Origin of the sequence: Solirubrobacter soli DSM 22325 (assembly GCF_000423665.1) — a bacterium.
Classification (GTDB): domain Bacteria; phylum Actinomycetota; class Thermoleophilia; order Solirubrobacterales; family Solirubrobacteraceae; genus Solirubrobacter; species Solirubrobacter soli.
On record NZ_KE384070.1, the window covers coordinates 611021 to 658296 of the forward strand.

Annotated in this window: 36 protein-coding genes and 2 pseudogenes (1 of these 38 cut by a window edge); 19 read left to right on the plus strand and 19 right to left on the minus strand. The window is 71.6% G+C overall.

Annotated elements, in window-relative coordinates; translation table 11 throughout:
* From G569_RS0135695 to G569_RS0135705, 3 genes are all read right to left on the minus strand, one after another.
* Positions 1 to 258, minus strand: partial view of a catalase family protein gene (locus G569_RS0135695; RefSeq protein WP_028066962.1) — the start only. The gene continues 861 nt to the left of window position 1, outside the view; the window shows 258 of its 1119 coding nt (coding positions 1-258); the start codon lies at positions 256 to 258; the stop codon falls past the left edge of the window.
* A gap of 13 nt (positions 259 to 271) precedes the next feature.
* Positions 272 to 2107, minus strand: coding sequence for a lipoxygenase family protein (locus tag G569_RS0135700; protein WP_084286070.1), 1836 nt, complete (start codon positions 2105 to 2107; stop codon positions 272 to 274).
* Positions 2108 to 2169: 62 nt separating this feature from the next.
* Entirely contained in the window at positions 2170 to 5046 is a 2877-nt protein-coding gene (locus tag G569_RS0135705) for an ATP-binding protein (RefSeq protein ID WP_211233181.1), read from the minus strand.
* A gap of 20 nt (positions 5047 to 5066) precedes the next feature.
* Here G569_RS0135705 and G569_RS54360 point away from each other — a divergent pair, with 20 nt between their 5' ends.
* Genes G569_RS54360 through G569_RS54375 form a run of 7 tightly spaced genes read left to right on the plus strand, consistent with a single transcriptional unit; the run spans position 5067 to position 13788 of the window.
* On the plus strand, positions 5067 to 5837 hold the full coding sequence (locus tag G569_RS54360; RefSeq protein ID WP_053227473.1) for an SDR family oxidoreductase: 771 nt from the start codon (positions 5067 to 5069) through the stop codon (positions 5835 to 5837).
* Between the two features lie 2 nt (positions 5838 to 5839).
* On the plus strand, positions 5840 to 7123 hold the full coding sequence (locus G569_RS54365) for an NAD(P)/FAD-dependent oxidoreductase (RefSeq protein WP_037501262.1): 1284 nt from the start codon (positions 5840 to 5842) through the stop codon (positions 7121 to 7123).
* Entirely contained in the window at positions 7120 to 8118 is a 999-nt protein-coding gene (locus G569_RS0135720) for a hypothetical protein (protein ID WP_028066965.1), read from the plus strand. Before G569_RS54365 ends, G569_RS0135720 begins: the two co-directional genes overlap by 4 nt.
* Positions 8119 to 8138: 20 nt before the next feature.
* Entirely contained in the window at positions 8139 to 8744 is a 606-nt protein-coding gene (locus G569_RS0135725) for a hypothetical protein (RefSeq protein ID WP_028066989.1), read from the plus strand.
* 5 nt (positions 8745 to 8749) lie between these two features.
* Positions 8750 to 10081 carry a Dyp-type peroxidase gene (locus tag G569_RS0135730; RefSeq protein ID WP_037501265.1) on the plus strand — a complete coding sequence of 444 codons (1332 nt, stop codon included), beginning with the start codon at positions 8750 to 8752 and terminating at the stop codon, positions 10079 to 10081.
* Positions 10082 to 10111: 30 nt separating this feature from the next.
* Positions 10112 to 12850 carry an AAA family ATPase gene (locus tag G569_RS54370; RefSeq protein ID WP_084286093.1) on the plus strand — a complete coding sequence of 913 codons (2739 nt, stop codon included), beginning with the start codon at positions 10112 to 10114 and terminating at the stop codon, positions 12848 to 12850.
* On the plus strand, positions 12847 to 13788 hold the full coding sequence (locus G569_RS54375) for an LOG family protein (RefSeq protein WP_053227474.1): 942 nt from the start codon (positions 12847 to 12849) through the stop codon (positions 13786 to 13788). The genes G569_RS54370 and G569_RS54375 overlap by 4 nt, the downstream gene beginning before the upstream one ends.
* Before the next feature lies 1 nt (position 13789).
* Here the strand turns inward: G569_RS54375 and G569_RS0135745 are convergent, their stop codons facing one another.
* Complete coding sequence (locus G569_RS0135745; RefSeq protein WP_028066967.1) at positions 13790 to 14449, minus strand: orotate phosphoribosyltransferase; 660 nt, start codon at positions 14447 to 14449, stop codon at positions 13790 to 13792.
* A 177-nt stretch (positions 14450 to 14626) separates the two neighbouring features.
* Between G569_RS0135745 and G569_RS0135750 the strand changes: the two genes are divergently transcribed.
* Positions 14627 to 15439 carry an alpha/beta fold hydrolase gene (locus G569_RS0135750; protein ID WP_028066968.1) on the plus strand — a complete coding sequence of 271 codons (813 nt, stop codon included), beginning with the start codon at positions 14627 to 14629 and terminating at the stop codon, positions 15437 to 15439.
* 68 nt (positions 15440 to 15507) lie between these two features.
* On the plus strand, positions 15508 to 16377 hold the full coding sequence (locus tag G569_RS0135755) for a hypothetical protein (protein ID WP_028066969.1): 870 nt from the start codon (positions 15508 to 15510) through the stop codon (positions 16375 to 16377).
* On the opposite strand, the gene G569_RS0135760 is transcribed toward G569_RS0135755, so the two are convergent.
* The 3 genes from G569_RS0135760 to G569_RS54380 all read right to left on the minus strand — a co-directional run bounded on the left by G569_RS0135760 (position 16343) and on the right by G569_RS54380 (position 19534).
* Positions 16343 to 17176, minus strand: a complete 834-nt coding sequence (locus G569_RS0135760) for an alpha/beta hydrolase (protein ID WP_028066970.1) — start codon at positions 17174 to 17176, stop codon at positions 16343 to 16345. The two genes, G569_RS0135755 and G569_RS0135760, sit on opposite strands and share 35 nt — an antisense overlap.
* A gap of 72 nt (positions 17177 to 17248) precedes the next feature.
* Positions 17249 to 18286 carry a zinc-dependent alcohol dehydrogenase family protein gene (locus tag G569_RS0135765; RefSeq protein WP_028066971.1) on the minus strand — a complete coding sequence of 346 codons (1038 nt, stop codon included), beginning with the start codon at positions 18284 to 18286 and terminating at the stop codon, positions 17249 to 17251.
* Between the two features lie 54 nt (positions 18287 to 18340).
* Positions 18341 to 19534, minus strand: coding sequence for a GAF domain-containing sensor histidine kinase (locus G569_RS54380; protein WP_053227475.1), 1194 nt, complete (start codon positions 19532 to 19534; stop codon positions 18341 to 18343).
* Positions 19535 to 19599: 65 nt separating this feature from the next.
* On the opposite strand from G569_RS54380, the pseudogene G569_RS64945 reads away from it, so the two are divergent.
* The 3 genes and pseudogenes from G569_RS64945 (at position 19600) to G569_RS0135785 (ending at position 23623) form a co-directional block, all read left to right on the plus strand.
* Positions 19600 to 20674 (plus strand): annotated as a pseudogene (locus G569_RS64945) (FAD-dependent monooxygenase).
* A gap of 67 nt (positions 20675 to 20741) precedes the next feature.
* Positions 20742 to 21200 (plus strand): nuclear transport factor 2 family protein, encoded by a 459-nt coding sequence (locus G569_RS0135780; RefSeq protein WP_037501269.1) that lies wholly within the window; start codon positions 20742 to 20744, stop codon positions 21198 to 21200.
* Positions 21201 to 21454: 254 nt separating this feature from the next.
* Positions 21455 to 23623, plus strand: coding sequence for a tetratricopeptide repeat protein (locus tag G569_RS0135785; RefSeq protein ID WP_037501272.1), 2169 nt, complete (start codon positions 21455 to 21457; stop codon positions 23621 to 23623).
* Between the two features lie 363 nt (positions 23624 to 23986).
* Here the strand turns inward: G569_RS0135785 and G569_RS54390 are convergent, their stop codons facing one another.
* From G569_RS54390 to G569_RS54405, 7 genes and pseudogenes are all read right to left on the minus strand, one after another.
* Complete coding sequence (locus G569_RS54390) at positions 23987 to 25591, minus strand: M20/M25/M40 family metallo-hydrolase (RefSeq protein ID WP_169542313.1); 1605 nt, start codon at positions 25589 to 25591, stop codon at positions 23987 to 23989.
* Between the two features lie 221 nt (positions 25592 to 25812).
* Positions 25813 to 26724, minus strand: coding sequence for a LysR family transcriptional regulator (locus G569_RS0135795; protein WP_169542314.1), 912 nt, complete (start codon positions 26722 to 26724; stop codon positions 25813 to 25815).
* Positions 26725 to 26800: 76 nt separating this feature from the next.
* Positions 26801 to 28221: pseudogene (locus tag G569_RS54395) on the minus strand (aminobutyraldehyde dehydrogenase).
* Between the two features lie 11 nt (positions 28222 to 28232).
* Positions 28233 to 29111 carry a dihydrodipicolinate synthase family protein gene (locus tag G569_RS0135805; protein ID WP_028066975.1) on the minus strand — a complete coding sequence of 293 codons (879 nt, stop codon included), beginning with the start codon at positions 29109 to 29111 and terminating at the stop codon, positions 28233 to 28235.
* Complete coding sequence (locus G569_RS0135810; protein WP_064750520.1) at positions 29104 to 30417, minus strand: protoporphyrinogen/coproporphyrinogen oxidase; 1314 nt, start codon at positions 30415 to 30417, stop codon at positions 29104 to 29106. Before G569_RS0135810 ends, G569_RS0135805 begins: the two co-directional genes overlap by 8 nt.
* A gap of 81 nt (positions 30418 to 30498) precedes the next feature.
* Complete coding sequence (locus G569_RS54400; protein ID WP_053227479.1) at positions 30499 to 31377, minus strand: class I SAM-dependent methyltransferase; 879 nt, start codon at positions 31375 to 31377, stop codon at positions 30499 to 30501.
* Between the two features lie 41 nt (positions 31378 to 31418).
* Entirely contained in the window at positions 31419 to 32216 is a 798-nt protein-coding gene (locus G569_RS54405) for a COG4705 family protein (RefSeq protein ID WP_053227480.1), read from the minus strand.
* 132 nt (positions 32217 to 32348) lie between these two features.
* Here G569_RS54405 and G569_RS54410 point away from each other — a divergent pair, with 132 nt between their 5' ends.
* Positions 32349 to 33458, plus strand: a complete 1110-nt coding sequence (locus G569_RS54410; RefSeq protein ID WP_064750521.1) for an NAD-dependent epimerase/dehydratase family protein — start codon at positions 32349 to 32351, stop codon at positions 33456 to 33458.
* Positions 33443 to 34435, plus strand: a complete 993-nt coding sequence (locus G569_RS0135830; RefSeq protein WP_053227481.1) for a DegT/DnrJ/EryC1/StrS family aminotransferase — start codon at positions 33443 to 33445, stop codon at positions 34433 to 34435. The genes G569_RS54410 and G569_RS0135830 overlap by 16 nt, the downstream gene beginning before the upstream one ends.
* On the opposite strand, the gene G569_RS54415 is transcribed toward G569_RS0135830, so the two are convergent.
* Entirely contained in the window at positions 34423 to 35094 is a 672-nt protein-coding gene (locus tag G569_RS54415; RefSeq protein WP_053227482.1) for a polysaccharide deacetylase family protein, read from the minus strand. The two genes, G569_RS0135830 and G569_RS54415, sit on opposite strands and share 13 nt — an antisense overlap.
* On the opposite strand from G569_RS54415, the gene G569_RS0135840 reads away from it, so the two are divergent.
* Entirely contained in the window at positions 35085 to 35885 is an 801-nt protein-coding gene (locus G569_RS0135840) for a hypothetical protein (RefSeq protein ID WP_028066978.1), read from the plus strand. The two genes, G569_RS54415 and G569_RS0135840, sit on opposite strands and share 10 nt — an antisense overlap.
* Here the strand turns inward: G569_RS0135840 and G569_RS0135845 are convergent.
* Together G569_RS0135845 and G569_RS0135850 are read right to left on the minus strand one after the other, a co-directional pair.
* Positions 35872 to 36939: an MGDG synthase family glycosyltransferase gene (locus G569_RS0135845; protein WP_028066979.1), complete on the minus strand. Its 1068-nt coding sequence runs from the start codon at positions 36937 to 36939 to the stop codon at positions 35872 to 35874. The two genes, G569_RS0135840 and G569_RS0135845, sit on opposite strands and share 14 nt — an antisense overlap.
* A 42-nt stretch (positions 36940 to 36981) precedes the next feature.
* The gene (locus G569_RS0135850) at positions 36982 to 37596 is read right to left on the minus strand and encodes a TetR/AcrR family transcriptional regulator (protein ID WP_028066980.1); all 615 of its coding nucleotides are present in this window, start codon (positions 37594 to 37596) and stop codon (positions 36982 to 36984) included.
* 102 nt (positions 37597 to 37698) lie between these two features.
* Here G569_RS0135850 and G569_RS0135855 point away from each other — a divergent pair, with 102 nt between their 5' ends.
* Entirely contained in the window at positions 37699 to 38826 is a 1128-nt protein-coding gene (locus G569_RS0135855) for an epoxide hydrolase family protein (protein WP_028066981.1), read from the plus strand.
* A 7-nt stretch (positions 38827 to 38833) separates the two neighbouring features.
* Here the strand turns inward: G569_RS0135855 and G569_RS0135860 are convergent, their stop codons facing one another.
* Positions 38834 to 43450 carry an nSTAND1 domain-containing NTPase gene (locus G569_RS0135860; RefSeq protein ID WP_028066982.1) on the minus strand — a complete coding sequence of 1539 codons (4617 nt, stop codon included), beginning with the start codon at positions 43448 to 43450 and terminating at the stop codon, positions 38834 to 38836.
* Between the two features lie 5 nt (positions 43451 to 43455).
* Entirely contained in the window at positions 43456 to 43791 is a 336-nt protein-coding gene (locus tag G569_RS0135865; protein ID WP_028066983.1) for a tetratricopeptide repeat protein, read from the minus strand.
* Positions 43792 to 43958: 167 nt separating this feature from the next.
* On the opposite strand from G569_RS0135865, the gene G569_RS0135870 reads away from it, so the two are divergent.
* The 3 genes from G569_RS0135870 to G569_RS0135880 all read left to right on the plus strand — a co-directional run.
* Positions 43959 to 45200 carry a vanadium-dependent haloperoxidase gene (locus G569_RS0135870; protein WP_028066984.1) on the plus strand — a complete coding sequence of 414 codons (1242 nt, stop codon included), beginning with the start codon at positions 43959 to 43961 and terminating at the stop codon, positions 45198 to 45200.
* Between the two features lie 445 nt (positions 45201 to 45645).
* Positions 45646 to 46884: a COG4705 family protein gene (locus G569_RS64950; RefSeq protein ID WP_211233184.1), complete on the plus strand. Its 1239-nt coding sequence runs from the start codon at positions 45646 to 45648 to the stop codon at positions 46882 to 46884.
* Positions 46885 to 46902: 18 nt separating this feature from the next.
* Positions 46903 to 47276, plus strand: a 374-nt coding sequence (locus G569_RS0135880) for a DedA family protein (RefSeq protein WP_028066986.1), incomplete at its 3' end; no start/stop codon positions are given.

Consider the following 47276-nt stretch of genomic DNA (forward strand, 5'->3'; position numbering starts at 1 on the left):
CAAGGCGTCATGACGGCCCGGCGTGCCGTAGATGCCCTGGGCGTAGGGCTCCGGCACGCCGGGCAGGAACTCGACCTCGGCCTTCACCGCGCCGAGCGTCTTGGCGTGCGCACCGCGCACGGCTCGGCCGGTGCCCTCGCTCTGAGGCGATGCGCTCACCAGCTTCTCCCAGAACGCGATGATCCGCGGCAGCAGGTCGTCGAGTTCCGGGTCGATCGTCTCGATCTCGGGTGCGTAGCGCACGAAGTCGGATGTCATCGGTCCGCGCTCCTCACAGCTCGATGTTGCGTTCCCACTGCCAGATCTGCGGCGTGTCCGGTTCGACCCGCTCGATGAAGGAGGCGATGAACCGGCGCAGCTCGATCAGCGCCCCGTTCGAGACCTCGTCGTCGAAGAAGAGGTCGTCCTCCACGCCGCTGATGGGCACGAATGGCACGTACGGGGGCGACGCCCAGAACGTGAAGTAGAAGTAGACCATCGCGCCGATGCTGCCGGTGTTCGGAAGGTAGCCGAGCAGGGTCGCGTTGTCGAACACGGCGTCCGGCTTCGGGATGGTCGCGTCCTGCAGCACGGGCGGGAAGTTCGCGACGAACGTGAGTGCCGGGTTGGCGCTCCCATACAGGCGTGAGCCGCCGTGCGCGACGATGCGGTAGATGAGGCTGTGCAGGACGCGCTTGAGCGCGTCCTTGGAGTCCAGCTCCGGCAGGCCGGAGATGTTGCCGTCTCCGTCGGGACCCGACGCGGCGATCCACCGCCGGACCTCGTGGTCGCTCGCCACGTCGTCGTCGGTCGCGTAGGCGTGCTCGACGTATGTGTCCACGTAGCGGCCGGTCGCCTCCCAGATCTCGAGGAGGTCGCGGGCGATCGGGAACTGGTCCCAGGGCGCGTCGACGCTGAAGTCCGCCTCGGAGAGGCCGAAGCGGGTCAGCGTGTCGGTCGGATCGTCGTCGAAGAACTCGCGTCCGGCGGCGTATCGGTCGAAGAGCTGGAGGAGCTGCGGGGCGGTCGCGATCGACGTCGGCGGAATGCCGGGCAGGGCGTCCCAGCCGAGCAGCAGGAGGTCGTCGAACGGGATGACGTAGCTCGACTGCGGCTCGAGCAGCCGGTAGACCGGGTGCTTCGGCGACAGGTTCTCGAACATCGTCATCAGCATCGCCGCGGTCACGAGATGCCACTGGTAGACGTGGCCGAGCCAGATCCCGAAGACGGTGACGGAGACCTTCGCCGCCTGCAGCGCGTAGACCCAGGCGGAAGCGGACGCACTCGAGCGGCTGAAGACCGTGGGTTCGTTGCCGCCGCCGGCGACGCGGATCGACTCGGGCGTCATCGCCTTGGTCGCCGGGTCCTGGACCATCATGACGACGGTGCTCGGCGTGAAGCGGGTGACGCCGGCGACCTCCTGCGACTCGAGCGTCTCGAAGACGCGCAGGTCGATCACGTACAGCGTCTCGGCGTCCGCTGCCGCGTCGAGCCCTGACGACCAGGCGTCGCCGAAGAGCTCGCGCCAGCGCCCGGTGTCGCGCACCTTCTCGGGCAGGAGCAGGTTGTAGGAGCGCCCGTACCCGGCGATCATCGGCCAGAACGCCTCCGTGGCCTTCTCGGGCTGGGTCACGTCGATGGTCGCCGCCCACTCGTCGACGTGCTGGGCGCCCAGCGCTTGCACGTCCGGGAACGTGGTCCAGGAGATCGTCCCCTGGCGCGCGTCGTCGAGCGGGAGCGTGGTCAGCTCCCCGCCCGGCGTCGCCTTGCTCTCGGTCTGGGAGGTGATCGCGTCGACGATCGCCGGGACGATCTCGAGCGTGTTGCCCTTCAGCAGCCCGCGCAGGTGCTCGATCTGCGCCGCGTCCTTGGCGTCCAGCGCTTCATGGCCGAACAGGAACTCGCGGGCGCGGGCGGTCTTGCCGCCGATGGTGTACGTCTTCGAGAGCCCCTGGAGGGCCTGCTCGCGCTGCTTGAAGCGGATGCTGAGCTTGAACAGCGTGTTCAGCATCCCCGCCGTGTCGATCGGGAAGGCGGGGAGGTTCACGAGGCCGAGCTCGCGGGTCGGGAGCTGGGGCAGCTTGATCGGGGATGTGGATGCTGGTGTGTGAAGCGTTGGAGTGGCCATGGCGCGACGTTCGCACGGTGCGACACGGGTCGCACCAGTGCACCCACGGGTCCCGACGCGGGTCAGACCGCGGCCAGCTCGGAGCCGGAGCGGCCCAGCGCCCCCGCCAGCTCCCGCCGCGAGCGGATCTCGAGCTTCGCGAACACGTGCCGCAGATGCCACTCGACGGTGCGGCGGCTGATGAACAGCCGCGCGCCGATCTCGGCGTTCGAGAGGCCGTCGCGCGCGAGCTCGGCGATCTGCCGTTCGTGCGGCGTGAGGTCGTCGCGGGTGTCGGCGCTGCGCTTGCGGACGGTCTCGCCGGTGGCCAGCAGCTCGCGGCGGGCCCGCTCGGTGAACGCCTCCAGGCCGATCGCGCCGAACTCGTCATGGGCCACCCGCAACTGGACGCGCGCATCCACGCGCCGGTTCTCCCGCCGCAGCCACTCGCCGTAGAGCAGGCGCGTGCGCGCGAGGTCGACCCGCATCCGGCCGCGCCCGAGACGATCGAGCGCCTCCTGGTAACGATCCTCGGCCTGGTCGCCGGCGCTCACCTGGGCGCGCAACCGCGCGCTGACACCGAGCGCCCAATCCGACCCGGCGGCCTGCGCGATCGTCGCGAACCGCTGGCCGGCCTCGGCCGCCGCGCCGTGCTCGCCGACCCGCACCGCCGCCTCGACGAGCTCGGCCATGCCCCAGGCGGCGGCGGCGCTGTTGGTGGGGCAGTCGATCGCCTCCTGCGCGGCGGCGAACGCGTTGCCGTAGTCACCGAGCCCGTTGTAGAGCAACGCGCGGGCCCAGGCGACGACCGTCAGGCTGATGCCTTCCCCGCGCCGGGTCGCGTCCGCGGCCGCGGGATCGAGCACGGTAGCCGCGTCCTGCTTGCGCCCGCGCAGCGCGGCGAGTGCCAGAGCGCCCCAGGGCGTCAGGCCCGCGCCGGTGACCTCGATCGCCACGCGCGCCTCCTCGATCAGGGCGCCGGCCGCCGCGAGCTCGCCGCGGAACAGGTGAACGAAGCTGCGCGAGTGCAGCGCGAGCGGCAGCTCGGACAGCGCGCCGGTGCCGCGAGCCAGCTCGACGTGCACGCGCGAGAGCGTGTCCCAGCGGTCGTCGTCCCAGACCACGGGCGCCGTGATCGTCACCAGCCACAACAGGTGCAACTGCTCCGGCGTGACCGGGCTGTCGGTGAACCGCCGCAATGTCTCCTGGAGCGTCGGTGTGGCTGCGGCACAACCGTCGGCGAACAGCGCCGCCCAGCCGTCGAGCAGGATGTCCTCGGCGCCGCGCGAAGCCGCCGGCGGCAGCCCGGCCTGCACGACCCGCGCGACCGCGCGCACGTCTCCGCCCGGGGCCGCGAGGCGGGCGGCGAACATCGCGGACGAGAGCGCCTCGAGGTAGTGCGCGCGAGCGAGCCGCGCGTCCATGACCTCGATGCGCTGCACCGCGTCCAGCAGCAGGGCCGGGGCCTCGCTGCCGTGGCGGGACGCGAACGCGATCTCGGCGCGCAGAAGGTCCATCCGCGCGCGCTGGAGCGGCTCGGGCGCCTGCGTGGCATCGAGCAGCTGCGACGCGGAGTCGAACGCGCCGGCGTACAGGCCCATCTGCGCTGCCGCCAACGCTCGCGTCACGCGCAGCGTCGGGTCCTGCGTGAGTGCCACGGCGCGCCGCAGGAAAGCCGCGGACGCGGCGACCCCGCCGCGCGCCTGCGCCCGGTCGGCCGAGCGCTCGAGCGCCAGCGCGACCCGCTCGTCCGGTCCCGCGGCCGCCGCCGCCAGATGCCAGGCACGACGATCCGGATCGGCGTCGGCGTCCGTCTCCTCCGCCAGGGCGAGATGGACCGCCCGGCGGTCCTCCGCCGTCGCCGAGCCGTAGACGGCAGAGCGTACGAGCGGGTGCCGGAAGGCCACGCGCTCGCCCACCGCGAGCAATCCGTCCGGTTGGAGGTCCGCCGCCGCGACCGAGATCCCCAGGCGCCTGCAGGCCCGCAGGAACAGCAGCGGATCCCCGATCGGCTCCGCCGCCGCGACCAGCAACAGCCGCCGCGTGTCGTCGGATACGCGACGCAGGAAGCTCGCCTCGATCCGGCCCGTCAACGGCTGCGCCTCGAGCAACCCGAAGCCACCCGCGAGCTCCACCGCGCTCAACCCGCGCGGCAGCTCCAGCAGCGCGAGCGGGTTCCCGTGGGTCTCGGCGATCACGCGATCGCGTAGCCGCTCGTCGAGCGGGCTGGTGATCACCGACCGCAGGAGCTCTTGCGCGGCCGGCTCGTCCAGGCCGCCGAGCTGCATGGTCGGCAGCCGGGCCAGCTCCTCGCTGGGCGATCGCATGGCGAACACGATCCCGACCGACTCGGCCGACACACGCCTGGCGACGAAGGCCAGGGTCTGCATCGACGCACGATCGATCCACTGCGCGTCGTCGACGACACAGAGCAGCGGCCGATCCGCCGCCACCTCGGACAGGAGGCTGAGGACGGCCAGCCCCAGCAGGAAGCGATCCGGTGGCGGGCCGGCGCGCAGGCCGAGCGCGACCGCCAGCGCCCCCTCTTGCGGCGCCGGCAGCCGCGCGAGCCGCTCGAGGAGCGGCGCGCACAGCTGATGGAGCCCCGCGAAAGCGAGCTCCATCTCGGATTCCACGCCCACGGCGCGTTGAAGGCGAACGTCGGGCGCGGCTTCGGCCGCCGACTCGAGCAGCGCGGTCTTGCCGACCCCTGGCTCGCCGGTGATCACGAGCGTGCGGCTCTCGCCCGCGCGCACGGCGTCGAGCAGCTCGGCGAGCAGCCTGCTCTCCCTGCTGCGCCCGACCAGCGACCGTGCTCCTGGACCCAACACGCTCATCGGCCCGCACATCATCGCGCGAACCGTTCCCTCGCACCACCCCTGGGTGCCGCCCGTGCCGAGACCGGTGCCTGCACGGGTGCGACCAGTGGCGCCGGAGACGACCTTGTCGACACCAAGCATCTCCGACGAAGGGAACACCCATGAACGTCAAGGACAAGGTCGCCGTCGTGACCGGCGGCGCCAGCGGCATCGGCCTCGCGCTGTCGACCCGCTTCGCCCAGGAGGGTGCGCAGGTCGTGCTCTCCGACCTCCGCCAGGACGCCACCGAGCGCGCGGCCGCCTCGATCGGTGCCTACCCCGTGGCCGCCGATGTCGGCCGCGAGGAGGACATCAAGCACCTCGTCGAGTCCACGATCGAGCGCTTCGGGCGCATCGACCTGTTCGTCTCCAACGCCGGCATCGCCATCGACGGCGGGATCGAGACGACCACCGAGCAGTGGCAGAAGATCATCGGCGTCAACCTCATGTCCGAGATCTACGCGGCCAAGTACGCGATCCCGCACATGCTCGAGCAGGGCAGCGGATACCTGCTCAACGTCGCCTCGGCGGCGGGCCTGCTGGTGATCTACGACACGGTCTCCTACACGGTCACCAAGCACGCGGCCATCGGCTTCACGGAATGGCTGGCCTCGATGTATGAGGACCAGGGCATCGGCGTCAGCGTGCTCGTGCCCGCGGCCGTGCGCACGCCGATCCTGGCCGGCAAGTTCGACACCCCCGAGGGCCGGGACGCGATCACCACCGACAAGCTCGCCGACATCGTCATGGACGGGCTCGCGGAGGAGCGCTTCCTGATCAACACGCATCCGTGGGTGCTCGACAAGTTCGCGGTCAAGGGCCGCGACTACCAGCAGTACATCGAGATGATGCGCGCCGGCCACGCCGCCGAGCTCGCAAGGACGGCGGCGTAGTCATGCACCGCGTCGTCATCGTCGGCGCAGGGTTCGCGGGGTTGTTCGCCGCGAAGGCCCTGCGCCGGGCGCCGGTCGAGGTGGTGGTGGTCGATCGCACCAACCATCACCTGTTCCAGGCGCTCCTCTACCAGGTCGCCACGGGCGTGCTGTCCGAGGGCGACATCGCACCGCCGATCCGCGACGTGCTGCGCCACCAGCGCAACGCGCGCGTGGTGCTCGGCGACGTCGTCGACGTGGACGTCGACGAACGGGTGCTGACGGTCGACACGCCGGAGCGTTCGATCGAGCTGTCCTACGACAGCCTGATCGTCGCCGCCGGGGCGTCGCAGTCGTACTTCGGCCACGACGAGTACGCCGAGTACGCGCCCGGCATGAAGACGATCGACGACGCGCTCGAGCTGCGCGGGCGGATCCTCGGCGCCTTCGAGGTCGCCGAGCTCGAGCCCGACGCCGCCGCCCGTGCGCCGTGGCTGACGTTCGCGATCGTCGGCGCCGGCCCGACCGGCGTCGAGCTGGCCGGCCAGATCGCCGAGCTCTCGCGGCGCGCGCTGGGCGCGAACTTCCGCCGCTTCGATCCCCGCGACGCGCGGATCGTGCTGCTCGACGCGGCCGACAGCGTGCTGCCGAGCTATCCGGAGCGGCTGCGCAAGCGCGCGGCGCGCGATCTCCAGCGCCTCGGGGTCGAGTTGCGCCTGGGCAGCCCGGTCGTCGGCGTCGACGAGACCGGCGTCGATCTCGCGGGCGAGCGCATCGAGGCCCGCACGAAGATCTGGGCGGCCGGCGTGCAGGCGTCGCCGCTGGGCGAGCTGCTGGCCGAGCGGGCGGGCGCAGGCGTCGACCGCGCCGGCCGCGTGGAGGTCCAGCCGGACCTCACGCTGCCAGGGCACCCCGAGCTCTTCGTCGTCGGCGACCTGATGGCGCTCGACGGCCTTCCCGGTGTGGCCGAGGTCGCGATCCAGAGCGGCCGCCACGCCGCGCGCACGATCGCCCGCCGGCTGCGAGGAGGCGAGGCCGCGCCGTTCCGCTACCGCGACCTCGGCACCATGGCCACGATCGCGCGCTTCCGCGCGGTCGCCGGCATCGGCCCATTCGGCGTCACCGGCTTCGCCGGCTGGGTGCTGTGGCTCGTCGTCCACCTCGCGTTCCTGACCGGGTTCAAGAACCGCTTGGCAGCGGTGGCCGACTGGGCCGTCGCGTTCCTCGGGCGCGGCCGGCGCCAGCGCACGATCACCGAACAGCAGGTGTTCGCCCGCACTCGACTCGAGAAAGCAGGTGCGAGATGACCACCCAACGCATCCAGACCAAGCTCGCGCTCGGCGCGCTGCTCGTCCCGCTCTTCTTCGTGATCGGGTTCTCGCTGAGCATCATCGGCACCTACCACAAGCCACATCCGAACGGCATCACGATCGGCGTGGTCGCCCCGCCGCAGGTGCAGGCCCGCCTCGCGCTGGCCGCCCCGCCGGCGTTCGTCATCCGCCCGGCGGCGACCGTCGCCGAAGCGGCGCGCGCCGTGCGCGAACGCGAGCTCAAGGCGGCCTTCGTCCCGTCCCCGGACCCGCGCCGGCCGGCGACGGTGATCGTCGCCAGCGCCGGTGGGCGCCTGACCGCGGCGGCGGCCGAACAGTTCCTGCGCTCGGTCACGACCGCGCAGGGCGGCCGGCTCACGGTGCGCGACGTACGCCCGCTCGCGCCCGGCGACCCGATCGGGATCGGCGTGTTCATGTTCATGATCATCTCGACCATCGGCGGCTACCTCGCCGTCACCGTCCTCGCGACGATCGCGCCGACGCTCGAACCTCGCCGCCGCTACGCGATGATCGCGGGCGTCGCCGTCCTGGTGCCGACGATCGCCTACCTGATCGGCGGCCTCGCCTACGGCACGTACACCGGCTCGTTCGGGACGATCCTGGCGTTCATCGGCGTCGGTGCGCTCTACACCTTCGTCATCGGCCTCGTCACGCGCCTGCTGCAGGTGCTCCTCGGGCCGCCCGCGTTGTTCGTGTCGCTCGCGATCTTCGTCTTCCTGAACATCCCGAGCCTCGGCGCGACCTACACGGACACGATGCTCGGAGGCCTCTGGCGCTTCCTCAACCAGTTCTGGCTGGGAGCGGAGACCGTCAACGCCGAGCGCAGCATCCTCTACTTCGGCGGCCAGGACGTCGGCACCGATCTGCTCAGGCTGCTCGCCTGGACGGCCGTCGTCGTCGCGCTGCTGTCACTCCCGGTCGCTCGCAAGCTCGGGCGCCCGGTGCTCACCCGCGCCCTCAGAACGGCGTGAACTCGAAAGGAGAAGCAACAATGACCACCATCGAACATTCGGCGGTCGAAGCCAGGATCGCCCAGTTGCGCGAGCTCTTCGCCGACGCCCCCGAAGTGGGCAAGGTGGCGCTCGAGAACGTGATCGAGCAGCTGCGGTCCGATGCCGCGACCGCGCCGCCGCCGCCCATCGAGAGCGCCGGCCGCGTCGGCAGCCGGCTCGGCAAGGTGTCCGAGCTCACGATCCTCGTCCCGCTCGCACCGGGTGGCGGCCGGCGGCTGCGGACGTTCCTGCAGCTGTTCGGCGGCAACCTCGCCGGCGCCGACGACGTCGGAAGCGTGCACGACATGCGCTTCGTGTTCCTCGACGACGACACGCGGATGCTCTTCGCCACCGCGTACGACGGGGACTGGGACGCCTACATCGACGACTTCGCGACCAAGATCCCGGACTTCCTGGACATCATCGACTCGGCCTGGGAGGGTTGGCCGGGGATCCGCAGCCCCGAGGCCAAGGACTACCTGGCCGCCCATCAGGTCACCGCCGAGGGCTGGTACGTGGCCAACGATCTGACGGTGGCCGAGACGCGCCGCCTGAAGAAGATCGGCCAGGCCGTCGACGAGTTCCTGGACAAGATCGGGGACTGAGCGCAATGGCACCCAACGACCGGCTCGAGCTCGATGACATCCAGGCCACAGTGCTGCGCTATCGGCCTGAGCCGTACTACGGCACGCACGTCATGCTCCGCGTGGACGATGCCCGAGCCGGTCGTGAGCTCCTGCGCAACCTCGCTCCTCACATCGACTCCGCCGCCGAGTGGTGGCGGACCGGCGAACCGTGGATCGCGGCCGCGATCACCTACCCCGGGTTGGTCGCTCTGGGCCTGCCGGCGGAGTCGTTGGACAGCTTCCCCGAGGCGTTCCGGGTCGGCATGGCCGGCCGTTCCGGGCAGCTGCTCGACGTCGGCGACAACGACCCCGCGCAGTGGCATCGACCGTTCGGGTCCGGCGAGATCCACCTCGGTGTCAGCGTGTTCAGCGACTCCGAGGAGGCGTGGCGCCAGACGCTGGAGACGGCCCGGCAGCACTATGAGGGCCGGCCAGGCCTGACCGTTGTCGCGACGCAGGACTTCGGGGCCCAGCCGGGCGATCTCAACCCGCTCGGCTACCGCGATTCGATCGGTCAGCCCGCGATCGAGGGCAGCTGCGTCGAGCCGCTGCCCGGTCAAGGCCGGCCGATCAAGGCGGGCGAGTTCATCCTCGGCTACCCGGGGGAGAGCGGCGTGCCGCTGCCCGCGCCGGTGCCGGACGTGTTGGGCCGCAACGGCACGTACGTCGGGCTGCGCAAGTACGAGTCGCGGGTCGCCACGTTCAACCGCTTCCTGCGCGAGCATGCGCGGACCGATCAGGAGCGTGAGCTGCTCGCGGCCAAGCTGGTGGGTCGCTGGCGCAGCGGGGCGCCGCTGACGCTCGCGCCCGAGGCTGACGATCCTGTGCTCGGCGCGGACCCATCACGCAACAACGACTTCACCTACGCCGCCGATCCCCACGGCCACCAGGTGCCACTCGGCTCGCACATGCGGCGCATGAATCCGCGCGACACCGAGATGGCGCTGCTCGCCGACGTCAACATCCACCGCGTCATCCGGCGCAGCACGGGCTACGGGAAGCCCTACGATCCAGACGCGTTGAGCGATGAGGACGACCGCGGCCGCGGCCTGTACTTCATCTTCCTCAGCGCCAAGGCGATGGACACGTTGGAGTTCCTCCAGCGCGAGTGGATCAACAACGGCAACTTCATGAGCCTCGGCCCCGAGCGTGACCCGAACGTCGGCCTCCAGGAGGACGGCGCGACGTTCACGATCCCGCAGGCGCCGGTCCGGCGGCGCATCCATGGGATCGAGACCTTCAACGCGCTGCGCGGCGGCGAGTACTTCTTCCTGCCCTCACTGAGCGCACTGCGCTGGATCGCCGACCTGGCGTAGCGGTAATGTCGGCCGGTGGACCGGCCGGCGGTGAGGCTCCTGGGACGGCAGGCGGAATGCGACTTCCTGAACGCCGCGCTGGCCGAGGCGCGTGAAGGCCGAAGCCGCGTCGTCGTACTGCGTGGAGAGGCCGGCGCGGGCAAGAGCGCGCTGCTGGACTTCGTCGTCGGGCGCGCCGAAGGGTGGCGCGTGTGCACGGCGGTCGGCATCGAGTCCGAGATGGAGCTCGCGTACAGCGGGTTGCACCAGCTCTGTGCGCCGATGCTCGATCACCTCGACCAGTTGCCCGGCCCGCAAGAGAACGCGCTGCGCACGGTCTTCGGTCAGCAGACCGGCCCACCGCCGGATCGATTCCTGGTCGCGTTGGCCACGCTGACATTGCTGGCGGAGGTCGCCGAGCGCCGACCGCTCCTGTGCGTCATCGACGACGCCCACTGGCTCGATACCGCCTCGGCGCAGATCCTGCTCTTCGTCGGCCGCCGTCTGCTCGCGGAACCGCTCGCGCTCGTCTGCGCGGCGCGCAGTCCGTTCGATCCCGAGGTCCTCGTCGGGCTGCCGGAGCTGCGCCTGCGCGCACTCGGCGTGGTCGACGCCCGGGCGCTGCTGATGGGCAACCTGAACGTCCCGTTCGACGCCGCGGTGTGCGAGCAGATCGTCACCGAGAGCCGCGGCAACCCGCTCGCCCTGCTCGAGCTGCCGCGGACCTGGAACGTCGCCGACATCGCGGGTGGCTTCGCGCTCCCCGCTCGGCATGCCGTCGCGAGCAAGATCGAACAGAGCTACGCCAAGCGCCTCGAGTCACTCCCGGCCGACACGCAACTGCTCGTCCTGGCGGCCGCCGCGGAGCCGCTCGGCGATCCGCTGCTGCTGCAGCACGCCGCGCGGTACCTCGGCGTCGACATGACCGCGTCCGGCGCGGCCGTGGACGCGGGGCTGGTCAACGTCGGCGCGCGCGTGTCCTTCGCGCACCCGCTGGTGCGCTCCGCGGCCTACGGTTCGGCCACGGACGAGGAGCGCCAGCGCATCCACTTCGCGCTGGCCGAAGTCACCGACCCTGAGCGCGACGCGGACCGGCGCGCGTGGCATCGGGCGCGGGCGACCGTGGGAGCCGACGAGGACGTCGCGGCCGAGCTCGAGCGTTCGGCCGAGCGTGCACAAGCCCGTGGGGGCGTCGCGGCGGCGGCGGCCTTCCTCGAGCGCGCGGCGGCGCTCTCGCCGGATCCGGGCCGGCGCGCGCGCCGCTCCCTGGCGGCCGCCGAGGCCAAGCAGTTGGCCGGATCGCCTGAGGCCGCATCGGCGCTGGTCGTGGCCGCCACCGCGGGCCCGCTCGATCCGCTCGACAGCGCACTCGCCAAGCGCCTGCAGGGTGAGATCGCCATGGGCCTCCGGCAGGCCCCGGCGGCATTCCCATTCCTCCTCGACGCGGCACGCCTCCTGGAATCGGTGAACCCGGATCTCGCACGCGACACCTACCTGAAGGTGTTGCAGGCCGCGAGCGTCGCCGGCCGATTCGCCCCGCACATGACGCGCTCGGGTGCCGAGGCCGCCCGCGCCGCGCCGCCTCCGGACGGCACACCGCGCGCCGTCGACCTGCTCGTGTCCGGCCTGGCGGTCCGCTTCACCGACGGTCATGCCGCCAGTGCGGGACTGCTCAAGCGCGCGGTCGACGCCCTGCGAGAGGAAGGCCCGCAAAGCGTTCGCTGGCCGGTGTTCGCGCGGCGGATCGCCTTCGATCTCTTCGACCTCGAGGCGTGCCGTGCGCTCGCTACTCCTGGCGTCGAGCTGGCGCGCCGGCGAGGCGCTCTGGGCCTGCTCCCGCATGCGCTCGAGCTGATGTCACTCCCGCGGGTCTTCGCCGGCGATCTCGACGGGGCGGAGACCCTCCTCCAAGAGGCCGACGCGATCGCCGAGGCGACGCATACGGAGCCGATCGGGTTCGCGCGCTTCACCCTCGCGGGCTTCCAGGGTGACGAGGAGGCGCTGGCGGCGCTGAGCGCCGCCGTCGTGCCGAGGGCGACCACTCGCGGCGACAGCATGACGGTGACGTTCGGGGAACACGCCCGCGCGCTCGCGTTCAACGGTCTCGGCCGCTACGACGCGGCGCTCGAAGAAGCGCAGAGCGCCGTCGCGCACGATGAGCCGGCCACCTCGACCTGGTCGTTGCCCGAGCTGATCGAGGCGGCCGTCCGGTGCGGCGCCGATGCGGCCGCGGCGGACGCGTTCGAACGCCTCAGCGAGCGGACGCAAGCCGCCGGGACCGAATGGGCGCTGGGCATCGAGGCGCGGTCGCGCGCGCTGCTCGCAGCGGAGCCCGAGGATGGCTATCGCGAGGCCATCGACCGCCTGGGGCGTGACGGCGTGGTGCCGGAACAGGCCCGCGCGCACCTGCTGTACGGCGAATGGCTGCGCCGCGACGGCCGGCGCGTCGATGCGCGTGAGCACCTCGAGCTGGCGTACGGCATGTTGAGCGCGATCGGCATGCGGGCGTTCGCCGAGCGGACACGCCGGGAGTTGGAGGCTACGGGCGCGACCGTACGCAAACGGACGCCGGACACGCTGGACGATCTGACCGCCCAGGAGACCCAGATCGCCGAGCTCGCGCGCGACGGCTATTCCAATCGCGAGATCGCCGGCCGGCTGTTCCTGAGCGCGCGGACCGTCGAGTGGCATCTGCGCAAGGTCTTCGCGAAGCTGGGGATCAAGTCGCGACGCGAGCTCGAGTCGGCGCTGGAGCGATCGCCCGCCCTGGCCGTCAGAGGCGGGGCGTGAACCGGCCGTACGCGGTCCGGCCGGATCGCTTGTACACGCGGGACTTCCTGATGCAAGGGTGGCGCCCCGGCGCGGACCACTCCGTGACCCTCGACGGCCGCATCTATGACTACGTCAAGGCGCACGGCGGTCGCGCGCCCGACATGGATGAGGGCCTGGCGCAACGAGTCCACGATCACTACATCGATGTCGCGCTGGCGGCGTTCCTGATGCGGACCGGCCGGCCGGTGGTCGGGATCATGGGCGGGTCGACGACGACGGCCGCCGACGGCAACTACCGGCGCGTCGTTCGCCTGACGGCCGCGTTGACCCGGCGCGGGTACCTGATCGTCTCCGGCGGCGGGCTCGGGATCATGGAGGCCGCCAACCTCGGCGCCTACCTCGCCGATGCCTCGGACACGGAGCGCGATGACGCCGTGGACGCGCTCGCGGCCGCTCCGCCATGGGTGCGCGACGCGGCCGGATACATGGGCGTCGCGGACGGGATCCGGGAGCGCTTCGCGCCGGGCGGGACGAGCTTGGCGATCCCGTCGTGGGTGACGACGGGCGAGCCGATCAGCCAGTTCGCGTCGCACATCGCCAAGTACTTCTCCAACAGCATCCGCGAGGACGGCCTGCTCGCGGTGGCCACGGCGGGCATCGTCTTCGCGCCGGGCGGCGCGGGCACGATGCAGGAGATCTTCCAGGATGCCGCCCAGAACGCGTACCGCGTGTTCGGTCGCAGCCCGATGGCGTTCCTCGACGCGCACCACTATTGCGACGAGACCGGCCTCTATCCGGCGCTGGCGCGCCAGGCCGCGAGGCTGGGATTCGCCGACCTGTTGAGCATCGCCGACGAGCCGGAGCAGCTCCTGGATCGGTTTCCGGCGGCGCCGGCGCTTCCGGCCCTGGGCGACATGGCGCCGGAGATGCTCGTCCGGCGCATGCGCAATCGCTGACTCACGCTGCGGCGAGGAGCTCCCAGCGCGGGTCGTCGCTGCTCCAGCGATTGACGATCGCGTCGACGCTGAGCGTGTGGACGGCCTGATCGAGGATGCCGTTGGCCGCCGCCAGTTCGAGGACCTCCAGGTAGGTGCTGACCGAGTCCGTCGGCAGCGCGGCGGCGACGCTCGTGACGCTGTCGGCGACGTCGCGCATGTCGACGAGGACGAACACCCCGACGACCTCGGCGCCCTCCTCGGTCAACGCGGCGGCGAAGCGCTCGACGGACGCGCCGCTCGCGACGGCGTCGTCCACCAGCAGGACGCGCCGACCCGCGACCTCCGCCCCGCGGACCCGCGGCTCGTCGACCTCGTGGCCGCGATACCCGGGCTTGCGGACGAACGCGAACGGCAAGCCCGCCGCCAGCGAGATCGCCGCGGCCAGCGGCACGCCGGCCGTCTCGGCGCCGACGATGGCGTCGACGCCCAACTCGTGGGCGAAGCGCGCGCCCCGTGCCCCGAGGTCGTGCAGGAGCGCAGGATCGGCGAAGGCGCTCTCCAGCGAGAGTGGATGGATCGGCGTGCGGCCGCCATCCCAGCGGCTGGCGCCGGCGCGGACCAGCCCGGGGGCCAAGGCCAGCCGAGTTGCGAGATCTTCGGTGGGGGAGTGCTGGTTCATGTCGCCAGCGTCCCGCGCGGCACCCTGGCTCGCACCCGGGGGTGCCACTGGTCGCACCAGGGCGAGTGCACGTGTCCTCGCCGACCAGTCGGCCCACCAGTGCGAGCACGGGTGCGACGAGAGCGGCGCCGCGCGACCGTGGTGGCACCTGAACATCCCCGGCCCACGGAGGCAGACATGACGAACAAGACAGCAATCCGCAGGCGCCTCGCCCTGCTGGCCATCGGGCTCGTCGCGCTCGCCCTGACGGCGACCAACAGCTTGGCCGCCCCGACCAAGAAGACCCCGCCCAAGCCCACCGTCGTGCTGGTCCACGGCGCGTTCGCCGACGCCTCGACCTGGAACCGGGTCATCGGTCGTCTCCAGAAGGACGGATATCCGGTGATCGCGCCCGCCAACCCGCTGCGCGGTCTCACCTCGGATGCCACCTACCTCACCAGCGTCCTCAAGACGATCCAAGGCCCGGTCGTGCTCGTCGGCCACTCCTACGGTGGCGCGGTCATCGGTCAGGCCGCCGCCGGCCTCACGAACGTGAAGTCGCTCGTGTTCGTCGACGCGTTCGCGCTCGACGTCGGCGAGCCCGCGGGCTCGATCGGCCAGCGCTTCCCGAACAACGACCTCGGCCCCGCGTTGTACACCCGCCCGTACACGCTGCCCGGCGGGCAGACCGGCACGGACGTGTACGTCCAGCCCAGCCGGTTCCACGCCGTGATCGGCGCCGACGTGCCCGAGGCGGCCACCACGCTGGCCGCCGCATCCCAGCGGCCGGTCGACCAGTCGGCGTTCGTCGAGGCGCCGACCGCCGCCGCCTGGAAGACGATCCCGTCATGGTTCGTCATCGGCACGCAGGACCGAGCGATCGATCCCGCCGGGCTGCGCTTCATGGCCCAGCGGGCGCATGGCCGCGTGACTGAGATCAAGGCGTCGCACCTCGGCCTGATCAGCCACGCCGGCAAGGTCGCCGACGTCATCGAGAGCGCGGCGCGGTGACCCGCGAACCGCATCGTCGCTCGGGGGCCGCGGCGCGACGCCGCGGCCCCCGTACGATCATCGCCACCATGCGATCGATTCTCCTCGCCCTGATCGCCACGCTCGCGCTCGCGCCCGCCGCGATCGCCGAGACCACCTCGACCGACAGCCCGCGCGATGCCACCCTTCCGGCGTCGCAGGACTTCAGCCAAATCACCTCGACGATCGATCCCGTGACCGGGACGTGGACGGTGGCGTACACGTTCTATGGCCCGCCGAGCGCGGACGCCTGGGGGAACCTCGGCGCGAGGCTGTTCGTCGGCGCGTCGCAGTGCGCGGACTTCCAGGCCTCGATCGCGGGGTTCCAGCAGTCGCCGACGCTCCCTGGCGACAACCAGGTCTTCGGTTCGGTGACGCCGCCGCCCGACCGGACGCTGCGCGCGGCGCAGACGGTCACCAAGACGGTCGACGGCAACACGATCACGCTGACGATGGTCGACACGAGCATGGTCGGCGCGGCCGCGACCTGCGTGAACGGGCAGATCTCGCACAAGCGCTTCCTCGACGAGTTCGGGCCGCTGCCCTTCCCGAGCGCCCCGCCGCCGCAGCCCGTGCCGCCCGAGCCGGGCACGCCCGCCCCGACTCCGCCGCCGAAGCTCGTCATCGCCTTCCGGTCGACGCACCTCACCGCCACCCGGAAGGGCGTCATCAAGGTCGCCCTGAAGCCCTTCTCCCAGGACGCCGCCGGCGCCGTCACCCTGCGCGCGGGCGGCAGGTTGGTCGCGCGCGCGAGCTACGACGCGAAGTCCGGCAAGCCGGTGACGGTCTCGCTGAAGCTCGCCGCGAAGGCTCGGCGCTCGCTCGCACGCCATCGCTCCCTGGCGGGCGTCCTCACCGCGACCGCGCAGGCGGGAACGCAGTTGGTCACGAAGTCGGCACGTGCTCGCGTCCGCGCATGACCACCGCGTGCTCGAGCGCCCAGCTGAGCGCGTAGTCGGCGACCTCCTCCCAGCCAGGCGATGCGGGCAGCAGATGCGGTCCCTCGAACTCCTTGACGTCGGTGATGACGTCGCGGGTGTAGTGCCTGGCGTTCGACCGCTGGATCGAGGGCGGCATCAGGTGGTCGCGGCTGCCGGAGATGAACAGCAGGGGCGCTCGCTCGTGGTTGTCGTAGTTCACCCAGGTGTCGTCCTTGCCGGGGTGGATGTTCGCGAGCGCGCTGCCCCAGAAGATGTGTCCGGAGGCGGGGATGTGGTAGCGCTCGTAGAGCCGCCGCGCCTCGTCCTCGGGGAGGCCGTTGGTGAACGTGTACTGCCACTGCTCGAAGTTCAGACCGACGGCCTTGTGGCGGTTGGCGGGGTTCTTGAGCACGGGGAAGCTGGCGCGCACCTGCGAGAGCGGGATGCGCTTGACGCCCTCGGTCGGCGCTGAGTTGATCGCCACGCCGGCAGCGCCGAAGCCGTGGTCGAGCAGGATCTGGGTGAAGACGCCGCCGGCGGAGTGGCCGATGATGATCGGAGGCGACTCGAGCTCTGAGACGATGGTCTCGAGCTGCTCGATGATCGCCGGGACCGTCACGCGCTCGATCGGCGTGGGGTCGGCGTTGAGCGCCTCGACCTCGACCTCGAGCCCGGGGTAGGCGGGGGCGATCACACGCAGGCCTTTGGCCTCGTAGCGCTCGATCCAGTGCTCCCAGCTGCGGGGGGTGACCCAGAAGCCGTGGACGAGGACGATCGTGTCAGGCGTGGCGGGACTCATCGGCCGCCCTTTCGTTCGCGCGTTGAAGATGCATCTAGGAGGACCGGATGGCGACCGGTTCTGTGACGCGGTTCAAACGCTCCCGACCCGTACCAGCGACTTGATCGCCCGGCGTTCGTCCATGGCGGCATAGGCGTCGCCGATGCCCTCCAGGTCGGTGACGTAGTCGAGCACCCGGCCCGGGTCGATGCTGCCGTCGAGGACGTCGGGCAGCAGCTCGGGGATGTAGGCGCGCGCCGGCGCGAAGCCGCCGCGGATGCCCTTGTTGCGGGGGAACAGCTCGCCGATCGGCAACTCGACGCCGTGCGGGATGCCGACACAGCCGACCATCGAACCCGGTCGGGCGATCGCGATCGCGGTCGAGAAGGACTGGGCGGTGCCGACGCACTCCAGCGTGGCGTCGACGCCAACGCCCTCGGTGAGCTCCATGACGGCCTGGACGGCCTCGTCGCCGCGCTGCTCGACGATGTCGGTGGCGCCGAACTCCCGGGCCAGCGCCTGCCGGTCAGGGTGTCGAGACAGAGCGATGATGCGCTCCGCGCCGAGGCGCGTGGCCGCCAGCACGCCGGACAGCCCGACCGCCCCGTCACCGACCACCGCCACCGTGGCGCCGGGCCGGACGTCCGCGCAGACCGCCGCGTGGTGGCCGGTGGACATGACATCGGAGAGGGCCAGCAGCGAGGCGAGCGTCGCGTCGGAGTGGCCGGAGCCCGGCACCCGGACGAGCCCGCCGTCGGCCAGCGGGACGCGGACCGCCTCGCCCTGTCCGCCGTCACCGCTGGTCGGATAGATCCCGCCCTGCACGCACGCCGACGTGACCCCGTGACGGCAGTGCGGACACGTGTTGTCGCAGAACATGAACGACGCGATGACGAGATCGCCCTTGCCGATCAGCCGCACGTCGGCGCCGACGTCTTCGACGACGCCGATGAACTCGTGTCCGATCGGGCCGGGCGGGAACGGCGAATCGCCACGGTAGAACCACAGGTCCGTCCCGCAGACGCAGGCCAACGCGACGCGCACGACGGCGTCTGTGGACTCGCGCAGGCTGGCGTCGGGCCGGTCGCCCGGCTCGACGCGGTGGGGCTCGTGAAAGACGGCTGCACGCATGGCGCCTACTCTGCTCCGGAACGGCGCCGCTGTGAAGGGCAACGCCGGGCCGGGTCAGCCGGGCTCGTCGCCGACTGGAAGCCGTGCGCGGACCGTGGTGCCCTCGCCGGTCGCGCTGGTGACGGTGAGCCGGCCGCCGAGGGCCTCGACTCGATCGCCGAGGCCGCGGAGCCCGCTGCCGTTCTCGGCGCAGGCTCCGCCGCGGCCATCGTCGGCGATGGCGATCTCGGCCCAGCCGTCGCCGGCGCGCAGCGTCAGCTCGGCGGTGCGCGCTCCGGCGTACTTGGCGACGTTCGTCAGCGCCTCGACGGCGACGAAGTAGAGCGCTGCCTCGTGTCCCGGAGGCAGCCGGCGGTCGAGGCCGATATCGAGTGCGACCGGCACATGGCTGCGCCCGGCGAGCATCTCGAGCGCCGCGGGCAGTCCGCGCTCGGTCAGCACCACCGGATGCAGCCCACGCGCGAGCTCGCGCAGTTCGGCCAGCGCCGCCTGCAGCTCGTCGATACACCGCTCGATCGCCGCCGCGGTGCCCGCCTCCGCCGAGCGGGCGACGAGCCGCAAGGAGAGCGCGAGCGCGACGAGCCGTTGTTGTGCGCCGTCATGCAGGTCGCGCTCGATCCGGCGACGTGCGACGTCCGCGGTCTCGACGAGCCGCGCACGCGACTCCTTGAGCCGGATCTGCGCATCGACGTTCGCGATCGCCTGGGCGACGAGCTCGGTGAACGCGCCAAGACGCGCTTCCGAATCAGGGGAGAACGGGCCATCGGTCGAGCCGGCCAGGAACGCGCCCCACAGCTGCCCGTCCATCCAGATCGGAGCCGCGACCGTCGCGCGGACTCGACGCGCTCGCATGATCTCCGGAACGGGTCCCGCGATGCCCGCATAGGAATCGACGCGCACCGGCGCGCCCGCGTCGCGCACCCGCGCGAGCGCCGTCTCTGGGGAGATCCCGAGCCGGCGGCCCACCTTGAAAGGCGCGATCCCCGGTTCGGTCCACGAGGCGATGACCGTGGCGTGGTCGCCGCTGTCGTAGCGCAACGTCACCGCGATCGCGGCATCCAGGTGTCCGGCGACCTCCTCGGTGACCAGTGCCAGGACGGCCTCCGGCTCGTGCTGACGTGCCAGCAGCATCGCCACACGCCGTAGCGCCTCCGACTCCTCCAAGCGAGCGCGCAGCGCCCGCTGCAGCCGCTGGTTCTCGACCTCGAGCTGAGCGGGCGCAGTCTCGTGGACGTCGCGCGTGTCCACGGGCGAATCCTCCCACGCGAGACAAGACCCGGCCGGCCCGCCTCGGCTTCTACGATTCGGCGCGGATGGCCCCAACGTTCGACGTGATCATCGCCGGGTGCGGGCCGACCGGAGCGATGCTGGCCGCCGAACTGCGGCTGCACGATCTGCGGGTGCTCGTTCTGGAGAAGGAGACCGAGCCCGTGTCCTTCGTCCGCATCGTCGCTCTGCATATCTGCTGGGCATCTCGCAACCGGTCATCGTCGAGCTGCTCGAAGACCACGCGATGGCATTGGGAGCGCAGGTGCGGCGCGGTTGTGCGGTGGCCGATCTCGAGCAGGATGAGGCCGGCGTGACCGTCCAGCTCGCCGACGGCGAACAGCTGCGTGCGCGCTATCTCGTCGGCTGTGACGGCGGGCGCAGCACGGTGCGCAAACGGCTCGGCGTCGGCTTCCCCGGCGAGCCGTCGCGGGCCGACACGCTGATGGGCGAGATGCAGGTGGGCGTCGCGCCGGAGGAGGTCGCGGCCAAGCTGGCCGAGCTCCGCGCGACCAATGGGCGCTTCTGGCTCAGGCCCTTCGGCGCAGAGGTCTATAGCGTCGTGGTCCCCGCCGCAGGCGTCAGCGATCGCGCGGTGGCGCCCACCATCGAGGACTTCAGACAGCAGCTGCACGCCATCGCGGGCACCGATTTCGGCGTGCACTCCCCGCGTTGGTTGTCGCGCTTCGGCGATGCCACACGGCTGGCCGAGCGCTATCGGGTCGGGCGGGTGCTGCTCGCCGGCGATGCGGCTCACATCCACCCACCCATCGGCGGGCAGGGCCTCAACCTCGGCATCCAGGACGCGTTCAACCTCGGCTGGAAACTGGCCGCCCAGATCCGCGGCTGGGCGCCGGAGGCACTGCTGGACACCTACCAGGCCGAACGTCATCCGGTCGCCGAGGACGTGCTCGGCAGCATCGCGGCCGCGGACTGCTGCTGGACCGCACCGATCGCCTGACGGTCGGCGGCTGGTCAGACCGCGTCGACCGCCTCGCCGATCCCACCGCGGAGCTGGACGTCCCGTGCGTCCTGCTCCGCCCCGACGGCCACGTCGCCTGGATCGGCGACGATCAGCGGGACCTGGACGACCACCTCGCCCGATGGTTCGGCCGGGCATAGCCGATCGCGCGAAAGATTGGGGGTTTCCGTGATTTCGGCGCAGCGGGACATGGCGTACGGTCGCAGGATGAGTGCCGGCCACCTCGCGTCCCGCCAAGACCTGCGGGCGATCAACGCGCAGTTCATCGAGAACTTCGTGACCAACGACGTGGCGGCGCACGACGCCCTGCTCCACCCGAGCTTCCTCTACATCCGCAGCGACGGCTCGCGCGTGGACCGTGCGACCTACCTCGAGGGCTGGGCAACCGGCTTCGACCCCGACGTCATCGTGTACTGGGACGTCCGCGACGAGCTGATCACCGTGGTCGGTGACGTCGCTCTCGTGCGGTCGACGAACAAGGAGACCGTTCGCCAGGACGGCGAAGCGGTCACGTCGATGTCGACGTACACGGACACGTACGTCTTCGAGCAGGGCCGTTGGCAATGCATCCAGGCCCAGATCACCCCGGTCGCGAAGGTCAACGAGCCGGCGGATGACACGATCGTCTCGGTCTGGATCATGGGAGTCCGCCAGCCTGAGCGCTGACACGCCGTGGGCCTCCCTCTCGCCGGTGGCCGTGATCGCTTTGCCGCTCCTGGGCGGGGCGGGCCAGGGGGTGAGGACGCCCACTGCGGTCTGACCGCACTCGGCGTCCGCACCCCCACCAACGCGCCAGCTCGACGGGCGGCGAAGGAGGCCGAGAGCCGGGCATCGCCATCGTCGGCGTTGTTGATCCGTTCGCCGAGCGCGAGTTCCGGCGCCGGCATCCCCGATCGGTTTAGGATCGCAACAGAAGGGCGATGTCGATCGCAACGCGGCGCAACTCGCAGATGCCACGGGCGCGGGTGCCCGGTTGGCCCACTGCGGTCTCGTGCGTGCTCGCGGCGGCGACGCTGGCGGCGCTGATCATCGTCGCGCTGGCCGTCACCGGCGAGGCGTCCACGAAAGGGAAGATCGACTCGGCGCCGCTGATCGGAGAGCGGATCGAGCGCACGCTGGCGTCTCCGGCCGTTGCCGGGTGCGTCGCCGCATTGCTCGCCGTGCTGCTGGCGTACTTCGTTCGGCTGGCGCGCTTGCGGTGGCTCGGGCGACACGCGCCTGCGATCGCCGTCGCCGATCTGGTCTCGGCACAGCAGCTCGAGGACGGGCTGCTCGAGCACTTGACGCTGTACTTCCGCAAGCGGATGGCGAGTCTGCACCTGGCCAGTCCGGGGGCGCAGCCCGGCGTCGCGCCGGCCAGTGGCTTCGTCGAGCTGGTCGCGCAGGCCGGCTCCGGCATGAACAGCGCCGGGAAGTTCATCGCCGGGCTCGTGCAGGCCGCGTGGCCGACACAGGCATACGAGGTGCACGCGACGCTCATCCAGCGCGAAGAGGCGCCCAGGTTCGGCGTCTCGGTTCAGGTCGTGCTGCTGCCGAACCTCGCCACCACGCCGGAGACGTGCTGGGCGCCGACGTGGGAGACGGTGGTCGACCGGGCGTCCAACTTCGCCGCCGCGTTCATCCTTCCGCGCAGCCACCCGGGCCGCCGTCCGCCATGGAGCGCGTGGCAGGGGTTCGTGATGCCACCGCACCTGCTCGACGACTATGAGCGGGCGTCGAACCTGTGTCACGCCCGCCGCTACGACGAGGCGCTGGAGAAGTTCTATCTCGCGTTGAATCACGACCCGAAGAACATCGACGTGCGCCTCAAGATCGGATTCGTGCAGGAGAAGGTCGGCATGGCGCTCGACGCCCTCGCGACCTACGACGACGTCTGCGTGCTCGCACGCGCCTGCGACCGCGGCTGGACGCACGCGCTGTTCGACTGGCGCTCGCGACGGACCCGGGATCGCTCGGCCCGCGTCGCGCAGTACCGGCGCGCGGTGCTGCTCGGCTCGGGTGAGCGCTTGACCGCGCGGTGGGTGGAGCCCGACCACGAGCCGTTGCTGCCGCGCGATGCCCAGCGCGCGGAGCTCCGTGCTCGGCTGAGCTCTGCGCTCCCGGGAGCGGACGCCGCCACAGCGAAGGGCGAAGACGACCTCTGCGCCTACTTCCAGAGACAAGGCGAGGACGCGTTCAAAGAGCTCCGGGGCATCATCCCGCGCATCACGTTCGGTCTCGAGGACGCAAGCCTGACGCGCCGCGCGGTGGCGCTCAGCGAGGAGTGCGTGAGAGTCCGCCTCCGGGGGTGGAGCGCGCCGCCGACCGTGGATCAACTCGAGCGACGGGTCAGCAGGAGTCGACGCGTGAGCGAGATCGTCGGGCGAGTGACCTGGGCGGAGCGATACAACGCGGCGAGCCTGTACGCGCTCGCGATCCGCTTCACGGGCGCGAGCGACGAGGACAAGGAGCTTCTCTCCGTCAAGGCGGTGCAAGAGCTCGAACGAGCGCTGCAACGAGCGAGCAGCGGGTACGTCGCGAGTCGGCGGGAGTGGCTGCTCGCCGAGGATCCGGACCTCGACGCGTTGCGGGAGACGGCGGCGTTCAAGCGCTTCACGGCCACCTACTTCCCCGGGGTCGACGTCACGAAGGCGCGACCGCGCGACGGCCACGACTGGGAGTGCGCCCAGTACGTCGTCCGCCTCGTCACCGCCTGCGCGATGCGACGGAGCGCGTTGTGGGAACAGCGGGCCAAGAATGGCGCCGCGCTCGACCCGGCGTGGTCGGCCGAGGACGACGCGGCCTGGAAGCTCATCGCCACGGTGGCCGCGGACTGTCATCACTGGCAGGCGCGGCTGGCATTCATCACCGGGCTCCACGACTGGGCGGCCGCGTACGGGTGGCGACACCTGCCGTTGGCGTATCCGAGCCCTTCGGAGTTGCCCGCCTCCGCCGGTTGCTCCGCGGCCACCGACGCCCTCGAGGCGCGGCTGGCCGACGCCGTCGAACGCGTCGGCAAGTCATCGAAGAGCTTCGGCGCCGGGAACAGCTCCGCGGTGCGGCGAGACGCCTGGGAGGACCTTGTCGGCGCGTTGACCGAGCAGTCATGAGCGCTTCGTCTCCGGTGGCGGCGGCCGGCCGTCGCAGCGCAACTGCCGCAGCTTCGGATCGGTCACGCACCAGGGGACCTGCAAGCGACGCTGCGCGCTCGGGGCGCCGTCGATGTCATCCTCGGGAAGTGGGCGTCCTGCCACCTTGCTGAACAGCGGGTACGGCGGTCGGTGGTTCCGCGCCCCGGGTGGAGCCGGCCTGCGCCGGGCTCACGACCCGACTGTCGCCGCTCGGTCCTGCCCGTGTCAAGAAGGAACAATGAGTGGGATGTCGAGGCTGAGCGGCCCGTCCCGCCTGGGCGACACGCCTGACAGGAGTGGTTGTGGCGCCGGGCTCGGCATCGCCCGGCGCCACGGTTGGGGCTAACTCGTCGTCGAGCCTCGCGGCCCCGCCGGAGCGGGGGTTCCCTTCGGTTTGTGGACGTCCTCACCCGCCCAGACGACGCTGGTGTTGTACGCCATGCGCACGGTCATGTCGGCGAAGGCCTTGGACATGAACGTGAAGACGGTCGGGTCGTTGTTGCTGAGGTTGTCGCACCAGCGGAACGGGTTGTCGACGCAGCCGCCGTCGAAGCTCGGGACGTTGCCCTCGTAGTTGCCGAGGGAGCCGCCGAAGAGGTCGACCTCCTCCTGGGTCTTGCAGCAGTCCTGCCCGGTCAGCAGGCCGCTGGCAGGGACGCCGGCGAGCTGGAACTGCTCCGCGTCGGTACCGACCGGCGAGAAGAAGATGTGGTTCTTGCCGATCGAGTCGAAGTAGTTCACCCCGAGGTCGCGGGCGAACTTCGACGGCTCGTACACGTTCGCCGGGAAGGTCTTGCTGACGGTGCGGCCGAAGAGGTCCACGGCGGCCGGATCGAGGATGCCGATCGAGTAGTTCGGCGTGGCCATGACATCGGCGTCGAGGTCGTAGCGGATCTTCGCCAGCTCGCTCGGGGACAGGTGGCTGACGTAGTACTTCGAGCCGAGCTCGCCGAGCTCCTCGCCGCCGAACCAGATGAACCGCAGCTTGTTGAGCGGGTGGACCTTGCGCATCTCCTGCGCGATCTGGAGGATCGTGACCGAGCCGGAGGCGTTGTCGAGCATGCCCGCGCCGTAGATGGCGTCGAGGTGGCCGTCGACGACGACGACGTGGTTGGGGTCGCCGCCCTTGGACTCCGCGATCAGGTTGTAGTCCGTGCGGTTGGGGTCGACGATCTGGTGGATGCTCAGGCTCATGACCGGCGGCGTGCCGGCCGTGTACTCGTTGTAGAGGCTCTGGCCGATCGCGAAGGTCACGAACCCGACCGGGATCGTCGCCACGAAGGGGTTGCCGGCCGCGTCGACCATGCTGCCGCTGAACGCGCCGGTACGGCCGGGGTTGCCCTCGTTGAAGATGACCACGCCGACGGCTCCCGCCGCCGTGGCGTTCTGCACCTTCGTGCCGAACGTGCAGGTGCCGCGCTGGACGAGCGCGATCTTGCCCGCCACGCCCGCGAAGTCGCTCGCCAGGCAACCGCTCGCCGAGCTCGGGGTCGGCGTCGGGGGCATGATGGTGTGACCGGCCGGGACGACCTGGACGCGAGTGGCGTCGCCCTGGCTCGACCCGGGGTTCCACTCGTCGATCAGCTTGAACGCACGCGCGGTGGGTGAGACCTCGCTCAGGCTGGGCGTTCCGATGTAGGACGAGTACGTGAACGTGTAGGGCTGGACGGTGACGTCGTAGCCGGCCTTGCGCATCGCGGCCGCCACGTAGTCGACCGACGCCTTGTAGCCGGGCTCACCCGAGTTGCGTGAGGGATGGCCGTCCGCGCCGGGGTTGGCATCGGCGATCGCCTGCAGCGCCTCCATATGGGTCCAGAGATCGCTCGTGGTGATGCACGGCACCAGCTTGCCGGGGGTGTCGTTGACGCGGTTGTCGCACCCGGCGTTCGATTGGGCCCTGGCCGTGGCCGGCAGGCAGAGTACGGCAGCCGCGCAGAGCGCGGGCAACCACCATTGTCTCACGCGACGAGGCATGAGCGACCCTCCTCAAGCAGAACGACACGGGCCGGCGAGCGCGCAAAAGACCTGCGTGCGGCCGCTAAGGCCCACAGTTGGACGATCAGCTCATGCTACGTCTGCACGGCGGGAGACGTCAAACAGTCTCAGCTCGTTGACGTCACTCATCGGATTGACATCCAGCCCGTCCGGACACCTGAAGGCGTCGCCGATCAGCGGTGTCGGTCGAACTCTTCGGCGACGGACCGCATGTGCGCCTCGAGCTCGGTGAGGAACTCCCGCACGCCCGGTGACACACGGGTTCCCGGCCGCACGATGATGGCGTGGGTCTCGTAGAGCGCGGGGCTGAACGGCACGGTGCTCAGCCCTTTGGGAAAGTACGGAGCGCGCGTGTAGGCGTAGGGGATGTACGTGTCGCCGATTCCCGCGGCGACGAGGCTCATCGCGATGTCCTTGAGCTCGACCTCGACCTTCAACTCCAACCGCAGACCTTGCGCCTGCGCGCGTTCGGCGAGGAGTCGCCGGATCGGGTCGTTGTCGGCGGACTCCGCGTCATAGAAGACCAGCGGCCTGTCCGCGAGGCGCTCGATCGTCGCGGGCTCACGCGTGCGTTCAGGGAAGGCGCTGACATAGAGCACTTCGTCGCGGACGATCGGATGCACCTCGAGCTTGTCGTCGTCGATCGGCAGGGCGACGACGCCGGCCTCGAGCTCGCCGCGCCGGACGCGCTCGGTGATCGTCGAGGAGTTGTTGCCGATGAGGCGCAGGGAGACGTCGGGGTGGCGTCGCAGGAACGAGACCGCGAGCTCGTCGAGGCGCCAGGCGGACGGCTCGCCGAAGACGCCGATCGCGATCGTTCCGCTGCGCAGGCCGGTCAGCTCGCCCACGCTGTCGGCGCCGTCCTCGACGGCCCGCAGGCTGCGCGTCGCGTGTTGGGCGAACGCCTCGCCCGCCTCGGTGAGCGTCACGCCGCGGCCGGCACGGACGAACAGATCGGCGCCGAGGGCGTTCTCGAGCTTGCGGATCTGCTCGGCCACCGCCGGCTGGGAGACCCGCAGTGCCTCCGCGGCCGCGGTGAACGAGCCGTACTCGGCGGCAGCGCAGAAGCAACGGATCTGCTGCAACGACAAAAGCTCTGCCTTGGAGTGCTCCAAGGACGCAACCCTACCTTGCGGCTCGGGGCCGTCACGATGACCGCGGTCATCGGAGGTTGATCATCGCGTGCTTGACGCGGGTGTAGTCGTCCAGCGCGTACGTGGAGAGGTCCTTCCCGTACCCGGATTCCTTGAAGCCGCCGTGTGGCATCTCCGACAGGAAGGGGAGGTGGTCGTTGACCCACACGCAGCCGAAGTCGAGCGCGCGGATCGCGTTCATGGCGACGCCGACGTCGCGCGTCCACACAGACGCCGCGAGGCCGTACGGGACGTCGTTGGCGAAGCGGATCGCCTCGTCGGCGTCGGCCACGCGCTGGACGGTGATGACCGGTCCGAACACCTCGCTCTGGACGATCTCCGCGTCCTGCGCCACACCGGTGACGATCGTCGGCTCGACGAAGAAGCCGGTGTCACGGCCGGCGGAGCCGCCGAGCAGGACGTTGGCGCCCGCGCCCGCCGCGCGATCGAGGAAGCCGAGCACGCGCTGTTGTTGGGCGGCCGAGACGACCGGACCCATCTCGATCGCGTCGCCCTCGGCCGGATCGCCCACCCGCAGCGATTGCGCCGCCGGCACGAGCTCCTCCAGCAGCGCGTCGTAGATGCCGGGCGTGGCGATGACGCGCGTCGCGGCGGTGCAGTCCTGGCCCGTGTTGCAGAAGCCGGCGATCCGCAGCCCGGCGGCGACCGCGGCCGGGTCGGCGTCGTCGAGCACCACGACCGGCGCCTTGCCGCCGAGCTCGAGGTGCACGCGCTTGAGGCTGTCGGCCGCGGCGCGCGCGATCCACTTGCCGGTCCCGACGCTGCCGGTGAGCGAGACGAGCGCGACGTCCCGGTGGGTGACGACGCCGCGGCCGACCGGATCGCCCTCGCCGGTGATCACGTTCAGCACGCCGGGCGGAAGGATCTCCGCCGCCAGCTCGCCCAGCCGCAGGGTGCTCAGTGGCGTATCTCCGATGGCTTCAGGACCACCACATTGCCGGCCGCGAGCGCGGGTGCGATCTTCCAGATCGCCATCATCAGCGGGTAGTTCCAGGGCGCGATCTGGCCGACGATGCCGACCGGCTCGCGGCGGACGAACGAGGTGTGCGACGGGCTGTACTCGCCGGCCGCGGGCGCGTGCATCGTGCGCGCCGCGCCGGCGAAGAAGCGCAGCTCGTCCGAGCAGATCGGCAGCTCCTCCGCCGCCAGCGACCTCGGCTTGCCGACGTTCGCTGACTCGATCGCCTCGAGCTCGGCCCGGTTGGCGTCGACGGCATCCGCGAGCGCGAGCAGCGCATCCATCCGCTCGCCGGGCGTGGTGCGGCCCCACGCGACGCGCGCCTCGCGGGCGGCCGCCACCGCACGCTCCACGTCGGCCTGCGTGCCCTCGGGCACGCGGCCGATCACCTGGCCGTCGGCCGGGTTGATGATCTCGCGCGTGCCGCCCTCGACCGCGTCGGCGAGCTCGCCGCCGACGAGGTTGCGCATGTCCACGGCGGTCACGCGACCGGTGCGGCGGTCGCGATCTCGACCAGCTCGGCCAGGCGGGCGACCGACTCCTCCTCGAGCTCGAGGAACGGCGCGCGGACCGGGCCGGTGGTGTTCCCCACGAGCCGGGCGGCGGTCTTGACGCCGGCCGAGTAGCTGATCGTCTCGAGGTAGTGGCAGAGCGGCCAGATGCGCGCCCACAGCTCGCGCGCCGCGGGCAGGTCGATGTCATCGATCAGCAGGCGGTGCAGCTCGACGGCCTGCTCGGGGATGATCGATGCCACACCCCACACGACCGCCTCGACGCCCGCGGCCAGCGCGTGGAAGGTGTGCGTGTCGTAGCCGTTGAGCAGCGTCGGCCCGTCGGTCTGGATCAGCTCCTGCGCGAACGAGGCGTCGCCGCCGGTGTCCTTCAGGCAGGCGATCGGGAGCTCGCGCAGCTGCTCGGCGGTCAGGGTCACGCCCGAGACGCCGGGCATGTTGTAGTACGTGATCGGGATCGAGATCGCGGCCGCCACCGCGTCGAAGTGGGCCTTCAGCTCGCGCCACGCGGGCGCGTCGTAGAAGGGCGGGATGATCATCACCGAGGCCGCGCCGGCCTGCTCGGCGTGGACGCTGAGCTCGACCGTCTCGCGCGTCGAGAGGGCGCTCGTGCCCGCGACCACGGGGACGCGCCCCGCGGCGGCCTCGACGGTGACCTCGATCAGCGTTCGGCGCTCGGCGTTGGTGAGCGTCGTGAACTCGCCAGTGCTGCCGCCCGGGACCAAGCCGCCGACGCCGGCTTCGATCAGCCGGTCGACGAACGCGCGCAGCGCGTCGGTGTCGATGCCGTTCCCGTCCTCGGTGAACGGGGTGATCATGGCGGGAAGAACCCCGTGGAACTCAGACATGGGTGACCTCTCGGATCAGTGAGTCGACTCGTTCTGCCGCGGCGAGCCCGGTCTGGGCGGCGGCCTCCATCGTGCCCAGCGCGGCGAAGTAGTCGCCGGCCAGGTGCAGGTTCTGCTCGGCGCCGAGGGCGCCCTCGAGCGCGGGCTGGAGCCGGCCGCGGCCGGGGCTCGCATAGACGTTGCCGAGCTCCCAGCGGCGAACCGTCGCGTTCGCGATCACGCCCCGCGTGCGCGGGTACATCGCGTGCAGGTCGGCGAGGAAACGCTCGACGATCACCTCGTCCGACTCACGCATCAGCGTCGCCGCCGCCTGGGCGCCGGTGAAGAGCATCAGCGACCCACCGGGCTTGCGCGGACCGACGCGCAGAGCGTGCGCCTGGTTGGTGAACATGTCGAACGCGCGGCCGGGCGTGGCGATCGCGTAGACGCCGTCGTAGGGCATGGGCGTCGTCTCGTTCGTCTCGACCGCGACGCTCAGGAACGCGCCGTACGTGAGCTTCGAGAGCGCGTCCGCTGTGCGCTCGGCCACGGGGGCGACGAGCGGCGCCGCGTAGGGCGCGTTCGCGGCCATGATCACGTGCCGGGCGCGGATCTCCTCCCCGCCGACCGAGAGCACCAGCTCGCCGCCGTCCGGCCGGACGGCGTCCACGCGGCTGTCCACCCGGGCGCGGTCGCCGAGCTCGCGGCCGATCGCCGCGGGCAGCTCCCCGGTCCCGCCGCGCAGGTTGCGGGAGATCAGCGAGCCCTTGCCCGCCCACACGATCGCGAACAAGCCGACGCCGGCGCCCGCGGCGAGCTCGTCCAGCTCCCCCGTGGCACGCCGCGCCGCGCCGGCGAAGATCATCCGGACCTTCGGCGGCAGCGGGCCGAGGAACTCCGCGAACGTGCGGTCGTTCATGAACTCGTACTTGTTCGGCGCGGCGTTGTAGCGGCGCACCGCGAGCTGCACCTTCAAGCCCGCGCGGGCGAAGGCGATCCGCTCGCGGACCGACAGCGGGAGGCGGAACGGATAGGACTCCACGCGCCCGCCTTCGATGATCGTCCGGTCCACGGCAAGGCCCATCATGCCGCCGAAGACCGGCACGGTCTCGAGCTTGCACTCGGTCGCCATGCGGTCGACGAGCGAGCCGGGCGACGGGAACAGATGCGCGCCGTAGTTCAGCCAGTAGTCGCCGCACGGGTCGGAGCGCATCCGCCCGCCGAGCCGATCACTCCCTTCCAGCAGCAGGATGTCGCGGTGACGCAGGCGCCAGGCCGCTGAGAGTCCGGCGATCCCGCCGCCGACGATCACCACATCGCGAGTCATGCGGCGTATGGTCGGCGACGAGCCGCGCTCCAGGTAGACCCTCTTGCTTGGTGCGGGCCAAGGCCGAGCTTTCGGGTCGCGCTACGCGAAGGCGGTGACGACCCAGACGCCGGCGCGGCTGTAGATCGATCCGTCGGGCCGCTGCCGGCCGGCGTAGTGCGCGGCGAGCGCCTCGGCGATCTCCGGGCGGCGGCTCTCGCCGTGCTCGCCGTTGAGGCGGATCAGCTCCGCGCCGGGGCCGATCGCGAGCATCGCGTCGAGCGCCTCGTCCATGTTCGCGCCGAGGAAGTAGTCGAAGTCGCGGGGATGGAGCTCGATGCCGGTGAACCCGGCGGCGGCGAGGATCCCGCGCGTCGTCTCCGGGTTGCCGAGCGAGAACGGACCCGGCCCGCACGTGTCGGCGTCGTACTCGTCCGGCCGCGTGAGGAACCGCTGGACCACTTGCTCGGTGTCCGCCCACATCGGGCTCTCGGTCTTGCGCCGCCAGCAGATCATGACCAGCATCCCGCCCGGCTTGAGGGCGCCCCGGATCGCCCGCATCGCCGGGACGGGCGCGGCGAAGAACTGCGTCCCCATGCGCGAGAACGCGTAATCGTGGACCGACTCCCACACCGCGGTCTGCGCATCGGAGGTCTCGAAGCCGATGTTCTCGGCGCCCGCCTCGACCGCCTCTTGCACGGCGTCCTGGATGAAGTGCGGCGACGAGTCCGTGCCGAGCGCGAACCCGTCCGGCCCGACGAGCTGCGCCAATCGCTGCGTCGTCTCGCCGAACCCGCAGCCGATGTCGATGCAGCGCCCCGCATGCGGCGGCGGGAACTGCTCGAACACCTCTTCGGTGAGCCCGTCGAGCGCGCCGACGAACACGTTGCGGTTCTGTTTCCAGCGCTCGTACAGGACCGTGTCCCATGCCCGTACGGCCTCTTCGTTGGTCGGTGCGATCGCGCCCGGTACTGTCGTCATTGACCGACGGTAGCCAGCGCCCCTGGCGATTTGGGAAAAGATCAGCCTTCGGCCGGCTGAGGGATCGCGCGTGGACGCACTCGCTGCACGTCGGTCCGGCTGACCGCGGCGTACGCCACCAGCGCGGCGAAGACGATCAGTGCGAGGGCGCTGACGGTGCCGTCGCCGAGGCCCACGCCGGTGTCGACCCGGGCCTTGCCGAGCCAGTCGACGATCGAGGCGCCGAGCGGACGCGTGACGACGTAGGCGCTCCAGAAGGCCACGATCGGGTTCAGCAGGCCGCGCCACCAGAGCAGCGCGGGGATGGAGATGACGGCGGCGAAGAGGACGATCGAGGCGAAGAACCCGAGGTGCAGGGTGATCGCGGTGAGGTCGCCCGCGGCGGTGCCGAGCGCGAAGGTGGCCAGCACGGCGCTCCAGTAGTAGCGCTCGCGCCGGCGGGTGGTGATGCTGTGGATCGAGAGGGTGCCTTCACTGCGATGCCACCGGTAGAACACGAGCGCGGTGATCGCGGCGAAGACCGGCGTGGTGACCGCGTAGGACACGCCGGTTCCGTCCTTGAGGACGTCGGCGACCATGGTGCCGAAGATCGCGACCATCGCGACCGCGAACCAGTACACGGATGCGCGATACGTGCGCTGGCGGAGTTGGAGACGCATCGCGAACGCGAAGCCGAGGACGCCGATCGCGCCTCCGATCGGGATGCTCTTCTGACCGAGGAAGTCCGACATGGACTCGCCCATGCCGGTGGTCAAGACCTTGATCGCCCAGAAGAGCAGCGTGATCTCCGGCACCTTTGCAGCGAGCGGCTCGAGCCGCTCGGCGGATGACCGTTTCATCCGAATCCTTTCGTCGTTTGAGCGCGACAGCGATGTCGCCCGCCCACCGTCGCGACCGTGGATGAGACGAGACCGAGATTCAGGCCGCTGGTCAGGTTGCATTCAGTTGGGGTTCGCGACCCTGGTCGCATCATGTCGACCGTTCTCGTCACCGGAGGCTCCGGGTTCATCGGGTCGCACGTCGTCGACCGCCTGATCGAAGCCGGGCACGAGCCCCGCATCTATGACTTGAGGCGATCTCCGTGGCACCCGGACGTTCCGGCGATGCTCGGCGACCTCTGCGATCTCAAAGGCCTCGGTGTGGCCATGAGCGGCTGTAGTGCGGTGATCCATCTCGCCGCCTCGGCGGATGTCAACGAGGTGGTGGCGGATCCGGTGGAGGCCGAGCGGCGCAACGCGTCCGGCACGTTGCGGGTGCTGGAGGCGGCACGTCACGCCGGTGTCGGGCGGGTGGTGTACGCGTCGACGATCTGGACCTACTCCGACACGCCCGCCGAGGTGCACGAGGAGTCCCTGCCGCTGCATCCGCCGGCGCATCTGTACACCGCGACGAAGCTGGCCGGGGAGCTGTATTGCCACGCGTATCGCGAGCTCTATGGGCTCGAGTCGACGATCCTGCGCTTCGGCATCCCGTATGGCCCGCGGGCTCGTGCGGCGGCGGTCGTCCCGACGTTCACCGCGAAGGCGCTGGCGGGGGAGCCGTTGACGATCGCCGGGGACGGCTCGCAGTCGCGGCGGTTCGTGTACGTGGAGGACCTCGCCGACGGGGTCGTGCTGGCGCTCGCCACCCCGGCCGCGAACCGCACCTACAACCTGGTCGGAGCCGAGGACACCACGGTGCGCGAGATCGCCGAAGCGGTCCGCGATCAGCTCGGCGACGTCGAGATCCAGAGCGGGCCCGGCCGAGCGGCGGACTTCGCCGGCGCGCCGGTCAGCGGCGCCCTGGCGGCGAGCGAGCTGGGCTGGACGCCGACGACGCCGTTCGCCGAGGGCATGCGGCGCTACGTCGAGTGGCATCGCGCCCAGGAGTCCGTGACACCGGCGCCCGCGCGACGTCCTGGCTCGCTCGTGGGCGCGGCGATCGCGGCGGTGATCGTGGTCGCGCTCCTGTCGCCCTGGCCGGCGGAGCTCACCGAGTTGCGGCACGGCCACGGGCTCGTGCTGATCGCGCTCCTCTTCGCGGCCGTACTCGCGGTTCGCCTGTCGACCCCGCTCAGGACCCCGGCGTGGCGCAGCGAGTGATCCCGGGGCTGGATCGCTTCGCGATCGGCTTCGACGAACGCGATCGCGCGCGTCTGCACGCGCTGTGGGACGAGGTGCTCACGTCGCAGCGCTGGGCGGAAGGGCCGATGACCGAGCGCTTCGAGGCGGCCTGGTCGGCTTGGAACCGCATGCCGGCGGTCGCGTTCTCGGGATGGACGGGCGCGATGCTCGCGGCGCTGGAGTTCGCCCGGGTGCGCGACCAGACGGTGCTGGTGCCGTCGAACACGTTCATGGCGACGCCGCTGGCGGCGATCCACGCGGGCGCCCGGGTGGAGTTCGTGGACTGCAACCGCGAGGACCTCTGCCTGTCGGCGGACGCGCTCGAGGCGGCGATCGCGCGCCACCGCCCGCGGGCCGTGATCCTGGTGCACATCGGCGGGCACCTCGCGTTCGACACCCACCGGATCGCCGACATCTGCCGGGCGGCCGACGTGTTCCTCGTCGAGGACTGCGCGCACGCGCACGGCGCGTCCTGGCAGGGTCGCCGAGCCGGGACGTTCGGGGATGCGGGCACCTGGTCGTTCTATGCGACCAAGACGATCAGCACGGGGGAGGGCGGCATGCTCGTGACGCGCCACCAGGCCCTGCTGGACTTCGCGCGCGCGTTCCGCAACTACGGCAAGCCGTCGCATCAGGTCGACGGCTGGAACTTCCGGATGAACGAGTTCACGGCCGCGCTCGGGCTCGTCCAGACCGAGCGGCTGGACGAGATCGTGCGCTGGAAGAACGAGGCCGCCCGTGACCATCTGGACCCGGTCCACGGCGGGCGGCTGCAACTGCCCGACGGGATGGTCTCAGGGCTCTACAAGTACATCGTCTTCGACCCGATCCCCAACTCGACGGGCAAGGTCTACGACACGCCCTGTCACCGGGTGATGGGCCACCACGACGAGCTTCCGAACACGGACTGGGTCGCCCGGAACCACTGGTGCGTGCCGCTCTACTACCGGCCCTGAACGGCATCGAGGATGCGGGGCAGCGCGGCGACCGTCGCGCGCCACGATCCTGGAGCGCTGTAGTCGTCGCCGTCGTGGAGGAGGATCACGTCGCCGGTGGCGAGGTCGCGCGTCGCCTCGGCCGCGATCGACGCGGCGGTGGCGCCGGCGCGCCAGTCGTGACCCCAGCGCGACCACAGCAGCGGCGACCACCCGCGGGCCCGCACGAGCCCCAGTGCGGGCCACGAGTAGATCCCGTACGGCGCCCGATGCCAGGTCGGCGTCACGCCGGTGTGCGTGGCGATGACGTCGGCCGCGAGGTCGAGGTCGCGCCCGATGGCGGCGGGGGTGAGGCGGAGCAGATTGCGATGGCGATGGCCGTGGACGCCGATCGTGTGCCCGCGCCGCGCGACCTCGGCCGCGACGTCCGGGGCGGCGAGGATCCGTTCGCCGACCATGAAGAACGTCGCGGTCACCCGCGCCGCGGACAACAGCTCCAGGACGGCGGGCGTGCCTTCGGGATGCGGGCCGTCGTCGAAGGTCAGCGTGATCCGCTCCAGCCGCCGGCGCACCCGCAACAGATCGGCGACCGGGGGAACGATCGGCGCGAGCGCGGGGAGGCACCAACCGCCTGCGAGCACCGCGCCGCCGAGCAGCGGAGCGTCAGCGCGTGAGCGCATCCGCCACCGCGGCCGGGTTCGCCTTGGCGGTCGCGGCCGGCTGCTGCTTCGACGGCGCCGTCGCGATCCAGGCGTCCGAGGCGCGCGCGCAGCACGACAGCTCGCCCGCCGCGATGCTCGGTCTGCTGCGCCGCCCGCGCTGGCTGGCCGGCAGCGCGCTGGCGATCGCGGGCTGGCCGCTGCAGATCGCCGCGCTGGCGCTCGCTCCGCTGGCGATCGTGCAACCGGCGCTGGCCGGCGGCCTGGTGCTGTTGCTGGTGCTCGGCGTCCGCATGCTCGGCGAGCCCGTGCGGATCTTCGACTTCGCGGCGACGGCGGGGGTCGCGACGGGGCTCGCGCTGCTGGTCTGGGGCGCCGGCGCCGACCATCCCGCGCACACCCGGCCGGCGGCGATCGCGATCGCGGTGCTCGGCGCGGTCGCGGTGCTCCCGTGGCTCCTGCCGAGGCTGCCCGGCGAGGTGCTGATCGCGTGCGCCGGGGCCGGGTATGCGGCGTCCGCGGTCGGCACCAAGCTGCTGGACGACGTCGGCCTGCTCTGGGGACTGCCGACCGCGGCGGTCGCGGGGCTCGCGCTGCTGGACGAGATGCTCGCCCTGCGGGTGCGTGGGGCGGCGCGGGTCGCCGCGGGCGCCTTCGCGTTCCAGACGGCGATCCCGGTCCTGCTCGAGCCCGTGCTCACCGGCGTCGGGTGGCATCGGCCGGCGGCGGCCGTCGTCGGGCTGGTGCTGGTGGTCGCCGCGGGGCTCGTGCTCGGCACCGCCACGGCGGCCGCGCGGGTCATCGAGCACTGACCAGCTCGAGCACCGCGTCCGCGGCGGACTGACGGCCGGCGATGCCGAGTGGCGTCGGCGGTCCCGCGGCCAGCGCGCGCTCGATCTCCCCCTCGAGCGCTTTCGGCCCGGCCGCGACGGCGGCGATCCCGTGGCGGCGATAGGCCGCGTTGTTGGCGCGGATGTGCCCGACGCCCCAGCCGTAGGAGATGACACGGGTTCCGCACACCTGCGCCTCGAAGACGGTCAGGCCGGCCGTCGAATGCACGAGGACGTCGGCCGCCGCCAGCCATTCGCACATCCGGTCCGTGAACGCCAGCGCCCGCACGCCCGCGCGCTGCAACCGCGCGCGCAGCGTGGCGTTGGTCCCGCACAGGCACACGGCCTGCGCGCCGGCGCGTCGTGCCACGCGCGCCGCTCCCTCGACATCCCCGACGCCCCAGCCGCCGCCGGAGATGACGACGACCGGTCCGCCATTGAGCCCGAGCACCGCGCGTGCCGCGGTTCGGCTCGGGGGCCGCTCGAAGGCCGGCCGGGAGAAGCCGCGCACCGGCCGGACGTCGCCACCCGCGCCGGTGATCGCCACGACGTCCGCGCGGGATTCGGCGTGGACGATCAGGTGCTGATCGACGCCGGGATGCGCCCAGTAGCGCAGCCCGGCGAGGTCGGTGATCGCCGCGGCGCACGGGACCGTCAGGCGTCCCGCGCGGCGCAGGCCGCCGAGCACCTCGGTCGTCCCTGGGTAGGTCGAGACGACGACGTCCGGCTGGAGGCGTTCGATCAGCCGCAACAGCGGCGGGCCGCCGACGGCCCCGAGCAGGCGGGTCGCGAGCGTCCGCGTCGGCGCGAACGTCTGCACGAGCCAGTACTCGGCGTCGAAGACCAACGGTGCCCGGCGCAGGATCGTCTCCATCCCGTCGCGCCCCAGCGCCTGCGGGATCCGCCCCATCGCGCGCAGGCCGTCCACCACGAGCGTCTCGGCTCCCCGCTCGCGCAACGCGCCCGCCAGCAGCTCGGCGGGAAGATCGTGGCCGGCGCCGATGTCAGCCGACAGGATCAGCGCACGCGTGGCCATGACAGCAGACTGCAACGCGGTGCCTGACCGCAACCTGAACGGCTAACGGCGTTCCCAGCGGCGCCGGTGCTCTTCGTCGGTCGGCGGCGTGCCGGGCAGGGGGGTGCCGTCGGGGCGGATGGCGCTCAGGTGCAGCGCCAGGTACCGGCGGCGCAGCGCGTGGTTGCGCTCCGGGTCGCCGAGCCGGATCGCCGCGAGCTGTTCGAAGATCATCGGGATGTCGTTGAGGTCGAGGTCCGCTCGCACCGCTCCGGCCGCGCGGGCGCGTGCGAGCACCTCCCCGTTCAGCGCGTGCGCGTGCGTCGCGAGCTCGTACAGCTCCATGGTCGTCGGGAAGGTGCCGGCCAGCTTGACGGTGAGCGAGTGGACATCCGCGTCGACGATCCCCGTGATGAAGACGTCGAGGCACTCGTCGGCCGGCACGCCCTGGTCCAGCGCGTGCTCGGCGACCGCGATGAAGCGGTGAAGGCCATCGGCGCAGAGCGTCTGCAGGAGCTGGTCCTTGCCGGCATAGCGCCGATACAGCGCGCCGACCCCGACGCCGGCGTGCTTCGCCACCGCGGCGATCGGCGCCGACGGATCGGCGAGGAAGACCGCTCGCGCGGAGGCGAGGATCCGCTCGTCGTTGCGGGCCGCCTCCGCTCGGCGTCCGCTCATGGGTGCGTCCGGGCTCAAGCGAGCCATTGTGTCGGAACGGATCGTTCCGGTACAGTGGCGTCGGAACGGAACATACTGTTCCGTTTTGACTGAGAGGAAGCGATGCCGACCGCCGAGCTCACGCCGTTCCGCGCCGAGATCCCGCAGGCCGATCTCGATGACCTGCACCAGCGCCTCGCGCGGGTTCGCTGGCCGGACGAGCTGCCGGACGCGGGGTGGACGTACGGCGTGCCGCTCGACTACGTCCGCGAGCTCGTCGCCCACTGGCTCGACGGGTTCGACTGGCGCGCCCAGGAGGCCCGGCTGAACGCGTTCGGTCAGTTCGTCACCGAGGTCGACGGGCAGCGCGTGCACTTCGTCCACCAGCGCTCACCGGAACCCGATGCGCTGCCACTGATCCTCAGCCACGGCTGGCCGATGAGCGTGTTCGAGTACCTGGATCTGATCGGCCCGCTCACGGACCCTCGCGCTCACGGGGGCGATCCCGCCGATGCGTTCCACGTCGTCGTGCCCTCGCTGCCTGGCATCGGCTTCTCAGGCCCCACGCGCGACGCGGGCTGGGACACGCGCCGAACCGCCCGCGCCTGGGCGCGGCTGATGGCCGACCTGGGGTACGAGCGCTACGGCGCGCACGGCAACGACGCCGGCTCGTTGATCTCCCCCGAGCTGGGCCGGCACGACCCGGACCGGGTCGTCGGGGTCCACGTCACCCAGCTGTTCTCGTTCCCGTCCGGCGACCCGGCCGAGTTCGAGAACCTGACCGCCGAGGACCACGCCGCTCTGGCGTTCCTGCAGGCGTTCCAGGGGCGTGGCGGCCTCGCGTACAACGCCTACCAGTCCGCCCAGCCGCAGACCCTCGCGTACGCGCTGCAGGACTCGCCCGCCGGTTGGCTGGCATGGGTGACACAGCTGTTCGCCGAGGAGGTCGACCGCGACTACATCCTCACGAACGCGTCGCTGTACTGGCTGACGGGAACGGTCGGCTCATCGATCCGCCGATACCACGCCGACGCTCACACGACCGAGCCGCCGCCCACCGGGCCGACCACCGCTCCGACCGGGGTGGCCATCTTCGCCACCGACTTCCAATCGGTCCCCAGCTTCGCCAGACGCGACCACGGGAACATCGTGCGCTGGACGCACTACGACCGCGGCAGCCACTTCTCCCCGCACGACGCCCCCGACCTGCTGCTCGACGACATCCGCGCGTTCTACCGCGACCTGCGCTGACACGGGCTCAGGTGCAGGCCGGTGCGTAGGCGCGGTCCGGCAGCGCGGCCGCCCACTCGGCGCGGGTGAGCGGCCGCCCGGCCACGTCGCAGGCATGGCGTGCCCACGAGCTCGGGCGCATGTCCCAGCGGTACGCGCGTCCGGCGTCGGTGATGGCGAACAGGTACGTGCCGTCGGGCGTGAACTGGGGCAGCGCGTAGTGGTTCGGGATCGCGGGGAGCGGGGCCCCGAACGCCCGCTGGCTGCGCAGGTCCCAGAGCCGGATGCTCCCTTCCGGACCGCCGGTGGCGAGTGTCTCGCCGTCCGCGCTCGTCGACTGCCATTCCACGCGCCCGGCGTGTCCGGTGAATCGGCGGCTGGCCGGCTTCCACGTCTTCGTCGACCACACCCTGGCCCAGCCCTTCCAGCTGCCGGCCACGACGAATCGGCCGTCGGGCGTGAAGCGCGCGAGGTCCGTCACGGTCTCGGTGTCCGGAAGCGACGCGAGAAGCCGGTGCGTGGCGGCGTCCACGATGACCACTCTCCCGGTGTCGTCCGGGCCGGCCGTGGTGATCGCGAGCGTGCGCCCGTCGGGGCTGAGCGAGACGTCGCTGACCGGGTAGCGCAGGGGAGGACTGACCGGACGGCCGGAGGGCATGGCCCAGAGGCGCACGACGCCGCCGTCGGCGGCGGCCGTGACCATCAGACGTCCGTCGGCGCTGAAGCCTGGCGTGAACACGCGGCTCGCGGCGGCGCGGCGGCGAAGGATCACCTGCCGGCGGTCGATGTCGACCACGTTGAAATAGCCGTCGTCCTCCCCGACGACGAGCAGTCTGCTGTGCGGCACGAACCCCATCCCGTCGGTGGGCCCGTCGCGCACCACTCGCATGGTGCCCATGAGCGCCAGCGTCCGGGCGTCGATCAGACTGACCGTGCCGTCGACGTGTCCTGCGGCGAGGACGTGGCCGTCCGGGGTCAGCGCGTAGCGGACCGACCCTCCCCCTGGGCCGAGGCTGAACGGCCGGCCGAGGCGGCGGGTGCCGGCGAGATCCCAGATGAGGACCTTGCCGTCGAGGGCGGAGCTGTAGAGCGTCCGGCCGTCGTGGGTGACCGCCAGGCCGGTGACCTGGCCGCTGTGGCCTTCCAGCGTCTCGCCGGCCTCGCCGTGCTTGACGTCCCACAGCATCACCCGGTCGTCCTGGCCGGCCGTGATCGCCGTGGCGCCGTCGGCGGTGAAGGTCGCCTCCACGACCGCGCCGTCGTGGCGTCCGGCGGCGGTGCGCACCTCGCCGGTGACCAGGTCCAGGAACCGCACCGAGCCGTCGTCGCCTCCGAGGAGCACCGTGCGATCGTCGGGGCTGAGCGCCGCGGTCTGCGCGCCGGGCGACAGGCGCTTGAGCGGGAGCAGGGTCCGCGCGTCGCGGATCACGGTGGATCCACCTTCGAACGTCGTGACGACGCGCCGGCCGTCCTTGGTGAGCATGACCGACCCGACACCCGGGCCGACGTGCCGGGCCGGGCCGAGCGGTTGGCCGGTGCGCGTGTCGAAGCGCTCGACGGCCGTGTCGACCTTCGCCGGGCGTCCGAGGGCGGCGTACAGCGTGCGCCCATCGGGCGAGAAGCGCAGCTGGTAGATGAACTCGTTGCCGATGGGCAGCGGCGCGAGCTCGCGATGGGTGTGCGCGTCGAGGATCTGCGGCTCACAGCCGCCGACGGCGAGCCGCGACCCGTCGGGGCTGAACCGCAGGTGGTCGAGCCTGATCTGCGCGACGATGACGCACGGCTCCTGGCCTGGCACGGTGGCCGGCGGACCGATCGGGCGCCGCGTGTGCCGGTCGACGAAGCTCACCGTGCCGTCGTTGTCGATGAACGCCACCGTGCGCTCGTCGGGGCTGATGTCGAGCGTCGTCAACTCGTCGCCGTCGCCGCGCAGGCCGCCGATCGCCGCCGGGCTCTTGAGCAGCGCCGCGAGCAGGTAGCCACGCGTCTGCAGCGAGTCGTCCAATGCCACACCCTGACGGGCGAGCAGGAGCGATCGGTCGAGGTCGTGCTCGGCGAGGGCCTGCGCCCCGAGGCGCTGGGCGTCGGCGGCCACCGCCTCGTCGCGGGCGTTGCCGCGCTGGTCGAGCGCGACCGCGCCGGCGATCACCGCGAAGACCAGCAGTGACATCACGCCCGCGAGCACGAGCCGCAGCCGGCGTTGCGCCCGCTCGCTCGCGGCGCGGCCGGCGGCGAGGAACTCCCGCTCGGAGTCGTTGAGGTCGCTCGCGTGGGTGTCGGCCCATTCCACCGCCGCCGCGAGCCGGGCGCCCCGGTAGAGCTCGTTCGGGTCGCCGTTCCAATCGCGGGCGGCGTGGGTGATGTGCCGATGCAGCCGCCGCCCCTCGGCGTCCTCCTCCAGCCAGGCCCGCAGCCGCGGCCATTCGCGCAGCAGCGCCTCGTGGGCGACCTCGGCCTCGCCCTCGCCGACGGTGACGAGACGATCGCGGGCGAGGCCGGACAGCACCGCGCCGTCGCCCAGTTCGGCGAGCGGAACGCGCGTGCGCACGTCTCCGTCGCCGGCGAGCCGCAGCAGGATCCGGCGTGCCTCGGCGCGACCGTCCTCGTCGAGCCGGCCGTAGGCGAGCTCGGCCAGCCGCGCGACAGCGCCGCGCACGCCGTCGGTGCGCTCGTAGGCGTCCAGCGTCAGCCCTTGGTCCCAGAGCTCGAACAGCGCGGTCGAGAGCAACGGGAGCGCGCCCGGCTCGTGCTCGACATCGGCGACGAGGGCGTCGGCGAGCCCTGGCTCGATCGTCAGGCCGGCGTGGCGGGCGGGCAACTCGACCGCCCGCCGCAGCTCGTGGGGTTGCATCGGGCCCACGAGCACGTGGTTGGCGCCCAGTGCGCGTGCGAGCTCGGGGTACCGGGCGCACGCGCCGTAGAAGTCCGCGCGCAGCGCGACGACCACGGTCGTGGCCGGCCGGTCGAGGAGCGCGGCGATGAACGCCGCACGCTCGCGCTCGTCGCGGCACACGGTGAAGAGCTCCTCGAACTGGTCGACGGCCAGCAGGGTCCGGCCCGGTCCAGGCTCGGGGAGCGTGGGGTGCTCCCCGGGGCGGACGATCGCTCGCGCCCAGGTCGCGCTGCCCGGCAGTACGCCCGTGGCGATCGCGGCCAGCAGCCCGGCGCGCATCGCCGACGACTTGCCGCTGCCCGACGGCCCGACGATCCCCAACAGCGGGGCGCCGGGCAGACGCGCCACCATCTCGGCCACCAGTCGCTCGCGGCCGAAGAACACGGCGGCGTCGTCGACGTCGAAGCACTCGAGCCCCTTGTACGGGCAGGCACCGGGGCCGAGGGACGGGGGCGGGCGAATCGCCTGAAGCTCGGCCACGCGGGTGGTCAGATCGCCCGCGGCCCGCTGGAACTGGGCGCGTTCGGCCGAGGTGAGGGCGGCGGCGTCGGCGACGCGCGCCATCGCCCGCGAGCGAGCCCAATCGCGGGCGGCTTGGCGGATCAGCGCGGGCACGCCCCCGGTTGCGGCCACGATGCGCTCGACCGGCCCGTCGTCGCCGGCGTCGAAGCGGGCCAGCCCGGCGGCGTCGTCGGGCGCCAGCGGTCCCAGCGCGATGCGTTCGTCGGCCGGGATCCCGTCCGGCTCGAGGCTCGTGATCACGATCAGCGCCGGGTCGATGCGCTTCGGCGGCGCGCGCGTGCCGTCGAGGACGAGCAGCGCGGGCCGGCCCGGCGTCAGCGCCTGGACGTCGCCCCAGCTGACCTCGCCGCCGTCGCGGCGGATCTCGTCGGCCAGGGCCAGCGTCAACCGGGTCTTGCCGATCCCCGGCTCACCGGTGATCAGCGCGGTCGCGCCGGCGCCTTCGCGTACCCGCGACCACAACGAGCGCAGGCACTCGAGCTCGCGCTCGCGGCCGAACAGCGGGGTGCGGCCGGCACCGTCGAGCGGGGGATCGAGGACGGGGTCCTGCCGCAGGATCGCCTCGTGCAGCCGGCGAAGCTCCGATCCCGGCTCGACGCCGATCTGCTCGATCAGCAGGCGTCGCGCCTCGCGGTAGGCCTCCAGCGCCTCGGCCTGGCGCCCACACCGGTACAAGGCGAGCACGCGCCGAGCGTGCAACGGCTCACGCAGCGGCTCGAGCGCGAGCAACCCGTCGATCTCCGCCAGCACCTCGCGCTGGCGGCCGGCGTCGAGGTCCTGATCGATCGCCACCTCCAACGCCGCCGTGTGCAGCTCGTCCAGGCGGCGGATCTCCGCCGCCGCGAACGGCTCGCCCGCAACATCGGAGAGCGGCGAGCCACGCCACAACCGCAACGCCTCGCGCGCCGCGCCCTGCGCGAGCAGCCGCTCGAATCGCGCGGCGTCCACGTCCTGGCGGGGGAGACACAGCTCATAGCCGCGGCCGTGGGTCGCGATGAGCTCCGGCTCGCCGAGCGCCTTGCGCAGATGCGAGACGTACAACTGGACGAGCTTGAGCGCGGAGGCGGGCGGGTCATCGCCCCACAACCCGTCGATCAACCGCTCCGCGCTGATCGTCGACCCGGCTTGCAGCGCCAGCATCGCCAACAGCGCTCGCTGCTTCGTAGCGCCGAGACCCACCGCACCGTCGTCGGAGATCGCCTCGACCGGTCCAAGCAGGTTTATGCGCATGCGGGCTATCCGCGTCGATCTTCGCACCCTCGCAGCGTGCGCGCCAGCGTCGTGGCGGTACGCCTCACCTCCGCGTGCTCGGCGCCCAGCACACGGCGGCGGATCGTCAGCGCGCGAGCCAGCAGCTCGGCCGCGCCAGAGGTGTCACCGCCGCGCGACGCGATCGACGCGAGCCGGTCCAGGACCCACACCACGTCGTAGTGCTCAGGGCCGAGCACCCGCTCGAGCGTCGCCAACACCTCGACGAGGACGGCCCACGCATCGCGATCGTGTCCGCGCGCCTCGAGGATCGCCGCCAGCGCGACGCGGTCCGCCGCTGTCTCGAGCTCGCCCGAGTTCATCCCTGAACCCTGCGGCCGAGCGGTCGAGTCCTGGTAGAGGCCGCCGTCCTCTACCGAACCTCGACCGGCGTGCGCGACCGTCGGCCGGCAAGCGACCGATCGGAGGATCGATGCTCATCACAGGCAACGCGCGGCCCAGGAGAGCGCTTCGCGCCCTGGGAGTCGGCGTGACCGCGGCCGTCGCGCTGGCGGGGGCGCCACGCACGGCTGCCGCCGCACCGCCACCCGGGAACGCCGCGCAGCAGTGGGACCAGATCGCCGAGGACACCGTCGTCGGCTCAGGCGCGTTCCAAGGCGAGGGGTTCGTCTACATGGCCTACGTCGCGCAGGCGATGAACGGTGCCGTCAACCCTGGCGAGCGCAACGGCCAGTCGGCGGATGCCGCGGTGACCGAGGCGGCCTACCGGGTCCTCGTCCACCACTTCCCCGCGCGGGAGCCCGACCTGACGGCGCTCCACGACGCCGCGCTCGGTGCCATCCCCGGCGGACCCGCGAAGCGCAACGGGATCATGCGCGGCGAGCTCGCGGCCACCAAGGTGCTGCGCGAGCGCGCCGGCGACGGCGTGCAGACGCCGATCGCCTCGACGTCGCCGTTCCCGACGCTCCCGCCCGGGCCCGGCGTCTGGCGCCTGACGCCGAGCGCCTACGCACCCCCGCAGACGCCGTGGATGGCCAACGTGCGGCCGTTCCTGCTGCGGAGCGGGGACCAGTTCCAGCCGGCACCGCCGCCGTCGTTGTCGAGCCCGCAGTGGGTGGCCGCGTTCACCGAGACCAAGTCGCTCGGCTCAGCCACGAGCGCGACGCGCACCGACGCTCAGAGGCAGACGGCGCTCTTCTGGACCGCAAACGTCATCCGTCAGTACAACGGCCTCGCTCGCGCCACGGCCACGAGGCTGAGCCTCGATGTGCCGCACACCGCCCGGCTGCTGGCGATGATCAACCAGGTCGGCGCCGACGCGATGATCGCGATGATGAACGCGAAGTACCACTTCCTGTTCTGGCGGCCGGTGACGGCGATCGACCCGACGTCCGTCAGCACCGACGGCTTCGGACCCACGCCCGGCTTCGACGACGGCAACCCGGCCACCGCCGAGCAACCCGGCTGGCGCCCGCTCGTCACCACCCCCAACCATCCCGAGTACCCGTCGGCGCATGCGACGATCTCCTCGGCGATCGCGGAGGTCCTCGTCCGCTTCCTCGGCACCGAGGCGATCGACGTCGACGTCCAAGGCCAGCCGGGCCTCGACGAGACGCGGCACTTCGCGACCGCGGACGACCTCCGCGCCGAGGTCAGCAACGCCCGCATCTGGGCCGGCCTGCACTACCGCTTCTCCGTCCAGGCCGGAACGGCGCTGGGGCGCGAGGTCGCCGACTACGACCTCCGCCACGGCTTCTGCCGACACGGATGAGTCGTCGGCGCTCGGAGTGGCATCGACCCCGTCAGCGAGAGCGATCATCCGACCCTCATCCCGCGACTTGACTTCGACGCACGGGCATCACGCCGGCGGACGCGACGCCCGAGCTGAAGGCGGGTGTTCGGCGCCGGGCTCGACCAGCCCGATCGGGTGCCCCGGAGTCGCCGGGCCTGCGGGAGCGGCCGGCGCGCCGGGAGCGCCCGGTCCCGCGGGCGGGCAGGCCGCCCCCGGCGCCGCTTGGGTCGACTACGCGTCGATGGCGTGGACCGCCCAATAGACGCCGTTCACCGCCCACCTCAAGTGCTTCCAGGGCGGACCTGCCGGCACGGCGGTTCACCCGCGGGTCGACGGCCGTCTCGTCGCGCTCAAGGTGGCCGCCTTGCACTGATCAGCCCGAGCGTTCAGGAAACGGTCAGGAGCCCGTGGCGACCCTGGCAAGATGCCATTGTCTGTCCTGGTGGTCAGCGACCGCATCGCTGTTTCCCCCGACCTGATCGCCGCGATCCGCGCCCGCGCGGCGCGGGACGAGATCCAGGTGCGCCTCCTCGTGCCCAACCCGGCGCCTGCCGAGTGGCACCCGACCCATCCCGATCGTCACGTCAAGGCCGAGGAGGCGCGGGGGGTGTTGCGCGAGACGCTTCCCACGCTGCGCGAGGCCGCCGGCGTCGACGTCGACGGGTTCGTGTCCACCCGCCACGATCCGATGGACGCGATCGAGGAGCAACTGCACGACGAGCCGTTCGACGAGCTCATCCTCGCCGTCACACCGCATCACATCGAGGGTTGGTTGCACGCCGATCTGCCGCACCGCGCCGCCCACCTCGGCCTGCCGGTGACGTGCATCGAGGGCCACAAGACCCTCGACCTCACGGACCCGCACGCGCACCGGCGGATCGGCCCGTCGCTCGGGCGCCGCATGCTCAACAAGGTCCCCGAGGTCACCTTCTACTTCTGGCTGATCAAGATCATGTGCACGACCGTCGGGGAGACGGCCGCGGACTATCTCAACGACAACCTCGGCTTCGGGCTCACGAACACGACGATCGTCGCGGGCGTGCTGCTCGCGGCGCTGCTCGTCGTGCAGTTCCGCGTGCGTCGCTACGTACCGGGCATCTACTGGTCGGCCGTCGTCGTGATCTCCGTGTTCGGCACGTTGATCACCGACAACATGACCGACCGCTACAACGTGCCGCTGACCACGAGCACACCGATATTCGCGGTCGTGCTGGCAATCGTCTTCGCGGTCTGGTGGTCGGTCGAGCGCACGCTGTCGATCCACACGATCTTCACCACGCGCCGGGAGAGCTTCTACTGGCTCGCGATCCTCTTCACCTTCGCCCTCGGCACCGCCGCCGGCGACCTCGTGGCCGAGAAGGCCAGCCTCGGCTATGGCATCTCGATCGCGATCTTCGGCGGCGTCATCGTGCTGATCGCGATCGCCCACTACGTCTTCCACGCCAACGCGGTGCTGACGTTCTGGCTCGCCTACATCATGACCCGGCCGCTGGGTGCCTCGATCGGCGACTTCATGTCCCAGCACAGCAAGAAGTACGGCGGGCTCGGGCTCGGCACGACGGGAACGAGCTACATCTTCCTGGGCTGCATCTTCGCCCTCGTGATCTGGCTCTCGATCACCCGCCGCGATGCAACCGAGGCCCGAGAGGCGGCGCCCGCGTAGATCGGAGATCCTTTCGGCGTGTCGATCTCCGATGTGCTCAGCGAGCTCGGCTACGTCGGGCTCGCGCTGCTGATGATCGCGGAGACGGTGTTTCCGCCGATCCCGTCGGAGGTCGTGCTGCCGTTCGCCGGCTACCTCGTCCAACAGGGCGACTTCGAGTTCCTCCCGGCGCTGGTCGCGAGCACCATCGGCTCGCTGGTCGGCGCCGTGGTCCTCGAGGAGGCGGCACGCTACGGGGGACGGCCGTTCGCGGAGCGCTTCGTGCGTTTCGCGCACATCGACCCCGGCAAGCTCGACGACGCGGAGCGTTGGTTCGTGCGCCGCGGTTGGCTGATGGTCCTCGTCGGCCGCTGCGTGCCCGGCGTCAGGAGCCTGGTCGCGCTTCCCGCCGG

What these genes read in the sequence shown, in the direction of transcription:
- G569_RS0135700 (WP_084286070.1), bottom strand. Translation starts at nt 2,107, where the DNA reads ATGGCCACTCCAACGCTTCACACACCAGCATCCACATCCCCGATCAAG.
- G569_RS0135705 (WP_211233181.1), bottom strand. Translation starts at nt 5,046, where the DNA reads ATGCTTGGTGTCGACAAGGTCGTCTCCGGCGCCACTGGTCGCACCCGT.
- G569_RS54360 (WP_053227473.1), top strand. Translation starts at nt 5,067, where the DNA reads ATGAACGTCAAGGACAAGGTCGCCGTCGTGACCGGCGGCGCCAGCGGC.
- G569_RS54365 (WP_037501262.1), top strand. Translation starts at nt 5,840, where the DNA reads ATGCACCGCGTCGTCATCGTCGGCGCAGGGTTCGCGGGGTTGTTCGCC.
- G569_RS0135720 (WP_028066965.1), top strand. Translation starts at nt 7,120, where the DNA reads ATGACCACCCAACGCATCCAGACCAAGCTCGCGCTCGGCGCGCTGCTC.
- G569_RS0135725 (WP_028066989.1), top strand. Translation starts at nt 8,139, where the DNA reads ATGACCACCATCGAACATTCGGCGGTCGAAGCCAGGATCGCCCAGTTG.
- G569_RS0135730 (WP_037501265.1), top strand. Translation starts at nt 8,750, where the DNA reads ATGGCACCCAACGACCGGCTCGAGCTCGATGACATCCAGGCCACAGTG.
- G569_RS0135745 (WP_028066967.1), bottom strand. Translation starts at nt 14,449, where the DNA reads ATGAACCAGCACTCCCCCACCGAAGATCTCGCAACTCGGCTGGCCTTG.
- G569_RS0135750 (WP_028066968.1), top strand. Translation starts at nt 14,627, where the DNA reads ATGACGAACAAGACAGCAATCCGCAGGCGCCTCGCCCTGCTGGCCATC.
- G569_RS0135755 (WP_028066969.1), top strand. Translation starts at nt 15,508, where the DNA reads ATGCGATCGATTCTCCTCGCCCTGATCGCCACGCTCGCGCTCGCGCCC.
- G569_RS0135760 (WP_028066970.1), bottom strand. Translation starts at nt 17,176, where the DNA reads ATGAGTCCCGCCACGCCTGACACGATCGTCCTCGTCCACGGCTTCTGG.
- G569_RS0135765 (WP_028066971.1), bottom strand. Translation starts at nt 18,286, where the DNA reads ATGCGTGCAGCCGTCTTTCACGAGCCCCACCGCGTCGAGCCGGGCGAC.
- G569_RS0135780 (WP_037501269.1), top strand. Translation starts at nt 20,742, where the DNA reads ATGAGTGCCGGCCACCTCGCGTCCCGCCAAGACCTGCGGGCGATCAAC.
- G569_RS0135785 (WP_037501272.1), top strand. Translation starts at nt 21,455, where the DNA reads ATGTCGATCGCAACGCGGCGCAACTCGCAGATGCCACGGGCGCGGGTG.
- G569_RS0135805 (WP_028066975.1), bottom strand. Translation starts at nt 29,111, where the DNA reads ATGTCTGAGTTCCACGGGGTTCTTCCCGCCATGATCACCCCGTTCACC.
- G569_RS0135810 (WP_064750520.1), bottom strand. Translation starts at nt 30,417, where the DNA reads ATGACTCGCGATGTGGTGATCGTCGGCGGCGGGATCGCCGGACTCTCA.
- G569_RS54400 (WP_053227479.1), bottom strand. Translation starts at nt 31,377, where the DNA reads ATGACGACAGTACCGGGCGCGATCGCACCGACCAACGAAGAGGCCGTA.
- G569_RS54405 (WP_053227480.1), bottom strand. Translation starts at nt 32,216, where the DNA reads ATGAAACGGTCATCCGCCGAGCGGCTCGAGCCGCTCGCTGCAAAGGTG.
- G569_RS54410 (WP_064750521.1), top strand. Translation starts at nt 32,349, where the DNA reads ATGTCGACCGTTCTCGTCACCGGAGGCTCCGGGTTCATCGGGTCGCAC.
- G569_RS54415 (WP_053227482.1), bottom strand. Translation starts at nt 35,094, where the DNA reads ATGCGCTCACGCGCTGACGCTCCGCTGCTCGGCGGCGCGGTGCTCGCA.
- G569_RS0135845 (WP_028066979.1), bottom strand. Translation starts at nt 36,939, where the DNA reads ATGGCCACGCGTGCGCTGATCCTGTCGGCTGACATCGGCGCCGGCCAC.
- G569_RS0135850 (WP_028066980.1), bottom strand. Translation starts at nt 37,596, where the DNA reads ATGAGCGGACGCCGAGCGGAGGCGGCCCGCAACGACGAGCGGATCCTC.
- G569_RS0135855 (WP_028066981.1), top strand. Translation starts at nt 37,699, where the DNA reads ATGCCGACCGCCGAGCTCACGCCGTTCCGCGCCGAGATCCCGCAGGCC.
- G569_RS0135860 (WP_028066982.1), bottom strand. Translation starts at nt 43,450, where the DNA reads ATGCGCATAAACCTGCTTGGACCGGTCGAGGCGATCTCCGACGACGGT.
- G569_RS0135865 (WP_028066983.1), bottom strand. Translation starts at nt 43,791, where the DNA reads ATGAACTCGGGCGAGCTCGAGACAGCGGCGGACCGCGTCGCGCTGGCG.
- G569_RS64950 (WP_211233184.1), top strand. Translation starts at nt 45,646, where the DNA reads ATGCCATTGTCTGTCCTGGTGGTCAGCGACCGCATCGCTGTTTCCCCC.